General features: G+C 72.8%; 48 protein-coding genes and 1 pseudogene (2 of these 49 running past the window's edge). 18 read left to right on the top strand and 31 right to left on the bottom strand.

Annotated elements, in window-relative coordinates; translation table 11 throughout:
* The 3 genes in view from AB0L45_RS22135 to AB0L45_RS22125 are tightly spaced (at most 49 nt apart) and all read left to right on the top strand, a layout consistent with a single transcriptional unit that may run on beyond the window.
* Positions 1 to 703: the 3' end of an FGGY family carbohydrate kinase gene (locus AB0L45_RS22135; RefSeq protein ID WP_365842403.1), read on the top strand. 803 nt of this gene lie to the left of the window's left edge; only the last 703 of its 1,506 coding nucleotides appear in the window; its start codon lies beyond the left edge, outside the window; its stop codon occupies positions 701 to 703.
* Positions 700 to 1,332 (top strand): histidine phosphatase family protein, encoded by a 633-nt coding sequence (locus tag AB0L45_RS22130; RefSeq protein ID WP_365842401.1) that lies wholly within the window; start codon positions 700 to 702, stop codon positions 1,330 to 1,332. The genes AB0L45_RS22135 and AB0L45_RS22130 overlap by 4 nt, the downstream gene beginning before the upstream one ends.
* A 49-nt stretch (positions 1,333 to 1,381) precedes the next feature.
* Positions 1,382 to 2,431 (top strand): 2-hydroxyacid dehydrogenase, encoded by a 1,050-nt coding sequence (locus AB0L45_RS22125; RefSeq protein WP_365842399.1) that lies wholly within the window; start codon positions 1,382 to 1,384, stop codon positions 2,429 to 2,431.
* A gap of 60 nt (positions 2,432 to 2,491) precedes the next feature.
* On the opposite strand, the gene lysX is transcribed toward AB0L45_RS22125, so the two are convergent.
* A complete protein-coding gene (gene lysX, locus AB0L45_RS22120) occupies positions 2,492 to 5,806 on the bottom strand; it encodes a bifunctional lysylphosphatidylglycerol synthetase/lysine--tRNA ligase LysX (protein ID WP_365842397.1) in 3,315 nt (1,104 codons plus the stop codon).
* 26 nt (positions 5,807 to 5,832) lie between these two features.
* Complete coding sequence (locus AB0L45_RS22115) at positions 5,833 to 7,044, bottom strand: Ig-like domain-containing protein (RefSeq protein WP_365842395.1); 1,212 nt, start codon at positions 7,042 to 7,044, stop codon at positions 5,833 to 5,835.
* 245 nt (positions 7,045 to 7,289) lie between these two features.
* On the opposite strand from AB0L45_RS22115, the gene AB0L45_RS22110 reads away from it, so the two are divergent.
* From AB0L45_RS22110 to AB0L45_RS22095, 4 genes are read left to right on the top strand one after another with little or no spacing between them, the layout of a single operon-like run.
* The gene (locus tag AB0L45_RS22110; RefSeq protein ID WP_365842393.1) at positions 7,290 to 8,252 is read left to right on the top strand and encodes an ABC transporter substrate-binding protein; all 963 of its coding nucleotides are present in this window, start codon (positions 7,290 to 7,292) and stop codon (positions 8,250 to 8,252) included.
* Between the two features lie 29 nt (positions 8,253 to 8,281).
* The gene (locus AB0L45_RS22105) at positions 8,282 to 9,058 is read left to right on the top strand and encodes an ABC transporter permease (RefSeq protein ID WP_365842594.1); all 777 of its coding nucleotides are present in this window, start codon (positions 8,282 to 8,284) and stop codon (positions 9,056 to 9,058) included.
* The gene (locus tag AB0L45_RS22100; RefSeq protein WP_365842391.1) at positions 9,055 to 9,843 is read left to right on the top strand and encodes an ABC transporter permease; all 789 of its coding nucleotides are present in this window, start codon (positions 9,055 to 9,057) and stop codon (positions 9,841 to 9,843) included. Before AB0L45_RS22105 ends, AB0L45_RS22100 begins: the two co-directional genes overlap by 4 nt.
* Positions 9,836 to 10,636, top strand: a complete 801-nt coding sequence (locus AB0L45_RS22095; protein ID WP_365842389.1) for an ABC transporter ATP-binding protein — start codon at positions 9,836 to 9,838, stop codon at positions 10,634 to 10,636. The genes AB0L45_RS22100 and AB0L45_RS22095 overlap by 8 nt, the downstream gene beginning before the upstream one ends.
* Before the next feature lie 16 nt (positions 10,637 to 10,652).
* Here the strand turns inward: AB0L45_RS22095 and AB0L45_RS22090 are convergent, their stop codons facing one another.
* Positions 10,653 to 11,423 carry a YwiC-like family protein gene (locus AB0L45_RS22090; RefSeq protein ID WP_365842387.1) on the bottom strand — a complete coding sequence of 257 codons (771 nt, stop codon included), beginning with the start codon at positions 11,421 to 11,423 and terminating at the stop codon, positions 10,653 to 10,655.
* 266 nt (positions 11,424 to 11,689) lie between these two features.
* Here AB0L45_RS22090 and AB0L45_RS22085 point away from each other — a divergent pair, with 266 nt between their 5' ends.
* Positions 11,690 to 11,884: a hypothetical protein gene (locus AB0L45_RS22085; protein WP_030370182.1), complete on the top strand. Its 195-nt coding sequence runs from the start codon at positions 11,690 to 11,692 to the stop codon at positions 11,882 to 11,884.
* A 21-nt stretch (positions 11,885 to 11,905) separates the two neighbouring features.
* On the opposite strand, the gene AB0L45_RS22080 is transcribed toward AB0L45_RS22085, so the two are convergent.
* From AB0L45_RS22080 to xylB, 8 genes are all read right to left on the bottom strand, one after another.
* Complete coding sequence (locus AB0L45_RS22080) at positions 11,906 to 13,141, bottom strand: phosphodiester glycosidase family protein (protein WP_365842385.1); 1,236 nt, start codon at positions 13,139 to 13,141, stop codon at positions 11,906 to 11,908.
* A gap of 197 nt (positions 13,142 to 13,338) precedes the next feature.
* Positions 13,339 to 13,881 (bottom strand): hypothetical protein, encoded by a 543-nt coding sequence (locus tag AB0L45_RS22075; protein WP_365842383.1) that lies wholly within the window; start codon positions 13,879 to 13,881, stop codon positions 13,339 to 13,341.
* Positions 13,882 to 14,170: 289 nt separating this feature from the next.
* A complete protein-coding gene (locus tag AB0L45_RS22070) occupies positions 14,171 to 14,707 on the bottom strand; it encodes a hypothetical protein (protein WP_365842381.1) in 537 nt (178 codons plus the stop codon).
* 200 nt (positions 14,708 to 14,907) lie between these two features.
* On the bottom strand, positions 14,908 to 16,326 hold the full coding sequence (locus tag AB0L45_RS22065) for a family 2B encapsulin nanocompartment shell protein (protein WP_365842379.1): 1,419 nt from the start codon (positions 16,324 to 16,326) through the stop codon (positions 14,908 to 14,910).
* 95 nt (positions 16,327 to 16,421) lie between these two features.
* Positions 16,422 to 17,831: a family 2B encapsulin nanocompartment shell protein gene (locus tag AB0L45_RS22060; protein WP_365842377.1), complete on the bottom strand. Its 1,410-nt coding sequence runs from the start codon at positions 17,829 to 17,831 to the stop codon at positions 16,422 to 16,424.
* A gap of 266 nt (positions 17,832 to 18,097) precedes the next feature.
* Positions 18,098 to 19,393: an ROK family transcriptional regulator gene (locus tag AB0L45_RS22055; RefSeq protein ID WP_365842375.1), complete on the bottom strand. Its 1,296-nt coding sequence runs from the start codon at positions 19,391 to 19,393 to the stop codon at positions 18,098 to 18,100.
* Positions 19,394 to 19,575: 182 nt separating this feature from the next.
* Positions 19,576 to 19,878: a hypothetical protein gene (locus tag AB0L45_RS22050; RefSeq protein WP_365842373.1), complete on the bottom strand. Its 303-nt coding sequence runs from the start codon at positions 19,876 to 19,878 to the stop codon at positions 19,576 to 19,578.
* Between the two features lie 283 nt (positions 19,879 to 20,161).
* Positions 20,162 to 21,625, bottom strand: a complete 1,464-nt coding sequence (gene xylB, locus AB0L45_RS22045) for a xylulokinase (protein WP_365842371.1) — start codon at positions 21,623 to 21,625, stop codon at positions 20,162 to 20,164.
* A gap of 202 nt (positions 21,626 to 21,827) precedes the next feature.
* Between xylB and xylA the strand changes: the two genes are divergently transcribed.
* Positions 21,828 to 22,991, top strand: a complete 1,164-nt coding sequence (xylA, locus tag AB0L45_RS22040) for a xylose isomerase (RefSeq protein ID WP_365842369.1) — start codon at positions 21,828 to 21,830, stop codon at positions 22,989 to 22,991.
* Between the two features lie 21 nt (positions 22,992 to 23,012).
* Here xylA and AB0L45_RS22035 read toward each other — a convergent pair whose 3' ends face one another.
* From AB0L45_RS22035 to AB0L45_RS22005, 7 genes are all read right to left on the bottom strand, one after another.
* On the bottom strand, positions 23,013 to 23,978 hold the full coding sequence (locus tag AB0L45_RS22035; RefSeq protein WP_365842367.1) for an acetylxylan esterase: 966 nt from the start codon (positions 23,976 to 23,978) through the stop codon (positions 23,013 to 23,015).
* An 89-nt stretch (positions 23,979 to 24,067) separates the two neighbouring features.
* Positions 24,068 to 24,907: an amino acid ABC transporter ATP-binding protein gene (locus AB0L45_RS22030; protein WP_365842365.1), complete on the bottom strand. Its 840-nt coding sequence runs from the start codon at positions 24,905 to 24,907 to the stop codon at positions 24,068 to 24,070.
* Positions 24,904 to 25,689, bottom strand: coding sequence for an amino acid ABC transporter permease (locus AB0L45_RS22025; protein ID WP_365842363.1), 786 nt, complete (start codon positions 25,687 to 25,689; stop codon positions 24,904 to 24,906). The genes AB0L45_RS22030 and AB0L45_RS22025 overlap by 4 nt, the downstream gene beginning before the upstream one ends.
* A gap of 30 nt (positions 25,690 to 25,719) precedes the next feature.
* Positions 25,720 to 26,517 (bottom strand): basic amino acid ABC transporter substrate-binding protein, encoded by a 798-nt coding sequence (locus AB0L45_RS22020; protein ID WP_365842592.1) that lies wholly within the window; start codon positions 26,515 to 26,517, stop codon positions 25,720 to 25,722.
* A 175-nt stretch (positions 26,518 to 26,692) separates the two neighbouring features.
* Positions 26,693 to 27,616: a homocysteine S-methyltransferase gene (gene mmuM, locus AB0L45_RS22015; RefSeq protein WP_365842361.1), complete on the bottom strand. Its 924-nt coding sequence runs from the start codon at positions 27,614 to 27,616 to the stop codon at positions 26,693 to 26,695.
* Between the two features lie 113 nt (positions 27,617 to 27,729).
* Positions 27,730 to 28,608, bottom strand: coding sequence for a YceI family protein (locus AB0L45_RS22010; protein WP_365842359.1), 879 nt, complete (start codon positions 28,606 to 28,608; stop codon positions 27,730 to 27,732).
* A gap of 110 nt (positions 28,609 to 28,718) precedes the next feature.
* Complete coding sequence (locus tag AB0L45_RS22005) at positions 28,719 to 31,661, bottom strand: glycoside hydrolase family 2 TIM barrel-domain containing protein (protein WP_365842590.1); 2,943 nt, start codon at positions 31,659 to 31,661, stop codon at positions 28,719 to 28,721.
* A 459-nt stretch (positions 31,662 to 32,120) separates the two neighbouring features.
* Here AB0L45_RS22005 and AB0L45_RS22000 point away from each other — a divergent pair, with 459 nt between their 5' ends.
* Positions 32,121 to 32,354, top strand: a complete 234-nt coding sequence (locus AB0L45_RS22000; protein ID WP_365842357.1) for a DUF6480 family protein — start codon at positions 32,121 to 32,123, stop codon at positions 32,352 to 32,354.
* 36 nt (positions 32,355 to 32,390) lie between these two features.
* On the opposite strand, the gene AB0L45_RS21995 is transcribed toward AB0L45_RS22000, so the two are convergent.
* The 3 genes from AB0L45_RS21995 to AB0L45_RS21985 form a co-directional block, all read right to left on the bottom strand.
* The gene (locus AB0L45_RS21995; protein WP_365842355.1) at positions 32,391 to 32,768 is read right to left on the bottom strand and encodes a nuclear transport factor 2 family protein; all 378 of its coding nucleotides are present in this window, start codon (positions 32,766 to 32,768) and stop codon (positions 32,391 to 32,393) included.
* Positions 32,769 to 32,934: 166 nt separating this feature from the next.
* Positions 32,935 to 34,491, bottom strand: a complete 1,557-nt coding sequence (locus AB0L45_RS21990; protein WP_365842353.1) for an SWF or SNF family helicase — start codon at positions 34,489 to 34,491, stop codon at positions 32,935 to 32,937.
* The gene (locus tag AB0L45_RS21985) at positions 34,488 to 37,598 is read right to left on the bottom strand and encodes a DEAD/DEAH box helicase (protein ID WP_365842351.1); all 3,111 of its coding nucleotides are present in this window, start codon (positions 37,596 to 37,598) and stop codon (positions 34,488 to 34,490) included. Before AB0L45_RS21985 ends, AB0L45_RS21990 begins: the two co-directional genes overlap by 4 nt.
* Before the next feature lie 190 nt (positions 37,599 to 37,788).
* Between AB0L45_RS21985 and AB0L45_RS21980 the strand changes: the two genes are divergently transcribed.
* The gene (locus AB0L45_RS21980; RefSeq protein WP_030998668.1) at positions 37,789 to 37,971 is read left to right on the top strand and encodes a hypothetical protein; all 183 of its coding nucleotides are present in this window, start codon (positions 37,789 to 37,791) and stop codon (positions 37,969 to 37,971) included.
* 146 nt (positions 37,972 to 38,117) lie between these two features.
* On the opposite strand, the gene AB0L45_RS21975 is transcribed toward AB0L45_RS21980, so the two are convergent.
* Together AB0L45_RS21975 and AB0L45_RS21970 are read right to left on the bottom strand one after the other, a co-directional pair.
* Positions 38,118 to 38,894 carry a hypothetical protein gene (locus AB0L45_RS21975; protein ID WP_365842588.1) on the bottom strand — a complete coding sequence of 259 codons (777 nt, stop codon included), beginning with the start codon at positions 38,892 to 38,894 and terminating at the stop codon, positions 38,118 to 38,120.
* 444 nt (positions 38,895 to 39,338) lie between these two features.
* On the bottom strand, positions 39,339 to 39,596 hold the full coding sequence (locus AB0L45_RS21970) for a hypothetical protein (protein WP_365842349.1): 258 nt from the start codon (positions 39,594 to 39,596) through the stop codon (positions 39,339 to 39,341).
* Positions 39,597 to 39,769: 173 nt separating this feature from the next.
* On the opposite strand from AB0L45_RS21970, the gene AB0L45_RS21965 reads away from it, so the two are divergent.
* On the top strand, positions 39,770 to 40,645 hold the full coding sequence (locus tag AB0L45_RS21965; protein ID WP_365842347.1) for an oxygenase MpaB family protein: 876 nt from the start codon (positions 39,770 to 39,772) through the stop codon (positions 40,643 to 40,645).
* A 147-nt stretch (positions 40,646 to 40,792) separates the two neighbouring features.
* Here the strand turns inward: AB0L45_RS21965 and AB0L45_RS21960 are convergent, their stop codons facing one another.
* A complete protein-coding gene (locus tag AB0L45_RS21960; RefSeq protein WP_365842345.1) occupies positions 40,793 to 41,425 on the bottom strand; it encodes a class I SAM-dependent methyltransferase in 633 nt (210 codons plus the stop codon).
* 171 nt (positions 41,426 to 41,596) lie between these two features.
* On the opposite strand from AB0L45_RS21960, the gene AB0L45_RS21955 reads away from it, so the two are divergent.
* Positions 41,597 to 42,775 (top strand): NosD domain-containing protein, encoded by a 1,179-nt coding sequence (locus AB0L45_RS21955; protein ID WP_365842343.1) that lies wholly within the window; start codon positions 41,597 to 41,599, stop codon positions 42,773 to 42,775.
* A gap of 156 nt (positions 42,776 to 42,931) precedes the next feature.
* On the opposite strand, the gene AB0L45_RS21950 is transcribed toward AB0L45_RS21955, so the two are convergent.
* Both AB0L45_RS21950 and AB0L45_RS21945 read right to left on the bottom strand, forming a co-directional pair.
* A complete protein-coding gene (locus AB0L45_RS21950) occupies positions 42,932 to 43,600 on the bottom strand; it encodes an O-methyltransferase (protein WP_365842341.1) in 669 nt (222 codons plus the stop codon).
* A gap of 108 nt (positions 43,601 to 43,708) precedes the next feature.
* On the bottom strand, positions 43,709 to 43,945 hold the full coding sequence (locus tag AB0L45_RS21945) for a hypothetical protein (protein WP_365842339.1): 237 nt from the start codon (positions 43,943 to 43,945) through the stop codon (positions 43,709 to 43,711).
* Positions 43,946 to 44,108: 163 nt separating this feature from the next.
* On the opposite strand from AB0L45_RS21945, the gene AB0L45_RS21940 reads away from it, so the two are divergent.
* Positions 44,109 to 44,753, top strand: a complete 645-nt coding sequence (locus tag AB0L45_RS21940) for an ATP/GTP-binding protein (protein ID WP_365842337.1) — start codon at positions 44,109 to 44,111, stop codon at positions 44,751 to 44,753.
* A 61-nt stretch (positions 44,754 to 44,814) separates the two neighbouring features.
* Here AB0L45_RS21940 and AB0L45_RS21935 read toward each other — a convergent pair whose 3' ends face one another.
* Positions 44,815 to 45,243, bottom strand: a complete 429-nt coding sequence (locus AB0L45_RS21935) for a PPOX class F420-dependent oxidoreductase (protein ID WP_365842335.1) — start codon at positions 45,241 to 45,243, stop codon at positions 44,815 to 44,817.
* A 165-nt stretch (positions 45,244 to 45,408) separates the two neighbouring features.
* Between AB0L45_RS21935 and AB0L45_RS21930 the strand changes: the two genes are divergently transcribed.
* Both AB0L45_RS21930 and AB0L45_RS21925 read left to right on the top strand, forming a co-directional pair.
* A complete protein-coding gene (locus tag AB0L45_RS21930) occupies positions 45,409 to 45,816 on the top strand; it encodes a roadblock/LC7 domain-containing protein (RefSeq protein WP_365842333.1) in 408 nt (135 codons plus the stop codon).
* A 113-nt stretch (positions 45,817 to 45,929) separates the two neighbouring features.
* Positions 45,930 to 46,946 carry a DUF6397 family protein gene (locus tag AB0L45_RS21925; protein WP_365842331.1) on the top strand — a complete coding sequence of 339 codons (1,017 nt, stop codon included), beginning with the start codon at positions 45,930 to 45,932 and terminating at the stop codon, positions 46,944 to 46,946.
* A gap of 77 nt (positions 46,947 to 47,023) precedes the next feature.
* On the opposite strand, the gene AB0L45_RS21920 is transcribed toward AB0L45_RS21925, so the two are convergent.
* Both AB0L45_RS21920 and AB0L45_RS21915 read right to left on the bottom strand, forming a co-directional pair.
* The gene (locus AB0L45_RS21920; RefSeq protein WP_365842329.1) at positions 47,024 to 47,959 is read right to left on the bottom strand and encodes an acyl-CoA thioesterase II; all 936 of its coding nucleotides are present in this window, start codon (positions 47,957 to 47,959) and stop codon (positions 47,024 to 47,026) included.
* Between the two features lie 73 nt (positions 47,960 to 48,032).
* A complete protein-coding gene (locus AB0L45_RS21915; protein ID WP_365842327.1) occupies positions 48,033 to 50,546 on the bottom strand; it encodes a DUF3516 domain-containing protein in 2,514 nt (837 codons plus the stop codon).
* A 145-nt stretch (positions 50,547 to 50,691) separates the two neighbouring features.
* Here AB0L45_RS21915 and AB0L45_RS21910 point away from each other — a divergent pair, with 145 nt between their 5' ends.
* Positions 50,692 to 51,483 carry a metal-dependent hydrolase gene (locus AB0L45_RS21910; protein ID WP_365842325.1) on the top strand — a complete coding sequence of 264 codons (792 nt, stop codon included), beginning with the start codon at positions 50,692 to 50,694 and terminating at the stop codon, positions 51,481 to 51,483.
* Positions 51,484 to 51,800: 317 nt separating this feature from the next.
* On the opposite strand, the gene AB0L45_RS21905 is transcribed toward AB0L45_RS21910, so the two are convergent.
* Complete coding sequence (locus AB0L45_RS21905) at positions 51,801 to 53,582, bottom strand: ABC transporter ATP-binding protein (RefSeq protein ID WP_365842323.1); 1,782 nt, start codon at positions 53,580 to 53,582, stop codon at positions 51,801 to 51,803.
* A gap of 437 nt (positions 53,583 to 54,019) precedes the next feature.
* Positions 54,020 to 55,768, bottom strand: a pseudogene (locus AB0L45_RS21900) (ABC transporter ATP-binding protein); the annotation flags it as partial.
* Between the two features lie 271 nt (positions 55,769 to 56,039).
* Between AB0L45_RS21900 and AB0L45_RS21895 the strand changes: the two are divergent.
* Positions 56,040 to 56,445, top strand: the 5' portion of a protein-coding gene (locus tag AB0L45_RS21895; protein ID WP_365842321.1) for a L,D-transpeptidase family protein. It continues 329 nt past the right edge of the window; 406 of the gene's 735 nt are visible here — the first part of the coding sequence; it begins with the start codon at positions 56,040 to 56,042; its stop codon lies off the right edge, out of view.

Genomic DNA, 56,445 nt, shown 5'->3' with positions numbered 1-56,445 from the left:
CAAGGGCACCAGCCCGCACCTGATCCGCGACCCGCACGGCGTCGTCTACTGCCACCGCGGACCGGACGGGAACTGGCTGCCCGGCGGCGCCTCCAGCTCCGGCGCGGGCATCATCGCCCGGCACTTCACCCCGGAGAACGGCGACGACCTCGACGCGCTCACCGCCGAAGCCGCACGCGACGGACAGGGCTGGGACGCGGTCACCTACCCCCTCGTCCCGGCAGGCGGCGAACGCTTCCCTTTCCGCGCGCCCGACGCCGAGCCCTTCACCCTCGGCGACGTGCCCACCCGCGCCCAGGAGTTCCACGCCTGCCTGCTCGGCGTCGCCTGCGTCGAACGCCTCTGCTTCGACTACCTCGACCACCTCGGCGCCCCCGTCGACGGACCGCTGACCTTCACCGGAGGCGGCGCCCGCAACGCCTACTGGTCGCAGCTCCGCGCCGACCTGCTCGGCCGCCCCGTCCACGTACCCGAGCAGGCCGAAGGGGCCCTCGGCATGGCCGTGCTCGCCGCCACCTCCGGCGGCGTCACCCTCCAGGAGGCCGCCGCGGCCATGGTCCGTACCGGCGCCCCCGTCACCCCCGACCCGGCCCGCACCGCCCGCCTGCTCCCCGCCTACCTCCGCTTCCTCGACGAACTGACCCGCCGTGGCTGGCTCGACCAGACCGTGGCCGACCACGCCCGCAGGAGGGCCGCACAGTGACCGACTTCATCCTCGTCCGCCACGGCGAGACCGAGTGGCACGCCGAGAACCGCTACGCCGGGCTCACCGACGTGGCGCTGACCGGCCGCGGTGAGGAACAGGCGGCGGCCCTCGCCGACTGGGCCGCCACCGCCCGCCTGGACGCCGTCTGGTGCTCCCCGCTGTCCCGCGCCCGGCGCACCGCCGCGCCCGCCGCCGCGGCCTGCGGCCTGACCCCGCACATCGACGAACGCCTCTACGAGGTGGACTTCGGCCGCGGCGAGGGCCTGACCAAGGCCGAGATGCGCCGGCGCTTCCCGCAGGAACTGGAGGCGTTCCTCGCCGACCCGGTGGGCCACCACCTGCCCGGGGGAGAGGACCCCCGCGCCGCCGCCCTGCGCGCCGCCGACTGCCTCGCCGACATCGAACGCGCCCACCCGGACGGCCGGGTCCTGATCGTCGCCCACTCCACCCTCGTCCGGGTCCTGCTCTGCCACCTGCTGGGCATCCCGCTCGCCGATTACCGGCGCGTCTTCCCGCAGCTCCACAACGGCGCACTGACCGAACTGCGCGTCCGGGACGGCCAGGCCGCGCTGCTGCGCCTCAACGCCCCCGCCACACCCTCGCCGGTCCCCACCGCACCGCACTGACCCGTCTGCCGTCCGTACGCCACACCGCACACCCAGGAGAAACACCCCCATGAGCAGCCCCACCGTCCTCGCCGCCGGCAACCACTTCATCCTCCCGAGCCTGCTCACCGAGGCGGTCCAGGAGGCCACCGGCGGCACGGTGACCGCCGACGCGATCCGGGAGCTGCAGCTGCCCTGGCCGCACACCCCGCTCGGCAAGGTCGCCGAGGTCGACGAGGCGTCCGGTACGGAGGACCAGCTCATCGAGGCGCTCCAGGGCGTCCGCATCTGCGTCACCGAGCACGCCGCCCTCACCGAGCGCATCCTCGCCCACTGCCCCGACCTGGAACTGTTCTGCGTCGGCCGCGGCGGACCGGTCAACGCCAACCTGGACGCCGCCACCCGGCACGGTGTCGCCGTCTGCTACGCCCCCGGCCGCAACGCCACCGCCACCGCCGAACACACCCTCACGCTGCTCCTGGCGGCCGCCCGCGGCGTCGGCGACACCCACACCGACCTGCGCCAGGGCACCTGGCGCGGCGATTACTACGACTACGACAAGTGCGGCATCGAGACCGAGGGCACCACCGTCGGCCTGGTCGGGTACGGGGCGATCGGCAGCCGCGTCGCCAAGGTGCTGGCCGCCATGGGCGCCCACGTCCTCGTCCACGACCCGTACGCCGCCCCCGAGAAGCTGGCCGGCACCGCCGAGCAGGTCGGCCTGGACGAGCTGCTGCGCCGCTCCCGCATCGTCTCCCTGCACGCCCGCCTCACCGACGAGACCCGCGGCATGATCGGCCGCGCCCAGCTCGCCGCCATGCCGCACGGCTCCGTCCTGGTCAACTGCGCGCGCGGCGCCCTCGTGGACTACGACGCGGTCTGCGACGCACTGGAGTCCGGGCAGCTCAGGGGCGCCGGCTTCGACGTCTTCCCCGAGGAGCCGGTCCCGGCCGGCTCCCGCCTGCTGGCCGCGCCCGGCGTCGTCCTCACCCCGCACATCGCGGGCGGCAGCCGCCAGGTCGCGCACAAGGCCGCCCGTACCGTCGCCGCCGAGGCCGCCCGCTTCCTGCGCGGCGAGCCGCTCGCGCACTGCGCCAACCCGGCGGTGCTGGGCACCTGACCCGGGTACGACGGAGGGCCGCCCCCACCAGGGGACGGCCCTCCTCGCGTATCAGCGTGCCTACCGGCGCCGCACCAGCGGGAACGGCAGCGTCTCGCGGATCGACAGACCCGTGAGGAACATGACGAGGCGGTCCACGCCGATGCCCAGACCACCGGTCGGCGGCATCGCGTACTCCAGGGCCTGGAGGAAGTCCTCGTCCAGCTCCATGGCCTCCGGGTCGCCGCCCGCCGCCAGCAGCGACTGGGCGGTCAGCCGGCGCCGCTGCTCGACCGGGTCGGTCAGCTCCGAGTAGGCGGTGCCCAGCTCGGTGCCGAACGCCACCAGGTCCCAGCGCTCGGCGAGCCGCGGGTCCTTGCGGTGCTGGCGGGTCAGCGGCGAGACGTCGGTGGGGAAGTCCTTGTAGAAGGTGGGCAGCGTGGTCTTCTCCTCGACCAGCCGCTCGTACATCTCCAGGACGACGTCACCGCGGCCCATCTCCGGCTTCACCGGCACCCCGGACCGCCCGCACAGCCGGCGCAGCGCGTCCGGGTCGGTGTCCGCGTCGACCTCCTCGCCCAGGGCTTCGGAGATCGCGCCGTAGACCGTCTTGACCGGCCAGATGCCCGAGATGTCGTGCTCGACGAGCTTGCCGTTCGCGTCCGCCTTACGGGCGGTGGCGCTGCCGAACGCGGCGACCGCCGCACCCTGGATCAGCTCCCGCGTCAGGTCGAGCATCACGTCGTAATCGGCGAACGCCTGGTACGCCTCCAGCATCGTGAACTCGGGGTTGTGCTTGTAGGAGATGCCCTCGTTGCGGAACGTGCGTCCCATCTCGAAGACCTTCTCCATACCGCCCACGCACAGCCGCTTCAGGTACAGCTCCGGCGCGATGCGCAGATACAGGTCCAGGTCGTAGGCGTTGATGTGGGTCTGGAACGGACGCGCGTTGGCGCCGCCGTGGATCTGCTGGAGCATCGGCGTCTCGACCTCCAGGTAGCCGCGCTCGATCAGACCCTGGCGCAGTGCCTGCACCGCCGTGCTGCGCGCCCGCAGGTTGTCCCGCGAGTCCGGCGAGACGACCAGGTCCACGTAGCGCTGGCGGACCTTGGCCTCCGGGTCGGTCAGACCGCGCCGCTTGTCGGGCAGCGGGCGCAGGCACTTGGCCGTCAGCCGCCAGTGGGTGACGAAGACCGTCAGCTCGCCGCGGTCGCTCGCGCCGACCTCGCCCTCGGCCTCGATGTGGTCACCGAGGTCGATGTCGGAGCCGAAGCGCGCCAGCTCCTCGGCGCCGGTGCCCTCACGGGTCAGTGCGACCTGGAGGTCGCCCGACCAGTCGCGCAGCACCGCGAACAGCACACCGCCGTGGTCACGGGTCAGCAGCACCCGGCCGGCGATCCGCACGACCTTGCCGGTGCGGGTACCGGACTCCAGGTCCGGGTGCTCGTCACGGACGTCGCCGAGCGTGTGGGTGCGCTGCACACCGACCGGGTACGGGTCGGTGCCCTCCGTCCGCAGCCGCTCCAGCTTGAGGTGCCGCACGCGGACCTGCTCCGGCAGCGCCGCCAGCTCCCGCTCGCGCAGCTCCTCCTCGGTCGCGGGCTTCTCCACCAGGCCCAGCTCGTCCAGCGAGGGCAGGTCGGCGGTGCTGGCCGGGGTCATCACCCGCTTCTTGCGGCCCTTGCCCCACAGCTTGCCCAGGCTCGGTACGGCCACGAAGCCCTCGGCGATGCCGGAGGCCAGGCCGATGCGGGCCAGGGCGCCGGTGTCCGCGTAGCACAGGAAACGCGGGTACCACTCGGGGGCGTACTTCGCGTTGGAGCGGTACAGCGCCTCCAGCTGCCACCACTTGGAGAAGAACAGCAGCAGCTTGCGCCACACCTTGAGCACCGGACCGGCGCCGATGCGGGCGCCCTCCTCGAAGGCGGACCGGAAGACCGCGAAGTTCAGCGAGATCCGGCGCACGCCGAGCTGCCCGGCGTGCGCGCACAGCTGGGCGACCATGTACTCCATCACGCCGTTCGGCGCGCTGCGGTCGCGGCGCATCACGTCCAGCGAGATGCCGTCCTTGCCCCACGGCACGAACGACAGCAGGGCCATCATGTTGCCGTCGCCGTCGAACGCCTCGGCCAGCAGGCAGTCCCCGTCCTCGGGGTCGCCGAGCCGGTCCAGCGCCATCGAGAAGCCGCGCTCGGTCTCGGTGTCGCGCCAGGCGTCCGCCCGGTGGATGACCTCCTGCATCTCCGCGTCGGACAGCTCGGAGTGGCGGCGGACCCGGAAGGTGGCGCCGGTGCGCTCCACCCGGTTGACGGCCTGGCGCGTCACCCGCATCTCGCGGCCGTCCAGGTCGAAGTCCTTGACGTGCAGGATCGCCTCGTCACCGAGCTGCAGCGCGCTCAGGCCGCTGCGCGCGAACGCCTTGGCGCCGTCCTCGCTGGCGCCCATGACGGCGGGCTGCCAGCCGTAGCGCCCGGCGACCTTCAGCCACTCCTCGATGGCCGGGCCCCACGCCTCACGGTCACCGACCGGGTCACCGCTGGCCAGGCAGACGCCGGCCTCCACGCGGTAGGTGACGGCGGCCTTGCCGCTGGGGGAGAAGACGACGGCTTTGTCGCGGCGGGTGGCGAAGTAGCCGAGCGAGTCCCGGCCGCCGTAGCGGGCCAGCAGCGCCCGGATACGGGTCTCCTCGTCACCGTGCAGCGCGGCCTCCATGCGCTGCGACCGGAAGAGCGTCAGGGCCGCGTTCAGCAGCGCCACCGCGCCGAACAGGCCGAGCAGGAAGATCACCCAGTGCGGCGGGTGGCCGTGGAACTGGTGGTTGCTCAGCAGACCGCCGCAGACCCGGTCGGCCGCCCACAGCAGCCGGCTGTCGGCGCCGCGCTCCAGGCTGCCCGGGAAGAGCGAGACCAGGCCCCAGCCGACGAGGATCGACACCACCAGGCCCGCGACCAGCACACCGGCGGCGCGCCAGAACGCGCCGCGGCGGGTGACGGCGTAGAACTCGCGGTGCGCGACCAGCAGCAGTCCCAGCGCGGCGGCGCACAGCACCAGGGAGAAGTAGTACTCCCGGTAACCGTCGATCACGAGGATCGCGTCGGTCAGCGTCACCAGCACCATGTAGACGACCGCGAACCACAGGGCGACCCGTTTGCGCGCTGTCATGGCCGCGGCCAGCAGGAAGAGGAAGACCGCGTACGCGAGGTTCGGTTCGACCACGATGGTCAGGGTGTCCAGCCATTGGATGACCGGTTTCAGGGCGCGTCGCAGCGGCCCGATCAGCGCCGTGACGGCGCAGAACAGCCCCAGAAGGCTGAAGAAGATGGCGAAGCCGTTGGGCACGCGGCGGCGAAGGCGCGCCCACGCCGTTATTTGGTCCTGGTCCTGCACGGTGCTCATTCCGTCACACTAGGCTCTGTAAGGGGTCAGCTGCTCGATGGGAGGGCGCTCTTCTTCTGCCACTGGGGCCAGTCGACCATCCAGTCCCCGAGTCCGTTGTTCTCGGCCGCCCTCCCCCGTTCGGAGGAACCGGTGACCTCGAACGGGTCACCGACGCGGACCTTGGAGTAGAGCCAGTCGGCGTCGGCGTCGGTCAGCCCGATGCAGCCGGAACTGTCGTTCGTCCGGCCCACCTTGCCGGCGTTCCAGGGCGCCGCGTGCGCGTAGGTGCCGGAGCTGGTGAGCTTCATGGCGTCGCGGACCGTCCTGTCGTACGCGTCGCCCAGCCCCACGGTCTCGGAGTTCATGGTGATCGTGCCCTCCTTCGCCATGAGCGGGAAGATGCCCGTCCAGGTGGCGTGCTGCTGGTCCGGCTTTCCGGCGGAGAAGGGAATGTCCTTCACCTCCTTTCCGTTCTCGGTGAACGTCAGATGTTTGGTGTCCAGATCGACCTTGATCACATGGCTGGCGCCGATGGTGAAGTTCAGGTCGTAGTCCTTGGCGAAGTAGCGGCCGCCACCGGAGTCCACTCCGTTCAGGGCGGCGCGCAGCCCGACCTTGGTGCCCGGTTTCCAGTACTCCTTCGGCCGCCAGTCCACCCGGTCCTTGCCGGACCAGTCCTTGACCCAGCCCCAGGCACCCGTGGTGCCGTTGTCGGTGGTGACCTTCAGGTGCTTCTCCACGGCCGCCTTGTCGGTCACCGGGAAGTCGAAAGTGATCGACACGGGCTGCGCCACGCCGACCGTGGCGCCCTGCGAGCCGGGGCTCAGCACCAGTTTGTTCAGCTTGTCCGCCTGGGCGGTGGTCAGTGACTCCTTGACCGTGTTCGTGCCGCCCCGCGCGTTCCTGGCCTCGGCCACCACCGAGTACCTGGTGTCCGGCACGGTCGGCTCGTGGGAGGTCCACACCCGGCCGCCGTCCCCCAGCCCGCCGGGCAGCCGGCGGCCCTTCGGGTCGGTCACCACGACCTGGGTCAGGGTGCCGCCGGAGGCGCTGACCTGGAGCTTGTCGCCCGCCTGCACCGTCTTGACCCCGTTCGCCGCGCTCAGCGACACCCGTACCGGAGCGCCCTTGGTCGCGGACGCCGCGGGGCCTCCGCAGGCGGTCAGCGCGCCGATGCCGAGCAGCGGCACCAGGGCCAGCGCGGCCCGCGCACGGCGCGGCGCGCGGTGGCGGTGAGGAGCGGGGGCAGGGTTCATTCGGGGCTTTCCGTGGAGCGGTCCGGCGGATGTCGGCCGCTAAGACGCGAACCATCTGCATTTCGTTGCGTTGCGTGACGTGATCCATGACACGCCGCGCCACCCCGGCGTGTCGCGCCCGCGCGGTGGCGTGGTCCGTGGTCCGCGTTCCTGGTGTGCTGCCTCGCCGGTCCCCTTCCGACTCGATGTGCGACTGTTGCCCCTGCACCGTTGACGACGTCCCCTGCCGCCCCTACGGTTCCCGCGTGTATCGCTTACGGGCCGCCGTGGCGGCGGCAGCAGCACTCCTTCTCACCCTTACGGCGTGCGGGGACGACGGGTCCGGCGCGCACGGCGACGGACGGGACAGCATCGAGATCGGCGCGCTCTCCATCGTCGACACCGCACCGGTCCACCTGGCCCGGTCCCACGGTTTCTTCGCCGAGCAGGGCATCGACGCGAAGATCACGCCCGTCCAGGGCGGCGCGTACAGCTCCTCCGGCGTGGTCAGCGGCCAGTTCGACTTCGGCTTCAGCAACACCACCACCCTGCTCACCGCCCGTGAACAGGGACTGCCCCTGAAGGCGGTGGCCAACGGCGTGGCCTCCACCGGGCAGGCCGGGCCCGGCAAGGACTACAGCGCCGTCCTCGTGCCCAAGGGCAGCCCCATCGCGTCGGCCAAGGACCTGCCCGGCCACCGGATCGCCGTCAACCAGCTCAAGAACATCGGTGACACCACCATCCGGGCCGCCGTCCGCCGGGCCGGCGGGGATCCCGAGAAGCTGGAGTTCACCGAGATCCCGCTGCCCGACATGCCCGCCGCGCTCGCCGCCGGGCGGGTGGACGCCATCTGGACCGTCGAGCCCTTCCAGACCCAGGCCAAGGACCAGGGCGCCCACGAGGTGTGCTGGCCGTTCGCCGAAGCCACCGACGACCTCACCGTCGCCATGTACTTCACCAGCGAAAAACTGCTCCGCGAGAAGCCGGACCTGGTCAAACGCTTCACCGCCGCCATCGACCGGGCCCTGGCGTACGCCCGTACGCACCCCGATGCGGTCCGCGCGGAACTCGGCAGATACACCAAGATCCCGCCCGCGGTGATCCGGCGGATCGTGCTGCCCAAGTGGCCCACCGCGATCAACCGCGCGTCCGTACGGACCATCGCCGACTTCGCCCGTAAGGACGGTGTCCTGCAACGGCCCGCCGACGTCGGCGCGCTGCTGCCGTGACCCGCCGAGGGGTGCGCGCCGGGGCGCCGATGAGCGCGCCGCGCGCCGCCGGCCTCGGCCTGGCGGGCCTGGCGTGCCTCTTCGCCGTCGCCGAGGCGGTGCCCCGGCTCGGCCTCGTCGACCCGCGCCACCTGCCGCCCGCCACCGCCATCCTGCGCCGCCTCGCCGCCGAACTCGGCGACCCGACCCTGTGGACCGCGCTCGGCGAGACCCTGCGCTCCTGGGCGCTCGGCCTCGCCATCGCCTGCTGCCTGGCCGTCGCGCTCGGCGTGCTCATCGACGCCGTACCGGGGCTGCGCGCCGCCACCGCCTCCACCATCGAGTTCCTGCGCCCCATCCCGTCCGTGGCGCTGATCCCGCTGGCCACCCTCCTCTTCGGCGCCGAGACCGGCTCCACCCTCCTGCTGGTGGTCTACGCCTCCTTCTGGCAGGTGCTCATCCAGGTGCTGTACGGGGTGGCCGACGTGGACCCGGTCGCCCGGGAGACCGCCCGCAGCTACCGCTTCGGCCGCTGGGCCCACCTGCGCCACCTCGTGTGGCCGACGGCCCTGCCGTACGTGCTCACCGGCGTGCGGCTGGCCGCCGCGGTGGCGTTCATCCTCGCCGTCACCGCCGAACTGGTCATCGGCAGTCCGGGGCTGGGGCTGCGCATCCAGCTCGCCCAGTCCGGCGGCGCGGTCACCGAGGTCTACGCGCTGATCGTGCTGGCCGGGCTGGTCGGGGTCACCGTGAACGCGCTGGTGCGGGCCGTGGAACGCCGGGTGCTGGCCTGGCACCCGGCCGTACGGGGCGAGGTGGCGCGATGAGCGCGGCGCGCCGGGCGGGCCTGCGCCTGCTGCGCGTCCTGGGCCTGCCGGTGCTGCTCGTCCTCGGCTGGTGGGCGTACAGCTCCGCCGACCCCACTTTCTACCTGCCGACCCCCGACCGGGTCGCCACCGCCTTCGCGAAGGTGTGGTTCTCGGCCCGGATCACCGAGGACGTGCTGCCCAGCGTGGGCCGGCTGCTCACCGGCTACGCCCTCGCGGGCCTGCTGGGCGTCGGCCTCGGCGTCGCCATCGGCTCCTCGCGCACCCTGCGGGCCGCCGCCGAGCCCGTACTCGAGTTCTTCCGCGCCGTGCCGCCGCCGGTCCTCGTCCCCCTGATCATGCTGCTCGCGGGCCTGGACACGGCGATGAAGGTCCTGGTGATCGTCTCCGGCTGCGTGTGGCCCGTCCTGCTCAACACGGTCGAGGGCGTCCGCGCCGTGGACGAGGTGCTGGACGACACCGGCCGCTGCTTCGGGCTGCGCGGCGCCGCCCGGCTGCGCCACCTCGTGCTGCCCGCCGCGAGCCCGCAGATCATGGCGGGCCTGCGGCAGGCCCTGTCGATCGGCATCATCCTGATGGTCATCGGGGAGATGTTCGCCAGCACCTCCGGTCTCGGGCACACCGTCGTCCTCTTCCAGCGGGGCTTCGCCATCCCCGAGATGTGGAGCGGCATCGTCGTCCTCGGACTGCTCGGATTCGGCCTCTCGCTCGCCTTCCGGGCCGCCGAACGCCGCATACTGGCCTGGCACTTGGCGCGCGGCGAGGAGCGGGGACGACATGCTTGAGATCACCGGCCTGGGCAAGGTGTACGAAGGACGCGGCGGCGTCGAGGCGCTACGGAAGATCGACTTCCGGGTGGCCGACGGCGACCTGGTGTGCGTCGTGGGGCCCTCAGGGTGCGGCAAGACCACCCTGCTCAAGTGCCTCGCCGGACTGCTGTCACCGACATCGGGCGAGGTGCGCGTCGCGGGCCGCCGTGTCACCGGCCCGCCGCCGGGCCTGGCCGTCGTCTTCCAGGAGTACGGACGCAGCCTCTTCCCCTGGATGACCGTACGCAAGAATGTCGAACTCCCGCTGCGCGAGAAGAAGGTCCCCGCGCCGCGCCGCCGCGAACTGGTCGAGGAGGCCCTGGCCGCCGTCGGCCTGGCCGACGCGGCGGCGGCCCACCCGTGGCAGCTCTCCGGCGGCATGCAGCAGCGCGTCGCCATCGCCCGCGCCATCGCGTACGAGCCCCAGGTGCTCCTGATGGACGAGCCGTTCGCCGCCGTGGACGCGCAGACCCGGGCGGACCTGGAGGACCTGCTGCTCGCGCTGTGGCAGCGGCTCGGGGTGACGACGCTGCTGGTCACCCACGACATCGACGAGGCGGTCTACCTGGGGCGCCGGGTGATCGTGCTGTCCTCGGCGCCCACCGTCGTCCAGGAGGACCTCACCGTCGACCTGCCGTCCGCCCGGGACCAGATCATCACCCGCTCCGCGCCGCGCTTCGCCGAACTGCGCGCGCACGTCTACGCGCAGATCAAGCACGCCAAGAGCGGCGTGGCGGGGGAGGGCGCCCCGGCCTGGAAGCCGGAGTGACCCGGGCCGGGTGACCTCAGCCGGAGAACAGCCGGCCGCACACGAGGAAGACCGGCAGCAGCACCGAGCACAGCACCTCGACAGCGCCGACCACCGCGACCCTGAGGTCGCGGGCGGGCAGCGCCACGGCTCGCAGGAAGAACACGGCGAACGGCACCGCCAGCCACGGCTCCAGCAGGACGGCGGCCACCACCGCGAGCCCGTGGTAGACCGCCGACGCCACCCGGAAGACCTCGCTCCCGCGCTCGCGGATCATCGTCTTCACATGGAGCACGGTCCCGGTGAAATACAGGAAGCAGGCCGCGGCGGCCCGCCAGGCGCCGGAATCGACGGTGCCGCTGCCCAGCCGGTAGGAGACCAGCAGCATTCCGCAGGCGGGCACCACCGCCGCGATTCCGTTGACCGTGGCGCGTTCCTTGTTGCGGTACGCGTACCCGACATTGACGGCGAAGAAGGGCGCCGCGCACAACCCGGCGAGCAAAAGCCAGGGGCGGGCCACGGCGAGCGGCACCGCACACACGGCGAATGCCGCACCGAATCCGGCCAGCGGCGCGAGATGGCGGCGCGGCGCACGGGGATTGCGGGAAACGCGGCGCAACCGTACGTATTGCTGCCCGTGGAACGCCGTGCAATAGGCCAGCAGCCACGCGGGCAGCAATACGGCGTGCCACGCGTCGAACCCGCCCAGCAGCGCGCCCGCCAGGAACGGTACGACCAGCATGGCCCAGGCACCGTGCTGGTTCGGTATCCAGCGGCGCAGTGCGCGCCGCCCCCGCGATGTGCTCATTCGACGAATATAGGCGCCGCGCACGAGGGTTCGGGCAGCCGAAGGGCCCGGACCGAGGTCCCGCGGCCGTCCGCTGCGGACACGCGCCACCGGCGGCCTTTCCCGTCCGGCGAGGAACGCCGGCGGCCCGGCGACCGCCGCGCCCACCGGTGACCCGTAGTGATCACCTGTATGGCGCACCCGCGAAGACCCGGGGAAGGGGACGCGATAAGCGACACTGGCGCCCGTTGTCGTCCGTTCGGGCGGCGGGGTGAGGAGGTTATGTCGTGGCCATTTCGATCTCGGTCGTCGTGCTGCTCGTCGTGCTGACCGTCGTATTCCTGCGCAGCGGACGGCTGAAATTCACGCACGCCCTCGTCTGTATGCTGCTCGGTTTCTACCTGGCGGGCAGCAGCCTCGCACCGGACATCCAGAACGGCCTGTCCGGCGCCGCCGACGTGGTCAGCAGCGTCCGGCCCTGAATTCCCCCGTGCTCCGGGTTCTCACCCTCGCGCGAACACGCCGATGGCGTTCGGGACCGGCCGTTCCGCGCCGGCCGAGGGGTGGTTGCGTACGGTCGACCCGGGGCTGCCCGGTTCGCGCGTGACGAGGGTGGAGGAGCCGCCGCCGTCCAGGTTCACCGCGTCCCGGGCCCCCAGACGGCCCATCAGGCCGGCCAGTTCACGTACCGTCATCCCCGCTCGCCCCGGCGCGCCGTCCAGCGCCAGCAGCAACAGCCGGCGCCCGCCGGCGGCGACGCCGGCGGAGGTCCGTACGGCCGGGGTGACGGGGTCCAGACCGGCCAGCGGCTCGTCGTCGCGGACGATGGGGAAGCCGCCGACGGCGAAGCGCAGCGGTGCGGGCCGTCTGCCGGTCAGGGCGTGGCCGACCCGGACGCGATCGCCGACGTGCAGCTTGCGCAGCTGCCGGGCGCCTTCCTCCCGGCCGACCAGCGTCGTCGTCCCGCGGGGGATGCCGCCCCGGCCCGGCACCTGCGTGGCCTGCGTCACCCGGCCCTGCCGGACCGTGACCTCGTACGTCTCCGTGCTGCACGGCGCGGCCCGGTCGGTGTCCGTGCCGCACGTCGCCCGGACGCGTGAGGCCGGCCCCCACCGGGAGGTGAACGCGCCGATGCCGTTCACCGGCAGCGCGTACTGGTTCAGGCCCTTCAGGGGGAGCGCGCCCTCGGGGGTCACCACGGCGCCGCGCAGGGTCAGCCGGTCCAGCCGCGCGCGGCGGTCGAAGCCGACTCCGATGACGTCCTTGGTGTTCGTACCGGGCGGCAGGGCGGGGCCGAAGCGCTGTCCGTCCGGCACGGCCGCCTTCAGGTGCCGCCCGGAGGCGATGGCCGGGCCCACGGGCGCGCCGGTCGCCTCGACACCGGGGTGCTGGGTCTCGGTGATGTTGAAGAAGTCCGCGTTGACGGCGGCCACCGCGGCCCGCGCGTCGGCCAGCCGGGAGACCGGGGAGCGCGCGCCGACCACGCCGGGGTACAGCAGGTCCACCATGACGCGCCGGTCGGTCAGATCCACCGTCAGCAGGTGGCCGTGCGCGGTGCCACGCCCCACGACGACGTCGAAGGCGCTGTACGTCACCCCGGGCGCGACGCGGGCCGGCTGCCCCAGCCGCAGGGTGCCGCCGTCCGAAGCGGCTCCGGAGGCCACCCCGCTGCCGGCCAGTACGCCCCACGCCGTCAGTGCCGTCAGCACCGCCCGTGCACGAACGAATCGAATCTTCACGATCCCCCCAGACATCGCGGTAACGGTCCCATGGGTACGAGGAGCCCACTATGGCCCGGAGGTGTCGGAAAACCGTACAACCGCCGTACGGCCGTCGTGTCGCTTCCGCCCCACCGGCCCAGGGGGCGCGGCCACGCCCCTGGACCGGAGCGGCGGGAAGCTGACAGGGGACGGAACGCGCGCGAGGCGCGGCCCGGTCAGACCTGCGCGCCCGCCGGGGGAGTGGCCGGGCAGATCACGCGGGTGGCGGGGGTGAAGAAGGTGCCGTCCTTGGCGGGCAGGCCGCCGGCGAACTCGGTGTAGATGTACGAGTAGAAGGCGACGTCGGGATAGCCGCAGGAGGAGTCGGCGCCGATGGTGTAGGTCATGGTGACCTTACGGGTGGCGCCGGGGGCGATCGGCACGGAGTACGTGGCGCCCGCGCCCGGGGTGCAGGTCACGCCGGTGTCGGCCGTACAGGTCTTCCAGGTGTACTTCAGGCCGCTCGCGGAAGAGGTCTCCCAGGTGGGCTGGAACGACTGCCACACGAACCGCACATCGGCGGTGCCGGTGTTGGTGAACGTCATGGTCAGGGTGACGTCCGAGCCCGGGGTCGCCTGCGCCTTGTCCACGGTGAAGGCGAGCGTCGGGGTGTCGGCCGCGGACGCCGGGGAGGCGCCGGCCAGGCCGAGGACAGAGACGAAGAGGGCGAGAAGGGCGGCGAGACCGGCCCTGCTGGATCTGCTCATTGTTCTGCGCATGACCAGGGAGCGTAAGGCGTGATCCGCTCTTCGGGGCCGTTCCGGGAGAACCTGGTTCTTCCACCGAAAGGGTCTCGCCACCCCCAAATGCCAGGCGTACGGCCGGAATTGCGCGAAGCGGCCGGATCCGGCCTCCGGGCGCCGCACGGCTGCCGTGCCGTGATGAGCGGCCCGGGGGCCCGTGAGGTGGTGCCGAACGGCTACCGCGTGCCGCTTCCGGCCGAGCCGTGTCCGCGTACCGGTACGCATCCGGCACCGCCCGGCCTGGCGGGAAGCGAGCGACCGGGACTCAGTGTCCGGGCGAGGTGCGGCGCCGGTAGGAGTGCGCGGCGATCAACAGGCCGATGCCCCACACCAGGAACTGCGGAATTCCGTAGACGACGGTCCAGGGACTGAAAATGCTGTCGTCCTCGGATTCGCCGACCGTCTGCACGGCGGCCCAGAGGGTGTACAGGAGCAGGAAGACCGCGACGGCGAAGGCCGTGGCGGCCAGGGTCCGGCGCGGAACTCCGCGCCCGGCCAGGAACGGGGTCCAGCTCGGGAACACCAGGCCCCACGGCCGGATCAGGCTCACCGCCAGGATGCCTGCCAGCAGGGCCAGGCCGCTGAGTACGAGGAGGTAGGGGCCGCCGCCGGCCGCGTACCACTCCCGGAACTTCCGCTCGTCCGCCCAGAGGGCAATCCCCAGCGCCCAGATCGCATGGATCGGGATGAACCCGACGGTCGCGGAGAGCGCCGAGGCGTAAGCGGCCCGGACGGCCCAGCGGGGCGGAGGCGGGACCTCGGCAGCGGTGAATCCTGAACGGGGAGCGGCGTGTGGGGACATGGTCCGGCCTCCTGGTGCGACGGCAAAGGATGATCAAGAGGCACGGTTCCACGGCCCGGTGTCCCAGGGCATCGAGCCCGGGGCTGACGTCCCGTCATTCCCCGAGGTGGCCACGGCATCGAGCCGTTCCCCCGCACGGGGGAACCGGTCTCCTCCTCGCCCACCTGGCCGATCATGCCGACGTCCCGCGACCGGTCCGCCTAGTGCCCGATCTCCACGTCCTCCAGGACGCCCAGCGCGTCCGGCACCAGTACGGCCGCCGAATAGTAGGCGCTGACCAGGTAGTTGATGACCGCCTGCTCGTTGATGCCCATGAAGCGGACCGACAGGCCCGGCTGGTACTCGTCGGGGATGCCCGTCTGGTGCAGCCCGACCACGCCCTGGTTCTCCTCGCCGACGCGCAGCGCGAGGATCGAGCTGGTCTGGTCGGGGTTGACGGGGATCTTGTTGCAGGGCAGCAGCGGGATGCCGCGCCAGGCCCGTACGGCTGTGCCGCCGATCTCCGCGCCGGTCGGGTAGATGCCGCGGGCGTTCCACTCCCGGCCGATCGCCGCGATGGTGCGCGGGTGCGCCAGCAGGTACTGGGTCTTGCGGCGCCGCGAGATCAGTTCGTCCAGGTCGTCGGGGGTGGGCGGGCCGCTGCGGGTGTGGATGCGCTGCTTGAGGTCGGCGTTGTGCAGCAGGCCGAACTCGCGGTTGTTGACCAGCTCGTGCTCCTGGCGCTCGCGCAGCGCCTCGATGGTCAGCCGCAGCTGCTGGTCCAGCTGGTTCATCGGGTCGTTGTACAGGTCGGCGACCCGCGTGTGGATCTTCAGCACGGTCTGCGCGACGCTCAGTTCGTACTCCCGCGGCGCCAGCTCGTAATCGACGAAGGTGCCCGGCAGCGCGGGCTCGCCGACATGGCCCGAGGTGACGTCGATGGCCGCCTCGCCGTGCTTGTTCTGCGGCGGCACCTGGGCCGTGCGGTAGTGCTCCAGGTGCGTGCGCAGGGCGGGGGAGCGGTCCGCGAGCTGTTCGTACTCGGCACGGGGCAGCGACAGCACGGTCACCCGCGTCACGGCCCGTACCGTGTGCTTCCAGGTCGCGTCCGGCGACAGCAGCGCCGCCTCACCCAGGTGGTCGCCGTCCGCGAGGACGCCGAGAACCGTTTCGTCGCCGTACTTGCCGGTGCCGATACGGTTCAGCTTGCCGTGCGCGATCAGGATGACCCGGTCCGTCGGAGTGCCCTGTTCGGCCAGGACGTCCCCGGGCGCGTGCTCCTCCTGCACGAACCGGCCGGCCAGTGCCTCCAGCGCCGACGGGTCGTCGAAGTCGCGCAGCGGCGGCAGTTCGCGCAGCTCCGCGGGGATGACCCGGACCTCGGAACCGGTGCTGGTGAACTCGACCCGGCCGTCCCCGAGGGTGTGGGTCAGCCGCCGGTTGACGCGGTACGTACCGCCGGAGACCTGGGTCCAGGGCAGCACGCGCAGCAGCCAGCGGGAGGAGATCCCCTGCATCTGCGGCACGGTCTTGGTCGTGGTGGCCAGATTGCGTGCCGCGGCTGTCGCCAGGCTGGTGCGCACCTGGTCGGTGTCCGGGGTGCTGCCGTGGTCGGACGTCGGGTCCGCCGGTGTGGTCATGGGGGGTTCACCTGTTCCTGTCGGTCGTTCGGCGTCGTGCGTCATTTCTCGGCAAACGGTTCGTCAATCGTCTGCCACGGCTGGAAGGGAAGGTTTCACTGACCGGTCTGTACGTCTTCCAGAACTCCCAGGGCGTCCGGCACGAGGATCGCCGCGGAGTAATAGGCGCTGACGAGATACTGGGCGATGGCCTGGTCGTTGACCCCCATGAACCGGACCGAGAGACCCGGCTCGTATTCATCGGGAATTCCCGTCTGGTGCAGACCGACGACGCCCTGCTTCTCCTCGCCGGTGCGCAGCACCAGGAAGGAGCTGGTGCCGTCGGCGGCGAGCGGGATCTTGTTGCACGGGAAGATGGGTACGCCGCGCCAGGAGGGCAGGGAATGCCCCATGCAGTCGACCGCCGTCGGGTACAGGCCGCGGGCGCTGCACTGACGCCCGAACGCGGCGATCGCCTTCGGGTGGGCGAGCAGGAAGGTCGGGTCCTTCCACACCGTCGCGAGTAGTTCGTCCAGGTCGTCGGGGGTGGGCGGGCCGTTGCGGGTACGGATGCGCTGGGTGAGGTCGGCGTTGTGCAGCAGGCCGAACTCACGGTTGTTGACCATCTCGTGCTCCTGGCGCTCGCGCAGCGCCTGGATGGTCAGCCGCAACTGCTCCTCGACCTGGTTCATCGGGTCGCTGTACAGGTCACCGACCCGGGTGTGGGTCCGCAGCACCGTCTGCGCGACGCTCAGCTCGTACTCCCGCGGTGTCAGCTCGTAGTCGACGAAGGTGCCGGGCACGCGGGGTTCGCCGTGGTGGCCGGAGGCGACCTCGATGGCGGACTCGCCGCTGGCGTTGCGGGCCGGCGCGGTGCCCGCGCTGCCCGCGGCGAGGTGGTCGCGCAGCTCCGGTGAACGGTCGGTGATCTCCCGCGCGGCCTCCCGGGGCAGCGCCATGACGGTCACCCGCGTGACCGCGCGGTAGGTGTACTCCCAGGACGCGGCGGCGTCGGTGAGCAGGGCGTCGCCGAGATGATCACCCCCGGCCAGGGCCCCCAGGACCGTTTCGTCGCCGTACTTCCCGGCGCCGATCCGGTCGACCCGGCCGTGTGCGATCAGCACCAGGCGGTCGGCCGGCGTGCCCGCCGCGGCGATCACGTCACCGGGCGCGTACTCGTGCTGCACAAACCGTTCGCCGAGCGCCCCGAGCACCCCGCTGTCGGTGAAGTCGCGCAGGGCGGGCAGTTCGCGCAGTTCGTCGGGGATGATCGTTACTTCGGTGCCGGAGACGGCGAAGTCGACGCGACCGTCGCCGACCGTGTACGTCAGCCGCCGGTTGACGCGGTACGTGCCGCCCGAGACCTGCACCCAGGGCAGCAGCCGCAGCAGCCAGCGCGAGGTGACGCCCTGCATCTGCGGCACGGTCTTGGTGGTCGTGGCCAGCCGGCGTGCCGCGGCCGTCGTCAGGCTGGAATTCGGCGTTTCGCCCCCGGGGCCGGAAATTGTCCCGTCGGTAACCGTCACGGCTTCGCCACCAATCTAGGGAAGTTGAAAAGCGGACGGCGGCCGGAGTCGCGGCCGTTCCGTAAGGCGAGATCCGTGCCGCTCGCCGCACTGAACATAGACGTGTTGTTTTAATCCGGGCAATCACTCAAAAGAGTGGCATAAAAAATAAGGGAGATGGACAGGTTTAGTGGAATCCGTTGTTGGAAAGTGTGCCGTGGTGATTCCGCCGGACCGGCGGCGGACGGTTCGGTGACCACGGAAAGCCGACGCGGTGGCGGAACGGGTCACGCTCCGGACGGCGGCCGGGAAGCGGCGGGTGCGCGGGACCGGCCCAGCGGGTCGTCGAGCACGGCGCGCAGCGCGGCGTACGCCGCTCCGAGCAGCGGCCCGTCCGCGCCGACCCGCGAGGCGGCCACCCGTACACGCGGCGCGGACACCCCGCCCGGCCCGGCGACGCAACGGGCCGCCAACTCCCGCTCCACCGACGGCAGGAGCCACGGCGCCAGCCGGGCCAGCGCGCCGCCGAGCAGCACCGCCTCGGGATCGAGGAGGTGAACGGCCCCGGTCAGTGCGATACCGAGCGCCGTTCCCGCGTCCCGCAGCGCGGCCACGGTGGCGCGGTCCCCGGCCGCGGCGCGGCGGGCGAGCAGTTCGACGCGGGCCCGCGGCGCGCTCCGGCCGGTCGCCGCCGCTCCCGGAACCAGGCCCGCGGCCCGGAGCACGGCCGCTTCCCCCGCGTACTGCTCCAGGCAGCCCCGCCCGCCGCAGCCGCACGGACGTCCGCCCGGATGCACCGGTACGTGCCCCAGCTCGCCCGCGAACCCCCGTACCCCCCGCAGCAGTTGCCCGCCCACGACGACCGCGGCGCCGATCCCCGCCTCGGCCGACACATGGAGGAAGTCGGGCGGCGGCGCCCCGCTGCCGTCCGGCCCGCCGCCGAGCCGCATCTCGGCCAGCGCGCCGAGGTTCGCCTCGTTCTCCACGGTCAGCGGGCAGGAGACGCCGGTCAGGGCGCGGAGCACCGGGACCGGATCGACGTCGCGCCAGCCGAGGTTGGGGGCGTGCGCCACGGTCGTCCCGCCGCGCGCGACCAGCCCCGGGACCGCGACCGTCAGTCCGGCGGGCCACAGGTCCAGCGGCGCGATCCGCCCGGTGACCTCCGTGATCATGCCGGCCAGCCGGCGCAGTACGGGCCCGGGTCCGCCGCCCCGGCCGTCGGCGTCGGCCGCCACCCGTGCCCGGACCCGGCCGCGCAGGTCGACGGCGCACACCGCGAGGTGGCCGACACCGATCTCGGCGCCGATCCCCACGGGCCCGGTACCGCTGACGGCCAGCCCGCTGCCCGGCCGCCCGCGGCCGCTGGGCACGGCGGTCCCCGTCTCGACCACCAGGCCCGCCCGCAGCAGCGCGTCGACGAGGGTGGAGACGGCCGCCCGGGTCAGCCCGACCCGCGCGGCGACCCCGGCCCGCGAGACGGGCCCGTCGGCGGCGACGGCGTCGAGGACCCGCGCCAGGTTGCGGCGGCGGATGCCGTGCTGGGTGTCGGCGCGGGCGGAACCGGTGGCACCGGCCGAGGTCACAGGGCCCTCGTGACGGGCGCGGCGGATGCGGCAGGTGCGGCGGTCGTGGCGGGCGGAGTGGCCATACGGGTCGCAGGTCTCCAGGTCTCGTCGGTGATCCGTACGGCGTACGGAGGCGCGTACGGACGTGCGTACGGGTACGGGGGCGGCGCCCCCGGCCGGGCGGTGCCGTCGGCGGGCGCTCAGCCGGCGGCGTCCGGCCGGCCGGGCCCGAGCGGCCCGTACATCTCGGCGAACGCCATGTCGGCACACCGGCCCAGGCTCGTCAGCAGCCCGGCGGCGTTCTCCTGGGCCGCACCGGGCGCCTCCGGGCCGGCGTACTCCTCCAGCACCAGATAGGCGCCGGGCTCGGGAAGGGTGAACCAGCGGTAGGTCGGGGCGGCCGGCTCGGGGCCCGCTGCCTCGTGCAGAGCGGTGGCACTCCGCTCGGTGCCGTCCTGCCGGCGGTCGCGGACGTCGAACCGGGCACGAACAAAGATGCTCATGCCCGGCACCCCATCACAAGATCCGCGCTCGCGGTACGGCGGCGTCCGAATCCGTTCTCCGGATGCGGCTTTTCGGCAACCACCCGTCGGAGCCAGGCATATGCCGTGGTCAGGACCCCGGTCACGGTCAGGCCCGTGGTCACGGTCAGGTCCGCGGTCACGGTCAGGCCCGCGGTCACGGTCAGGTCCGCGGTCACGGACAAGCCCGCGGTCACGGCCGGGCCCGCAGCCGCGGCCGGGCCCCCGGCCGTGGCCTCAGCCGTGGTCGGGGCCCCAGCCGTCGTCAGGCCCCCAACAGTGGCCCGCCCGCCGCGAGCGTCTCCGCCAGCCGCTCCCGTGCCGCCGTGTCGCACGGCACCGCCGCGTACTCGGCGCCCCGCGCCGTCCCCCACCGCCGCGCCACCGCCGCCGGGTCCTCGCCCAGCAGCAGCCCCGCCGCCTGCGCCGCCGCGCCCAGCGCGACCAGTTCGCGGGCCTCCGGCACCACCACCGGCCGCCCCGAGAGGCGCCGCACGGTGTCCCGCCAGGCGGCCCCGCGCGCGCCGCCGCCGATCAGCAGCAGCGGCGCGTCGGCCGGTACGTCCTCGTCCACGATCCGGTCCAGCGCCTGGAGCAGCGCGAACACCGCGCCGTCGTAGGCCGCTTGGAGCAGCTGGCCGCGTGTCGTGTCGTGCCGCAGGCCGTGCAGCAGTCCGGACGCGTGCGGCAGGTCGGGCGTGCGCTCACCGTCGAGGAAGGGCAGCAGCACCGCCGACCCGCCGGGCTCGACGTCCTCCCGGTCCAGGCCGAGCAGGGCGGCGACCCGGTCCACGGCCAGCGTGCAGTTCAGGGTGCAGGCCAGCGGCAGCCAGTCGCCGCGCGCGTCGGCGAACCCGGCGACCGTACCCGTCGGGTCGCCGGACGGGCGCCGGGCGGACACCGCGTAGACCGTGCCCGACGTACCGAGGCTCAGTACGGGCTGCCCGGGGCGCAGCCCGAGTCCCAGCGCCGCCGCCATGTTGTCGCCGGTGCCCGCGGCGACCAGCGCGCCGTGCGGCAGCGGTAGGTCACCGGCCTGTACGGTGCCCGCCGCCTCACCCGGCCGGGCGAGGCGCGGCAGCGCCTTCGGGTCCAGGCCGATGTGCCCGAGGATCTCCTCGTCGTACGCCTCCTCGGCCGGTGACCACCAGCCGGTCCCGGAGGCGTCGCCGCGGTCGGTGACGGCTGCGCCGCTCAGGCGCTCGGTGAGGTAGTCGTGCGGCAGCCGCACCGCGGCCGTCGCGTCGGCCGCCGCCGGCTCGTTCTCCCGCAGCCACGCCCACTTCGTCACCGTGAACGCGGGCAGCGGCACGCTTCCCACCCGCCGCGCCCACGCCTGCGGCCCGCCGTACTCCGCCAGCAGGCGCCGGTGCTGGGGCGCCGACCGTACGTCGTTCCACAGCAGCGCCGGACGCACCGGCCGTCCCGCCGCGTCGAGCGTGACCAGGCCGTGCTGCTGGCCCCCGACGGAGACGGCCGCCGCCTGCCGCGCGGCGTCACCGCACTGGCCCAGCGCCTCGCCGAGCGCCCGCCACCACTGCTCGGGGTCGCTCTCCTTGCCCGCGCCGCCCGGATCCGTACCGTCGGCCGCCGTACCGCCGCTGACCACGTGCGGAGCCTGGCCGCGGGCGACGACCTCGCCGGTCGCGGCGTCCACCACGAGCGCCTTGGTGGACTGGGTGGAGCTGTCCACGCCGACGACGAGCGGTCCCGCTGCCTGTGTAGCCATCGCGTTCTCCTTCTCCGCGCCGCGGGGAACGGTCCCGCCGGATGCCGGATGCCGGATGCCGGATGCCGGATGCCGGATGCCGGATGCCGTGCGCCACGCCCGTCCCGGGGCTTCCCCGGCGTGCTGCCGCATATTAGTTTGGGCCCGCCGCGGTTTGTAAAGCGCCCTGACGAACTGGTGAGTCGGCCGAGGGAGCCCTCTGATGAGCTACCAGCCCGTGCCCGAGGACAGATTCAGTTTCGGCCTGTGGACGGTCGGCTGGCAGGGCCGCGACCCCTTCGGGGACGCCGTCCGCCGCCCCCTCGACCCGGTCGAGTCCGTCCACCGGCTGGCGGAACTCGGCGCGTACGGCGTGACCTTCCACGACGACGACCTGATCCCCTTCGGCTCCGGCCACCTGGCACGCGAAGCCGCGGTCAAACGTTTCCGCCAAGCGCTGGACGCCACCGGCCTGACCGTCCCCATGGTCACGACCAACCTCTTCACCCACCCCGTCTTCAAGGACGGCGCGTTCACCGCCAACGACCGGGACGTCCGGCGCTACGCCCTGCGCAAGACGCTGCGCACCATCGACCTCGCGGCCGATCTGGGCGCCCGTACGTACGTGGCCTGGGGCGGGCGCGAGGGCGCGGAGTCCGGCGCGGCCAAGGACGTGCGCGCCGCACTGGACCGGATGCGGGAGGCGTTCGACCTGCTCGGCCAGTACGTCGTCGAGCAGGGCTACGACCTGCGGTTCGCCATCGAGCCGAAGCCCAACGAGCCGCGCGGCGACATCCTGCTGCCCACCGTCGGCCACGCCCTCGCGTTCATCGAACGGCTGGAGCGGCCGGAGCTGTACGGCGTCAACCCGGAGGTCGGGCACGAACAGATGGCCGGACTGAACGTGCCGCACGGCATCGCCCAGGCCCTGTGGGCGGGCAAGCTCTTCCACATCGACCTGAACGGGCAGTCCGGCGTCAAGTACGACCAGGACCTGCGCTTCGGCGCCGGGGACCTGCGGGCCGCGTTCTGGCTGGTGGACCTGCTGGAGACGGCGGGCTACGAAGGGCCCCGGCACTTCGACTTCAAACCGCCGCGCACCGAGGACCTGGACGGGGTGTGGGCCTCGGCGGCCGGCTGCATGCGCACCTACCTGATCCTCAAGGAGCGCGCCGCGGCCTTCCGCGCGGACCCGGCCGTCCAGGAGGCGCTGCGCGCGTCCCGGCTGGACGAGCTGGCCCGCCCCACCGCCGAGGACGGGCTCGCCGGCCTGCTCGCGGACCGTACGGCGTACGAGTCCTTCGACACCGAGGCGGCCGCCGCCCGCGGCATGGCGTTCGAACAGCTCGACCAGCTCGCCATGGACCACCTGCTGCGGGCGCGCTGACCGCCCCGGGCGGCGGCCCGCTCAGCCGAACAGCTTGCGCAGGAAGCGGATCTCCTCCGTCCGCTGGTGCCCGCCGCCGCCCTCGTGCCCATTGAACCGCCACAGCCGCAGCTGCTTGGCGCCCGCGTAGTGGTGGTACGCGGCGAAGCCGGTGGAGGCGGGCGTGATCGGGTCGCGCAGCGCGGTCCCGAAGAGCGCGGGGGCGCTCGCGCGGGCCGCGAAGTTCAGGCCGTCGAAGTGGTCCAGGGTGTGCAGGGCGGTCTCCACCTCGGTCCGGGCGCCCGCGAAGTAGCGGGAGAGTTCGCCGTACGGGCCCTCGTCGGTGATCTCGACGGCGCGCCGGACGTGCGTCAGGAACGGTACGTCGATCAGCGCGCCCGCGAGCCCGGGCACCAGCCCGGCGACGGCCAGCGCGATGGCGCCGCCCTGGCTGCCGCCCGCCACGACGACGCGCCCGGCGTCCACCGCCGCGTGGCCGCGCGCTGCCTCGACGGCCCGTACGCCGTCGGTGTAGACCCGGCGGTAGTAGTACGCGTCCGGATCGCGCAGCCCCTGCGTCATCTTGCCGGGGACGCCGGGGTGGGGGGAGCCGACCGGGTCGGGGGTGTCACCGGGCCGGTCGGGACCGCTCTGCCCCCGGGTGTCCATGACCAGCGTGGCGTAACCCGACACCGGCCACAGCAGCCAGTCCTGCGGGTGCAGCCGGCCGCCGCCGTACCCGAGGTACTGCACGACGCAGGGCAGCGGGCCGCTCGCCTCACGGGGCAGCAGGAACCAGCCCCGGATGCGGTGCCCGCCGAAGCCGGAGAACTCCACGTCGTAGGTGTGCAGCAGCGACAGGCCCGCGTCGGTCTCCGTGAAGCGCGCGTCGAGGTCGTAGGTACGGGCCTCGTCCAGTGTGCGCCGCCAGAACGCGTCGAAGCCGTCGGGTTCGGGCAGCGGCGGACGGTAGCTGCGCAGCTGGTCGAGGGGCAGGTCCACGAACACGCGGTGCCTCCAGGTCGGGAACGGGCGGCGGAACCCTCCGTCGCGTACCGGCCGCGCAACCTACCAGGCGGCGCTCGGCGACCGGTCGCTCACGGCTCGGGCCGCTCCTCCTCGGGCCCCGGCGTCCCGGCCTCCGCCACCTCACTGATCCCGGCGGCCGCCGGATCGAGCACCCGGGCCAGGAACGTCCGCGTCCGCTCGTGCTGCGGATCAGCCACCACCCGTTCCGGCGGCCCTTCTTCGACGATGACCCCGCCGTCCATGAACACCACCCGGTCGGCGACCTCGCGCGCGAAGCTCATCTCGTGGGTGACGACGAGCATCGTCATGCCGTCCTGGGCGAGTGAGCGCATCACCGCCAGCACGTCGCCCACCAGCTCCGGGTCGAGCGCCGAGGTCGGCTCGTCGAAGAGCATCAGCTCCGGCTCCATGGACAGCGCGCGGGCGATGGCCACCCGCTGCTGCTGGCCGCCGGACAACTGCGCCGGATAGGCGGGCTCCTTGTCGCTCAGACCGACCCGCGCCAGGTTGGCGCGGGCGACGCGCCGGGCCGCCGCCCGGTCGCGGCGCAGCACCCGCCGCTGGGCGATCGTCAGGTTCTCCAGGACGGTCAGGTGCGGGAAGAGGTTGAAGGACTGGAAGACCATCCCGATACGGCGCCGGACACGGTCGATGTCCACGTCCGGATCGGTGACCTCGGTGCCCGCCACGGTGACCCGGCCGGCGGTCGGCTCCTCCAGGAGGTTCACACAGCGCAGCAGCGTCGACTTGCCCGACCCCGAAGGGCCGATGACGCACACCACCTCGCCCCGTTCGACGGAGAAGTCGATGCCCTTGAGCACCTCCAGCGTGCCGAAGGACTTGTGCAGCCTCTCGACCTCGATCGCCCGTCCTGCCGTCGCCGGCTTCCCGGTGGGCACGGTGGTCACCTCGCCTTCGCGGTACGGGCCTCCAGCCGCCGGACCAGCTGGCCCAGGGGGAGGGTGATGACGAGGTAGAGCAGGCCGGCGATGAGGATCGGCGTCAGGCTCTTGTGCTCGTTGAGGGCGTCCCGGCCGAAGTTCGCCAGTTCGAACTGGCCGAGTGACAGACCGAGCAGATAGACCAGTGAGGAGTCCTTGGTGAGCAGGATCAGCTCGTTGGTCAGCGGCGGCAGGACGATCCGGAACGCCTGCGGGATGACGATCGAACGCATCGCGCGGCCCGGCGACATCCCCAGCGAACGCGCCGCCTCCGTCTGCCCCTTCGGTACGGCCTGGATGCCGGCCCGGATGGTCTCCGCCATGTAGGCGGCGCCGACCAGGCCGAGCGAGAGCATCACGGTGATGTTCATGTCGAGCGCGACCTCGAAGGCGAGCGGCACGCCGAAGCCCAGCGCGATGAACACCAGCAGCGCGGGCACCCCGCGGAAGAACTCGATGTAGACCACGGCGAGCCAGCGGTACGGCGGTACCTGCGACAGCCGCATCAGCGCCAGCACCAGTCCGAGCCCCAGCCCGAACCCGAAACCGAGCAGGGTGTACTGGACCGTGTTGACCAGCGCGGTGGTGATGATCTCGGGGAACAGCGCCTTGGCCACCGCCACGTCGAAGAACGCGTGGCGCAGCGTCCCCCAGTCGGCGACCAGGGCGAGGACGAGTACGGCGGCGGCCAGCACGGCGTACTGGACACCGCGGAAGAGGCGGGCCCGCCGGCGCCGGGACAGGGGCATCAGTGTCGGCTCCTCATGCTGACTGCGGGGTCAGCCCTGCTGGGGTGCGGTGCCGAACCACTTCTTGTAGATCCGGTCGTAACTGCCGTCCGCACGTGCTTTCCTGAGCACTTCGTTGATCTTCTTGCGCAGCGCGTCGTCGCCCTTGCGCACCCCGATCCCGTAGTGCTCGCCGGTGCGGAACTCGGCCGTCACCGCGGTGTCCGGGTTCTGCTTGACGTAGTCGAACAGCACCCCGTTGTCGTTGATGCCCGCGTCCACCTGCCCGGCCTTCACGGCCGTCAGCAGCAGCCCCAGGTCCTCGAACTCGACCAGCTCGACGCCCTGGCCGTGCTGCTTGGCGTACACGCCGCCGGTGGTGGCCTTCTGGTAGCCCAGCTTCTTCCCCTTGAGGTCCTCGACCTTCTTGTAGGGCTTGCCCTTCTTGGTGATCAGCGCCTGGGTGGCCTCGAAGTACGGGTCGGAGAAGTCCATCACCTTCTTGCGCTGGTCGGTGATCGTCATGCCCGCCGCGGCCAGGTCGCACTTGCGGATGGCGAAGTCCTGGCCGGTCTCGATGCCTTCGAAGGGCGTGTTGACGATCTCCTGCGGCACCTTCAGTTCCTTGGCGACCAGGTCGACCAGGTCCACGTCGAACCCGACGATCTTGCCTTCCTTCTTCACCTGGAACGGCGCGTACGGCAGATGCGTGCAGGTCTTGAGCGTGCCGGGGGAGACGAGCTGGACGCCCGCGGCCGACTTCCCGCCGGCGGCCTGGCCGGACTTGGTGCTGGTGCACCCGGACACGAGGACGGCGGCGGCCGCGACGAGCGCGGCCGTGGCGGACATCGAGGAACGAACGGACACGGGTCCTCCGGATCAGGATGCGGCCCAACCCCCACCGGTCGGAGGTGAGTTGGCTGCATCCTGCCACCGACCAGGGCCGATGTCGCCGCCGTCGATGTTGCGACCGGATAACGACCCGCCGCCGTTCCGGGCCGTCACGACGCCGTACGGGCCCGCGTCAGCCCGCCAGCTGCCGCGCCAGCGCCGCTACCGCGTCCGGCCCCACCCGGCAGCAGCCGCCGACCAGCCGGGCCCCCGCCGCGGTCCAGGCCGCCACCCGGTCGGCGTTGAAGGCGGGCGTACCGCACCAGGCGCGCGCCTGCGCGTCCCAGCTCTCGCCACTGTTCGGGTAGACGACCACCGGCTTGCCGGCCGCGCGGGCCGCCACGGCCACCGCCCGGTCCGCGTCCTCGGGGGTGCAGCAGTTCACACCCACCGCGACCACCTCCGGAACGTCGGCGGCGAGCGCGAAGGCGTCCGCCAGCGGCTGCCCGGCCCGGGTACGGTCACCGGCCGCGCTGAAGGACAGCCAGGCCGGCACGCCGAGGCCGCGTACCGCCAGTAGCAGGGCCCGTGCCTCGTCCGCGTCCGGCACGGTCTCCAGCGCCAGTACGTCGGGCCCGGCCGCGGCCAGCACCTCCAGCCGCGGCCGGTGGAACCGCGCCAGCTCGGCCACCGACAGCCCGTAGGCGCCCCGGTATTCGGAGCCGTCCGCCAGCATCGCGCCGTACGGGCCGGCCGAAGCGGCCACGTACAGCGGCCCCGCCGCACCGGCCGCCGTCGCCTGCCGCGCCGCCTCGCGCGCCAGCTCCACACTGCGCCGCAGCAGCCCGGCGGTCTCCGCCGCGCCGATGCCCCGCTCGGCGAACCCCTCGAAGGTCGCCTGATAGCTGGACGTGATCGCCACCCGCGCGCCCGCCTCGTAGTACGCGCGGTGCGCCGCGACCACGGCCTCCGGGTCCTCGGCGAGCAGCCGCGCCGACCACAGCGCGTCGCCGAGGTCGTGCCCGGCGGACTCCAGCTGGTTGGACAGTCCGCCGTCCAGGACGAGCGGGCCCGCGGCGAGGGCGGCGGCGAACGAGGGGACGGCAACGGTGTTCATGGCCACCAGCCTCTCACCCGGTCCCGGCGGCTCGCCCGCCCCCGCGCCCGGTCTCTCGACGGCCCGCCTCGCGCCCGTTCTCTCACCAGGCCCGCCCCACGCCCGGCCGCCCGTCACTGCGCCTGGACGGCCTGGATGTCCAGCTCGATACGGATGGTCGCACCGATGGCCGCGATGCCCCGCGCCAGCATCTTGCGCCAGTCCAGGGTGAAGTCCTCCCGGTGCAGCTCGGTCACCGCGGCGCACGCCGTACGGGTCTCCCCGCCCATGCCCGTACCGATGCCCAGGTAGCGGGTGTCCAGCTGCACCGACCGGCTGACGCCGTGCAGGTGCAGCACCCCCTGGACGGCCCAGCGTGCCCCGCCCTTGTGCACGAACCGCTCGCCGGCGAACTGCAGGTACGGGTAACGCGCCACGTCCAGGAACTCCGCCGAGCGCAGATGGTCGTCACGCATCTTCACCCCCGAGTCGATGCTCGCCGCGTCGATCGTCACCTCCACCCGCGAGTCGCGCATGTCCGGCGCGATCCACAGGCTGCCCTCGAAGTGGTTGAACCGGCCGTGGATCTCGGCCAGCCCGATGTGCCGGGCGGTGAAGCGGATGGAGGAGTGGTCGGGGTCCAGCCGCCACTGTCCCGGCGTGGGCAGCTGCGGCGCCGGGGCCGGCTCCAGCTCCAGCGTCCGCGGCGCGGTCCGCTGCCCCTCGGTCACCAGGCTGTCGAACCGCTCCGGGCGGAAGCCGTCGCAGGTGACCACCACGTGATACGCGGCGGGCGCCAGCGTCGCGGTGAACATGCCGTTGGGGTCCGTCTGGCCGCACGTGACCTCGGTGCCCTCGGCGTTGCGCACCGATATCCCGGCCCGCGCCATCGGCAGCCCGACGGGGTCCTGGACGCTGAGGTCCAGTGCCCCGGCACCACGCGGGATCGGAGCCGGAGCGGGGGCACTGCGGGCGGAGCGGTCACGAAGGCGGGTGAGGATGGCGAGCGCCATGGCAGGACGGGGCCTCTCGGTCAGTTGTGTCGAAAAAGGTGCATCTCCATCCTGTCATTGGTTTAGACCGCTGAGGACGACAGCTGTCAATACCCGCCGAAACGTGAAATTCATCGCACCGGGCACAAGGTGATGGCGAACCGGGCAGGAGCCACCGTCAGCTCGTGCTCCGGCAGCACCCCGGGGCCGCAGGAAGCGCTGCCGATGCCGTGCTGGGCGTGGTCCAGGTGGAGCCAGGTCCAGTCGCTCGGAGTGAGGTCCGTGGTGTGCCGGGCGGCGTCCAGCTGCTCGCTCGTCCAGCGGCGCGCGCTGAACCAGAAGGACGGCGCACCCTCGGCACGCAGGCCCGAGCCGTCGCCGCGGGACAGCTCCACCCAGCGCACGTCCGCCCGCGCCCCGTTCTCCTGCGGGCGCACGTACGGCGTCTGCAGCGCGTCCACGGGCATGCGCCACAGCCCCGTCCGCGCCGCCGCCTTGGTGTCGGGATACGCCTCGCCGGGCCCGCCGCCGTACCACCGTGCCGTCGAGAGGCTGCCGCACACACCCAGCCGCACGCCGAGCCGGGGCAGCGGGCAGGGCCAGTCCCCGTACGGCCGCACCGACACCTCCAGCCGCAGCCGCCCACCGGCCGCGGTCCAGCGGTAGTCCGTGTCCAGGGCGAGGTCCGTGCCGGCCGGTGCGACCCGGGTGCGCACCAGTAACGCCTCGCGGTCGTACTCCACGGACGCCACCCGGTGCCGCATGCGGTGCAGACCGATGCGGCGCCACTGCTCGGCGCGGCGCGGCCCCCGCTGCCAGGGCGCGCCCTCGTCGTTGTCGGTCGGCGCCCGCCACACGTCCAGCCGGGGGCCCGACAGATGGCAGCCGTCGAAATACCGGAGCACCCCGGTGGTGGCGTCGAAGGCACCCGGACCGAGGAGGATGAGGTTGCCCTCACCGCGCCGGGGAGCCGCCTTCGGGGCGGCCGGGCGGGGCTCGGGGCGCGGCGGTGCGGCGGGCAGCTGCCCCCAGGCGACCTCGTGGCCCGCCGCGGCCCAGGAGGTGTCCTCGCCGAGTAACGCCCGTACCGTCCACAGGGCTTCGCGGCCGCGCCGCCCGGCGGGCCCCGGGGGCAGCGCCACCTCGGCGGACTCACCGGGGGCGAGCGGCGGTACGGCCAGCGGCCCCTCGGCGAGCACCTCGCCCTCGGCCTCGTAGGACCAGCGGAACACCAGGTGGGCCAGGTCGGCGAAGTCGTGCAGATTGCTGATCCGCACCGTGCGCGGGCCCTCGCCCGGCGCGCGGTCCGCCGTGTCCGTACCGCCGATCCGCACCGGTTCGACGACCTTCTTGAACTCCACCAGCCCTGGCGACGGCACCCGGTCGGGGAGGACCAGCCCGTCGCAGACGAAGTTGCCGTCGTGCAGCTCCTCGCCGAAGTCGCCGCCGTACGCGTGGAACACCTCGCCGTCCGGGGTGCGCTGCCGCAGCCCGTGGTCGATCCACTCCCACACGAAGCCGCCCTGGCAGCGCTCGTACGTCTCGAAGAGCCGCTGGTACTCGCTCAGCCCGCCCGGTCCGTTGCCCATCGCGTGCGCGTACTCGCACAGCAGGAAGGGCAGGGCGCGGCGCCGTGCGTCCGCCACCGGGTCGGCGAGCGGTTCCTCCGCCCGCCGGCCGATCCGTTCGACCTCGGCGTGGTCCGCGTACATCCGGGAGTACACGTCGGTGTCGGCGCAGGACGGATCGCCCTCGTAGTGCAGCGGGCGGGACGGGTCGCGGTCGCGGGTCCAGGCGGCCATGGCGGACAGGCCGCGGCCGGTGCCGCACTCGTTGCCCAGCGACCACATGATCACGCTGGGGTGGTTCTTGTCCCGCTCGACCGTCCGGCGCATCCGGTCCAGCAGCGCCGGCGTCCACGCGTCGTCGTCCACCGGATTGCCCCGCCAGCCCTGCTGCTCGAAACCGTGCGTCTCCAGGTCGCACTCCTCGACGACCCACAGGCCCAGCTCGTCGCAGAGGTCGAGGAAGGCGGGGTGCGGCGGATAGTGGCTCGTACGGACCGCGTTGACGTTGTGCTGCTTCATCAGCAGCAGGTCGCGGCGCATCGCCTCGGGGCCCAGCGCACGGCCGTGCCGCGGGTCGAACTCGTGCCGGTTGACGCCGCGGAACAGCACCCGGCGCCCGTTGACCTTCAGCAGGCCGTCCTCGACGCGTACGGTGCGGAAGCCGACGCGCAGGGGAACGCGCTCGCCGGGCGTGCGCAGTTCGGCGTCGTACAGCTGCGGGGTCTCGGCCGTCCACGGCGTGACCGGCACGGACGCGCTCTCGCCCGTCGCCAGGTCCAGCCCGAGCGCGGGCACGGTGACCCGGCCCGCCGGCGCGCAGTCCACCCGGAGGGTGCCGTGGCCGGTGCGGTGGTCGTACGAAGCGTGCACGAAGTGGTCCAGGACGGCGCCCGCCGGCCGGTGGTGCAGCGTGACGTCGCGGAAGACGCCGGGCAGCCACCACTGGTCCTGGTCCTCCAGATAGCTGCCGGCGGACCACTGGTGCACGCGGACCGCGAGCACGTTACGGCGCGCCCGCAGCAGATGACCCACCTCGAACTCGTGCGGCAGCCGACTGCCCTTGAAATGCCCCAGCTCCCTCCCGTTGAGCCACACCCGCGCACAGGACTCCACACCCTCGAAACGCAGCAGGGCGGGCCCCGGTTCCCACTGTGCCGGGAGGTCGAAGGTGTGCCGGTGGTCGCCCGTCGGGTTCTCGTCGGGCAGCCGCGGCGGATCGACGGGGAACGGGTAGCGGGCGTTGGTGTACGCGGGCGCGCCGTGGCCCATGAGCACCCAGTGGCCCGGTATGCGCAGGCCGGTCCAGTCCGTGTCGTCGAAGTCCGGCCGGGCGAACGAGGTGTCGGCGGACCGGGCGGTCGGCAGCAGCCGGAAACGCCACATCCCGTGCAGCGACAACCGGCGCGCGTCCGAACGGGCGAACCAGGCACGCGGCGGGCGGCATCCCCGGCCGGGCGACACGTCCTCGTAGTACGGGAGGTGCTGCGGGGGGCGGGGGACGGGCAGGGCGGCGCCGCGGGGCGGTGGCGGGGCGGCGGACGGTGCGGGGGTGGTGCGCTTCTCGGGGGCGTGGCCTTCGCGGGCGGGCCTCCCGTCCGCGGTGTGCTCGGCGTCGGGTGCGGTACGGGGGCCGGCGTGCTCGGCGTCGGGCAGGGGCAAGGGTCCTCCTCGCTGCGGGAACACGGCTGGGGCGTGGGGGATCACGTCAGCGAACCACGCGGGGCGGCGCGCCGCGACCGGATACGAATGATTGACCGCTGAAGCATCCGCTCCGCGTCGTACATGTCCGTGAGCGCCCGGATTCGTGCGGGGCGCCGGGGCGTGGCGGCTTCGGGGGAGGTGCCGGGTTCCCTTGGGGCGGGGAGGTCACGGGGGCGGGCTCCGGAGTCGCCCGGCCCCGTACGCCTCGGCGGCGTGTTTCGGATCCGCCGGTGAGAATCGGCCGTCCCCGGGCACTCAGGCAGCATGAACGATTCACCGAAGAACCCGGACCCGGCTCCGGAGCACACCGCCGGCCTGGAGCCCGGCGGCGGCGTGCCACCGGGCGAGACACCGCCCGCCGAAGGCAGCACCCCGGACGCCGGGCCCCTGGAGACCCACAACCCCACCCGCGGCTGGTCCAAGGGCCCGGTGCTGGTGCTCGCCGTCGTGGTCGTCCTCGTCGCAGCCTTCTTCATCGCCCGCATCTGGGGTGTGTAGCTCGCTGACGAGGAGGCGGGCGGCGAACGGCAGCGATCAGGAAGGCTTGCGCAACGGTCCCGTGTAGTCGCGGAACAGCACGATCTGGCCGTCCCGGATGCGGAACAGCTGCACCGAGCGGCCTTCGAACGCGTCCCCGCGCCCCACGCCCTTGGTGAGCACCTCCGCGACGACGACCTCCGGATCCCCGGTGCGGTGCACCGCGAGCGTGTCGAGCGTGTCGACGCGCAGGGCGGACATCGCAGCCCGCGCGAACGTCCGTATCGTCTCGCGGCCCTCGATACGGTCGGGCACGTCCGGACCCGCGAAGGGCAGCTCGATCACACCGTCCGGCGCGAACAGGTCCGCGAAGGCGTCCGGGTCCTGCCCCGTCACCGCGGCGCACCGCCGTTCGAGGACGTCCAGGGGGCTCATAGCAGGCACGGTCCCTCCCGATCGGCGGCACGGCGGGCCGGCGGTCCGCACGCCGGTCTCTGACGCCGAGCAGGGTAGCGCCGCGCCGTACGGGCAGTCAGCACGCGCGGCACGGGTGACGGCCCACCGGCCGTCACCCGCCACCGCCTCATCCGGCTCCGGCTGCCTACCGGCTGTCCGGTGACCCGGCTGCCTCCTCGCCGTCGTATCCGTCCCCACCCCCGTCCCCGCCCTCACGCACCGCCGCGAGGGCCGATGCCGGGTCCTCGGCCGCCGGGCCCGCGGGTGCCCACTGCCCGCGCTCCTTCACGTACGGCCACCACCGCCCGTCACGCCCGTACCTGAGCTGAACGCCGCCGCCGACCACGGTCCAGCGGTTGCGGTCGTGGCGCAGCCGTGGTCGCGGCTCGTCGTCCTCCCAGGCGGCGGCGAGCTGGGCGGTGGCGCGCGCCAGGGCCGCCGGTTCCGGTGTCCACTCCTCCTCCAGGGCCGCGAGGGCCGGCGCGCCGCCGTACTCCCACGCTCGTACGGCCAGGGCCAGCGTCTTGGCCGTACGTCCGGAACCGGCGGCCAGTCGCGCCGCGATCCGCGGGTCCGGCCCGGCCGCTGCCAGCCGTACGGCGTCCTGCGCGCAGGTCAGCGCTGCCTGTGGGGGCGCGTCGGCATGGCCGGGGGCCAGCGCGTCGGCCAGCAGCCGCTGGGCGCGCGCTGCCGTGTCGCCCACCAGGAACTCCAGCGCCGGCACGTCCACTCCGGGCGCCGGGGCCGTCCCCCCTCCGAGGACCGGTACGGCGCCCGGCACGTCCACGGCCGGCGGGGGCGCGGGCAGCGGCGGCAGGATGTCCCGCGCCGCGTACGCCTCTGCCGCAGGTATGCCCCCAGCCGCCGGTTCCGCCGCGTACGCACTGGACGTGGGGTGCTCAGCGGCTTCCCGCGCGCGCGTGGCGGTGCGGGCCTGGAGGTCGTCCAGCAGCTCCTGTTCGCCCCGCCCCCGCATCAGCAGCAGCACGAACGGGTCCTCGTCCAGCAGACGCGCCGTCTGGTGGCAGAGCGCGGCAGTGTGAGAGCAGTGGTCCCACGCCCCGCAAGCGCACTCCGCCTCCAGATCACCGATCCCGGGGAGCAGTTCGAGGCCGGCGGCGGCCGCGTCCTCCACCAGGTGCGGCGGCATGTCGTGGTCCAGCAGCGCCGCGATGTGCCCGGCCCGGTCCGCGACCAGGTCCAGGAAGCGGTCCCAGTCCGCCGCGCTCAGCTCCTGGAGCAGCACGTCGCAGCGGTACGGCGTACCGTCGCGGTCCTGGACGACCGCGGTGATCCGCCCCGGCCGTACGGAGACCGCACCCACGGCGCCCGCCCGTGCGTGCCGGCGGCCCTGCTTGACCTGCTGACCGTCCAGCGCGCTGTCCGCCAGCGCCTTCAGCCAGGCCAGGCCCCACCAGGACCGCGCGAAACCCTGTCCGCGCGCCGGCGGGAGCGCGGCGAAGGTACGCTCCCGGGCCGGCTCCGGCAGGGCCTGCCGGGAGCGCTCACGGGCGTCGTTTTGCGGGGCGTCGTTTCCCTGGGTGTCGTTTGCCTGGGTGTCGGTCTCGTGGGTGTCGGTCGCCTGAAGATCGGCCGGGTATAGATCGGTTGCGTGAGGGGCCGTTGCGTACGAGTCGGTTGCGTACGGGGCGGTTGCGTACGGGTCGGTTGCGTACGGGTCGGGTCCGTGGCTGTGGATCATCGCTCGCTCCCTCGCAGCGCCACCAGGTCGGCCAGTTCGGCGTCGCTCAGTTCGGTCAGGGCGGCCTCGCCGGAGCCGAGCACCGCGTCCGCCAGCCGCTGTTTGCGCGCGAGCATGGCGGCGATCCGGTCCTCGACCGTGCCTTCGGTGATCATCCGGTGGACCTGCACCGGCCGGGTCTGGCCGATGCGGTACGCACGGTCGGTGGCCTGCGCCTCGACCGCCGGGTTCCACCAGCGGTCGAAGTGCACGACATGGGCGGCCCTGGTCAGGTTGAGCCCCGTACCCGCCGCCTTCAGCGACAGCAGGAACACCGGCACCTCGCCCTCCTGGAAGCGGCGCACCATCTCCTCGCGGCGCGCGACCGGCGTGCCGCCGTGCAGCAGCTGCGTCGGCACCCCGCGCCCCGCCAGGTGCGTTTCGAGCAGCCGCGCCATCCGGACGTACTGCGTGAACACCAGCACACCCGCGTCCTCGGCGAGAATCGTCTCCAGCAGCTCGTCCAGCAGCTCCAGCTTCCCCGAACGGCCCGCGATCAACGGCCGCTCCTCCTTGAGGAACTGCGCCGGGTGGTTGCAGATCTGCTTGAGCGAGGTCAGCAGCTTGACGACCAGGCCGCGGCGCGCGAGACCGTCCGCCGCCGCGATCTCGCGCAGCCCCTCGCGCACCACCGCCTCGTAGAGCCCGGCCTGCTCCTTGGTCAGCGCCACCGCCCGGTCGGTCTCCGTCTTCGGCGGCAGCTCGGGCGCGATGCCCGGGTCGGACTTGCGGCGGCGCAGCAAGAAGGGGCGCACCAAGCGGGCCAGCCGGTCGGCGGCGGCCGGGTCCGTGCCGCCCTCGACGGCCGTGGCGTAGCGCTCGCGGAAGCGGCTCAGGGAGCCGAGCAGGCCCGGGGTGGTCCAGTCGAGAACGGCCCACAGCTCGGACAGGTTGTTCTCGACCGGCGTGCCGGTGAGCGCCACCCGGGCGCCCGCCGGGAGGGTGCGCAGCGCCTTGGCCGTCGCCGAGAACGGGTTCTTCACGTGCTGCGCCTCGTCCGCGACGACCAGCCCCCAGCGGGTCGCCGCGAGCTTCGCCGCGTCCCGCCGCATCGTGCCGTACGTGGTCAGCACGAACGCGCCGTCCCCCAGGCCGGTGAGGCTGCGCCGGTCCGCGTGGAAGCGGCGTACCGGAGTGCCGGGCGCGAACTTCTCGATCTCGCGCTGCCAGTTGCCCATGAGGGAGGCCGGGCAGACGACGAGCGTGGGCCCGGCCGAGGCGGGGTCGGCCTGCCGGTGCAGGTGCAGGGCGATCAGGGTGATGGTCTTGCCCAGGCCCATGTCGTCGGCGAGACAGCCGCCGAGGCCGAGCGAGGTCATGCGGTGCAGCCAGCCGAGACCGCGCAGCTGGTAGTCGCGGAGGGTGGCGGCGAGGGCCGGCGGCTGGGCGAGGGGCGGTTCGGGGTTCGCGCCCGGTTCCGGGGCCACGGCCGCTTCCGGGTTCGCGCCCGGTACGGCGGTGTCCGGTGCGGTGAGCCGGTCGCGGAGGCGGGCCAGCCAGCCGGACGCCTGCACCTCCACCCGCTCGCCGTCCTCGGACTCCGCGGTTCCGGTGAGCGCCGCGCCGAGCGCGTCGATGGGCGTCACCTTGCGGTCCTGGCGGTCCCGGGCCTCCCGTAGGGCCTCCGGATCGACGAGCACCCACTGGTCCCGCAGCCGTACGAGCGGACGTCCCGCCTCGGCCAGCCGGTCCAGCTCCGCCCTGCTGACCTCCTGGCCGCCGACGGCGAACCGCCAGCTGAACGAGAGCAGCGCGTCGGCCGCGAGGAAGGACGGCAGCCCGGACACCGGGCGGTCCTGACGGGCAGCGCCGTCGTCCTCGTGGGCATGTTGCGGCGCGCCGTCCTGGCCGGGCGGCCCGACCACGGCGTGGGTGCTGAGCCCGCGTACCAGGTCCCGGGGCCAGTGCACCTGGACGCCGGCGGCGGCCAGCGCCCGGGAAGCCGGGCCGAGCAGTTCGGCGATCTCCTCGTCCGCGAGGTCCACCGCGTCCGGTACGGCGGCGGACAGCAAGGGCCTGAGGGGGGCCCAGGCCGCGGCGGCGCGGCGCAACGTCAGCAGGGTGTCCATCCGGGCGCGCGGGCCGAACGCCTGCCCGGTGGGGGAGGTGCCCGCCCACACCTCGGACGCGTCGGCGACCAGGGCGGGGTCGGTGAGGTCGTGCAGCTGGAGAACGGCGGTGAACCGGGCGCGGCCTGCGACGGCGGCCCCGGCCGGGCCGGTCTCCGGCAGGGCGGCCGGCCCGCTGCTCCCTTCGGTGTCGGGTCCGGGCAGCCCGGCGACCTCGACGCGCAGGGAGAGCCGTACGCCTGCGTCGTGTCCGGCCGCCACATCGGCGGCCCAGTCGCGCTGTTCGGGGATGTGCTGCGGCTCGGCCGCGGCGAACGCCGGGCCGCCGGTGACCAGGGCGGCGGCGGGGGAGCGGGGCAGCCCGTCCGCCACCGCGTCCAGGAAGTCCCGTACCAGGCGCTCCGGTTCCGGCAGCAGTACGGGGCCTGGGCCGGTGGCGCCGGCGAGCGGGGCGGCGTGCGCCTGCGGCGGCAGCGCCGCGGCCAGTTCGCGCAGGCGCTCGGCATCGGCGGGATCCAGCGGTCCCACCCGCCACGCGTCATGTCCGGAACGGCTCACTCCGGGCAGCAGCCGCCCACGGGCGACGAGTTGCAGCGCCAGCACGGCGGCGGCGCCCCAGAAGGCCGTGGCCGGGTCGGCGGTACCGGACGTACGGGCACGGGTGAGGAGGGGGAGGGCGTCGGCGACCGGGAGGACGACGGCCGGCACGTCGACGAGCGCGATGCCGTCCGTGTCGCCTTCGCCGCCCGCGCCGTGTCCCTCGCCTTCGCCCCCGTCGCGGTGTTCGTCTCCGCCGTGGTGTTCGGCTTCATGGGACGGGACGGCGACGGACAGCGGCTGCGTCGGCCACGGGGGGCCGGCCTCCTCGTCGCTCGCCGCGCCGTCCGGACACCAGAACGCGATCCGTCCCGTACGGGGCGGATCGGCCGGCAGGAAGACCGCTGCCCGGCGCGCGAGCGCGGACGGCGGGACGGATGGTGCCGCGGGAAGACATGCCACGTGCAGCGAACTCCTCAAGTTTGACTACTGGCGACCGGAGCGCCCGAGGGTACAGCACAAGCCGAGCGGATGCCGACCCGGCCTCCGGTGGCGGCCGGCAGCCGGTCGTCACGGATGGAACCTGTGGGACCGAAAAGGCGTTCAATGGGGTACAGAGAGCGCGGCAACCGCCGCGGAAGGGACGTGAAGGATGTCCACGAACGCAAAAGTCGCCATCGGTGGCGTGGCGGCGGGAGTGATCCTGCTGTGGCTGCTGCCGTTCTGGGCGGCCGTGCTGGTCATGGTCGGTGTGCCGGCCGTGGCGTATCTGACGCTGGACCCCTCGCAGCGGCGCAGGCTGCGCCGTGTGACCCGCAAGGAGATAGGGCGCTGACCAGGTGGCCGGTGTCCGGGCGTCCGGCGGTGTGAGCCGGGCGGCCGGGCTGCGGCGACGTCCCCGTCAGCGGGCCCGTGGGCGCACACCCCACGGGTGGGACGCCGCCACGGCTCGGGGCCGGACCGCAGCGGCCGGCCGCACGGTCACGCCGGCCGGACCGCCAGCGCTTCCAGGGCCCGCAGCAGGCCCGGCAGTTCGGGCCCGCGTCCCACCGGCAGCACCTCTCCCGGCTGCTCGTCCAGGAGGACGAACGCGATGTCGTCGGTACGGGCCACCATGCTCCACCCGGGCCCGTCCACGCGGAGCGTACGGGCCTCACCGGCGGCGAAGGACGAGCGGACCCGTCCCGGCGGAGGAGGCTCCGCCACGTAACCGCGTGCCCCGGCCAGTGCCCGCTGCACTCCGGCGTGCGGCTGGGCTCCCGGAGCGACGAACGTGACCGCGTCGTCGACCTGTTCGCGCCAGGCCGCCCACTGCAGCGCGATCTCGTCCGCGCCGAGCCGGCGCTGAGCCGGTCCCCACTGCGTGGCGTCCGGTGGCCTGAGTACGGCCGGACCGCCCTCCTCCGGTTCCGGGTCGTGCGGCGCCGGCACCCCCGGCGCGGCAACGGCGAGTGCGAGCGGCCAGCCGGGCAGCGCTTCGACCACGCTGCCCTCGGCCGGCGAGAGGTCATACTCCATCCCGCAGTCCCAGGCCGCGACGGCGCACGCGACGAGCGAGACGTCGTCCGTCACCACCGTCCAGCGCGCGCCCAGCCCGTCCTGGCCGAGGACCAGGCCGTACCCCTGCTCGTACGGTTCCAGCCCCAGCCCGGCGCACACCTGCGGATAATCGTCGCCCAGTACGCTCGGGAACTGCGCGGGCGTCAGCAGCACCGCCGTCAGCACGAGCAACTGGTCGTCGTCGGCGCTCGCGGGCACGGCTCCGTCGGCGCTCGCGGGCACGGTCCCGTCGGCGTTCCCGGCCGTGGACGTACCGGCGCTCTCGGTCGACACCTGGGCCTCCCCCTCCGATGCGCTCTGATCCGCCCGGTCCCGGCCCGCCGCCACCGCCCCGGTCCCGGGGCCGCCCGCGCCGGACCGAACCGGCCCGATCGTTCCGATCAGTCGTCGGCGCACCCTAGTTGGCCGGGCAGCAGGTTGTCACCAGCCGTACGCCACAGCCCCGGCTGTTTCCGCCGTCTTGCCGGTCACCCGGTCACTCGGTCACTCGGTCACTCGGTCACTCGGTCACCCGGTCACCCGGTCACCGGGTCACCCGGTCACCCAGCGCCCGGGAGCCGGGGATCCGGAGGTCGGGGTCCGGAGCCCGGGTCAGGCGTGCGGGCGACGCCAGCCTCCCTCCGCCGGTCCGCCCAGCAGCCCTCAGGCCACCGGCAGATTCAGCAGGTCACGCGCCACGGTCTGCGGCGACTCCCCGCGCTCCCGGGCGAGCGCGATCACCGCCCGGCAGGCCAGCTCGTTGATGCCGAAGGCGAGTGCCTCGGGGGAGACCCATTCCGCCGCCTCCGCACTGCGTTCGTCGTCCTCCTCGGCGCACGCCGCCACATGGGCCGCCGCGGCCTCGAAGATGTTGTGCGGCCGCTTCGCCCCGGGTGCCCGGGGCTCCTCGCTGCCGGGCATTCGCACCGCGGTGCGGACGCGAGTGAAAAAGTTCCGAAGGCCGCGGAACAATCCGGAGATACCACGTAAGAATCCGGTCATCGTGTCCCCCATTCCCGGTTCCCGTTCCGGTCGTACCAGTGTGCCCGGGGCGCTTACGATGGGAACTTCGGCGACGAAAGGGCGGGTACGCGGTGCGGCGATATGACTGGCTCAAGGAGACCCAGCGGCTCGACCCGGAGCGGGACTTCTTGCGTATCCACCGCATCATCACGACGTACGAGTTCCCCTGGGACGTCGCGCGAGCCTTGGAGCTGGCGCTCTACCGGACCTACGCCGTTCCCAGCATCGGCCGGCTGCTGGCCCGGACCGCCGAGCTGACGGACCGTACGCAAAAGCGCTACGACGACACCGCGCTCCTCCTGGACTCGGTGGTGGAGCACGGTTTCGACACCGAGGACGGCCGCACCGCGATCCGCCGCATCAACCAGATGCACCGCAGCTACGACATCTCCAACGAAGACATGCGGTATGTCCTGTGCACCTTCGTGGTGATTCCCAAGCGCTGGCTCGACCAGTACGGGTGGCGACGGCTGAGCGAGAACGAGCAGCACGCCTCAGCCGTCTATTACCGCACCCTCGGACGCCACATGGGCATCACCGACATCCCCCAGAATTTCCAGGAGTTCGAGCGCTGCCTGGACGACTACGAGCACGCGCACTTCGGCTGGGACGAGGGCGGGCGGCGGGTCTCCGACGCCACGCTCGGCCTGATGGCGGGCTGGTACGGCCCGCTGGCCCCGGTGGTGCGCGGCGCGAGCATGGCCCTGCTGGACGACGCCCTGCTGGACGCCTTCCGCTACGAGCGCCCCAGGCCGGCCGTCCGTGCGGCGGTGCGCGGCGCGCTGCGGCTGCGTGCCAGGTCCGTCCGCCTGCTCCCGCCCCGCCGGCGACCCCATTACGCCCGCCAGAACCCGGAGATCAAGAGCTACCCGAACGGCTACACCATCGCCGACCTCGGTACCTTCCCCCAGGGCCGCCCCACAGGCAGCTGCCCCGTACCGCACTGACCTGCTCGTCCCGGCCCCACGCCGGCGCGGCGACAGGGGGCGACAGGCCATTCCCGCACCGGCGCGGCGACAAGGGACGACAGACCATGACCCGACAGTGGCCGGTCACGGCCGGGTAACGCGCTGTCCGGCAGCTCCCCGGGCGACTCAGGCGCCCTGACGCACGGCCATCGCCAGGTAACGGGCGTCCTCGTCCACGTAATCCACCAGATTCCATCCGCAACGCGTCAGAAGCGGTCGCAAGTGGGGTTCGGCCCGAACGTCGTCAGGGGTGAGCCGGCGCCCTTTCCGCGCTGCCAGCGCGGCGCGCCCGACCGGGTGGAACAGCGCCAGCCGCCCTCCGGGGCGTACGACCCTGGCGCATTCCGTGAGGGTCGCCTCCGGGTCGGCCAGGTGGGACAGCAGTCCGGCGGCGAAGACCGCGTCGAGTGCGCCGTCCGACAGTGGGAGCCGCTGTACGTCGGCGAGTACCAGGGGCGCCAGCCGCGCACGTCCGGCCCGTACGGCCGCCGCGAGCATCTCCGGCGTCAGGTCGGCGCCCAGCACCGTACCGCCCGCCCCGACGGCGGCCCGCAGCGCGGGCAACGCCCTTCCCGTGCCGCAGCCCGCGTCCAGCACCCGGTCTCCCGCCCGCAGCCCCATCGCCGCGACACCCGCCTCGTAGGCAGGACCGTCGTCGGGAAACCGCGCGTCCCAGTCGTGCGCCCGGGAGCCGAAGAACTTCCGCACGTCATGCGCCTGACCGGCGTCCTCGGGCGCGTTGGCGGTCTCGTCGTCCATACGGCAACTCTAGAGGCCGGTGATCGCCCGGGAGCCGGCTGTCCGGACGGTGGGCGGCCGCCCGGTGGCCGCGGTGGCCGGATGCGCGGTCGTCCGGGACACCGCACGGGTTTCAACCGTTCTTCCTTTCGACGTCTTACCTTTCCGGCCGCCCGGCGTAATCATGCAGGCATGACGGACACGGGGAAGTGGAATTTCGTCGACCATTTCGGTGCCGACCCGCAGGGTCTCGCCGACGCGGCGGCCCTCCTGCAGCACGCGGTGACCACCATCTGTGGCGCCGGCGGCGGAACACTCGTGATTCCCCCCGGGCGGTACCGCATGCACAGCACCGGAACGGTGGTACCGGATTCCGGGAACCTGACCGTGATCGCGTACGGCGCCCACATTTTCCGCAGCGACACCTCCACCATCGACACGCTGTGGGGCGGCGGCTTCTCCCACGACGGCTACCACGGCGCCTCCGACATCAGCATCCGCGGCGGCCTGTGGGACGGCGGCGCGAACAATCCGCTGCCGCTGGACATGTTCGCCTTCTGCTCCGCCGAGAACATCCTCTACGAAGACCTGGTCGTGGAGAACATTCCGGACTGGCACGCGATCGAGTTCCACGGCATCCGCAACGGCACGGCGCGCAACTGCGTCTTCCGGCGCTTCAAGGCCACCACCCCGACCCGGTTCTTCTCCGAGGCGATCGAGGTCCAGGAGGCGCCGGACGGCACGCACAGCACGAACATCGTCGTCGACGGCTGCTCGGCCGACGGATACGGAGCCCTGGTGGGCACGCACACGGCCACTTTCCCCGGCCGTTTCCACAGCGGGCTGCGGGTGGTGAACAACAGGATCACCAACGCCCGGAACTACGCCGTACGGGCCCACAACTGGCGCCACGCGGTGATCGCGAACAACATCATGGAGGACTGCAACAGCGGAATCCAGGTCCAGATGGATCCGTCCGCGCAGTACCAGTCGTGGTTCTGGTCGCAGACCGAGGACATCATCATCTCGCACAACGTCCTCACCCACATGGGGCTGGAGAAACAGCCGGGCCAGGGCCCCCGTTTCGCCACCATCGGCGTGTACGGAATGTCGGACACGCCGATGGAGAACGTCATCGTGACGGGCAACATCATTCGCGACTGGGCCAGTTCGAACGGTATCGCCCTGCAATACGTCCACGAGGGCGTGGTCACCGGAAACGTCGTGAAATACAGTCAGGGCGGCGACGGCACCGCGATACTGTTCACCTCCTGCTCCGGCGGAACGGCCACCGGAAACAATGTCCGTTACGCCGGTTCGGGCATCGTCGGCGCCGAGGTCTCCGCCGGGAACAGGATCAGTCTTCGGTGAGCGTGGTGCATGCGGTCGGCGTGGCGGATACGGCCGGAGAGGCCGGTACGGTCGGCGTGGCGGATACAGCCGATACAGCCGATACGGCTGATACGGCTGATACGGCTGATACGGCTGATACGCCGACGCGGTGCGTGCTGTCAGTCCGTCACCCGCTCAGCCGGTCACCCGGGCCAGTGCGAAGCCGTCGTAGCCCTTGCTCCCCACGGTCTGCACCGCGGTGGCGGACAACCTCGGGTTCTCAGCGATGAGTTCCAGGAACCGGCGGATGCCGCGGACCGTGGGATCCGTGCTGTCCGCGTCGGCGACGTCACCGCCCCGTACGACGTTGTCACCGATGATCAGGCTGCCGGGGCGGGTCAGTTCCAGGGCCCGCTCCAGGTAGTGCGGATTGTTGGGCTTGTCCGCGTCGACGAAGACCAGGTCGAACGGTTCGGCCCGCTCGGCAACCAGCTTCGCGAGGCTGTCGAGCGCCGGGGCGACGCGGATCTCGGTGCGCTCCGCGAGCCCGGCGCGCTCCAGGTTGGCGCGGGCGACGGCGGCGTGCGTGGCGTTGTACTCCAGGGAGACCAGGTGGCCGTCGGCGGGCAGGGCGCGGGCGAGCCAGATGGTGCTGTAGCCGCCCAGCGTCCCGATCTCCAGGATGCGCCGGGCGCCTTGTATCCGGGCCAGGAGGTGGAGCAGCTTGCCCTGGGTGGGGGTGACGCTGATGTGCGGGAGTCCGGCCGCCTCACTGTCACGCAACGCGGCGTGCAGCGCTTCGTCGTCCGGGGCGAGCAGGGAGTTGAAGTACTCGTCGACCGTGTTCCACCGCTGCTGAGACATCTGGTCCCTTCGCTTGCCTAGTTAGGTTTGCTAATCAAAGTAGCAGGGGCGGGTACGCCCGTCGGTGTGCTGCGGGCAAAAAGTCGTGCGGTCCGCGGTTCCGTCCGTTCAGGTCCGGTGGCCCCGTTCGTGCAGCGGCGTGAGGTGGTCGCACAGTTCGCACCGCGGCGCGTCGCGGGCGGCCCGGATGCCGAGCAGCGGCTCACCGCAGATGGCGACGAGCGGCCGTACGGGCGACTCCCGCGGATGGCAGATGCGGCAGACGTTGTGCCAGGGACCGGCCTCGTTGTCGCCCGCGGCGGGAACGGCCGCGATGTCCGCGCCGGTACCGGTGGTGGTGGACATCAGCAGCCTTCTTTCTCGCGCCCCGCCGGTACGTGGACCGGCTCGCGGCGCGGGCTTCCCGCTGGTGGCGCCCGGCCGGACCGTGGCCGGGGCTTTCTCCCGCAGCGTACGAACTTGTCAACTCCGTGCCACGCTGTGTAGCGAAAGGAGTACGGTCCTCGCCATGGGTTTCGAGTCGCACGACGAACCTCACGACGTACCTGTAGCGGATGCCGCCGGGTCCGCAAACACCTCGGACGACAGTGCGCTGGCTCTGAAGATCCTGGTGGCGGGCGGGTTCGGGGTCGGCAAGACGACACTGGTCGGTGCCGTCAGCGAGATCCGGCCGCTGCGTACGGAGGAACTGCTCAGCGAGGCGGGCGCGGCGCTGGACGACGCCCGGGACGTGGTGCGCAAGCCGACGACCACCGTGGCGATGGACTTCGGCCGCATCACCATCAGGGCCGGCCTGTCGCTGTACCTCTTCGGGACGCCCGGGCAGGACCGGTTCTGGTTCCTGTGGGACGACCTGGCGCAGGGTGCGCTGGGCGCCGTCGTCCTGGCCGACACCCGCCGGCTGGAGGACTGCTTCCCCGCCGTGGACTACTTCGAGAGCCGCGCGATCCCCTTCCTGGTGGCCGTCAACTGCTTCGCCGAGGCACGCGCTTACGGGGCCGGCGAGGTGGCGCGGGCACTCGACCTGGACCGGGGCACCCCGGTGGTGCTGTGCGACGCGCGGGACCGCGACTCGGGCAAGGAAGTGCTGATACGGCTGGTCGAGCACGCCGGGCGGGTGCACGCCGCCCGGCTGCTCGACTCGGTGGGGTGAGCGCGCGCCCACAGCCGTCACCCTCCTGCGGGCCCCACCGCCGCAGCGCGGTACGACGGCATCAGCCGGCGAGGTCGGCGACCGCGACGACCTTGCTGATCCGGACCCGCACGAGCAGTTCTCCCGGGACGCCGTTGCGGGCCCCGTACTCCTCGGCGCGCTCCTCACCCATGTAGCGGGCCGCGATGCGGGTGGCCCAGGCGCGTACCTCGGTCAGTTCGTCGCTGGTCTCGGCCCGGCCCTCCACGATCGCGAAGCTGAACGGCGGCCGGTCGTCGTCCACGCAGAGCGCGACCCGGCCGTCCCGGGCCAGGTTGCGCCCTTTGACCGTGTCGGCGCCGGTGTTGAAGACCAGGTCGTCGCCGTCCAGCAGGAACCAGACCGGCGCGATGTGCGGGCTGCCGTCGGCCCGTACGGTCGAGAGCTTGCCGGTGCGGGTGCCCTCGGACAGGAAGCTCTGCCACTCGTCCTTGCTCATGGTGCGTGCCATACCGCCATCCTGCGCCATACGGCGGGAACGGGCCGCGCGACCGCACCGGCCGCGCCGGACCGGCCGCGCTGCTTGCCCGGACGGCACGGGTGGTCCAGGCTTGCACGGCAGTTGCCCACGGGGACACGGGGACACGGGGACACGGGGACACGGGGAGGAAGCGGTATGGCACTGAGCAGCGGACTCGACTGGTTGCTGGACGACCTGACCGAGCGGATCGACCAGGTGCGGCACGCCCTGGTGCTGTCCAACGACGGGCTCGTGACGGGTGCGAGCGAGCGGCTGGCGCGGGAGGACGCCGAGCACCTGGCGGCGGTCGCGTCGGGGCTGCACAGCCTCGCCAAGGGCTCCGGACGGCATTTCGAGGCCGGTCGGGTACGGCAGACGATGGTCGAGTTCGACGACGGCGTGCTGTTCGTGACGGCGGCGGGGGACGGCAGCTGCCTGTGCGTACTGGCGGGGTCTGAGGCCGACATGGGGCAAATCGCCTACGAAATGGCGCTGTTGGTCAACCGCGTGGGTGAACACCTGGGGGTCGCGGCGCGGCTGCCGGAAAGTTGTCCACAGGGCTGAGGTCGGGGGTTGACCGGCTGTCGTACCCCACCGCTATCGTCGTCACTGTCGGTAACGAGCCGGCGGGAATCCGGACCGGATCCCCGCCGGGAACAGTGACGGGGGAGTGCGACATGACGGTGATGTGCGACGGGCGCCAGGCGCCCGGGACGCTCATGACGGAACAAGCGCCGGCCGCGGGAGAGACGCTCACGCCAGGGCGTGCGGCCCGCGAACTGGGACTGAGAGGCGGCGAGTTCGAGCTTGCCGCGCAACTCGGAGAAGTCCTGACGCTACCGCCGGACCCCGAAGCGCGGCCCGGCCCGTCCGGCCCGTGGGGGCGGCGCCGCGTGCCGGCGGAGGAGATCCGGCGGCTGCGCGCGGAAGAGGGCTTCCCCGGTACGCTGCGTGACCGCCTGCGAACGGCCGGCACGGCCGAGGCCGCCGAACTGCTCGGCATCGGCGCGAGCCGCTTCCTGCGGCTGGCCCGCGCGGGCTCCTTCGCCCCGGCCCGCTTCTACGTGAACCGCTACGGCGCCGTGGTCTGGCTCTACCTCGTGACGGAGCTGGCCGACTTCGCCGACCGTGAACCGGAGCTGCTGCGCGGCAACCTCCCCGCGGTGCTCCGCGTCATGCTCGACGGCGGACAGGACTGGCGCGGCCGCAAGTGGCGCAGCCGCCGGGTCGCCCGGCTGATGGGCCAGGCGGCGGACGGCTGGGAATCGGCGGCGGTGATCGCCGCGGTCCTGCCGCCGGAAGAACTGGCCTCGGTCGTCGAAGACCCGGTGGAGCGCTCGGTGCTACGCCGTCTGCGCCCCACCCTGACCCCGCCCGGCACTGGCCCCGCGGCCAGGGAGGCGGTCGAGCGGGCGACGACGGCGGAGGAGTTCGACGAGGTGCTCTGGTACCGCGTCAACCTCTCCCGCTCCTTGGACCGCGCCCGCCACGCCCAGCCGGCCACCCATCGCCTACGCCATCCCGCCCCACCGGCACCCAACGGGGGCGCCCCCTTCCGGATCCCCGCAACCGCCACAGCATCCACCCCGGAACCACCCCGTCCGCCCGTCCCAGCGCACGGCCCGCGGGCGGCCTCTTGCGTGCCACGGCCGGCTCCACTGTCCGGACCGGGCGCCGCTACGGGGCGGTCCTGACCATGCCCGGCGAGGGCGACGCACGCACGGTCGAGGGGCGTCCGGCTCGGCACCGCCGGGCACGGCCCGGCGACCGCCTACGCCTCCGCCCCTCCCTGTGCCCCTTCCCCCTGGGCTTCCCCATACGGGCGCTCCAGGCTGTGGCTCTTGGTGTGGGGGCGTAGCAGGCCTTCCTGGACGACCGAGACGAGGAGGTTGCCCGCGCGGTCGTAGATGCGGCCGCGGGCGAGGCCGCGGCCGCCGGTGGCGATGGGGGACTCCTGGTCGTAGAGGAACCACTCGTCCGCGCGGAAGGGGCGGTGGAACCACATCGCGTGGTCGAGGGAGGCCATGTCGAAGCCGCGCGGGCCCCAGAGCGGCTCGATCGGGATGCGGACGGCGTCCAGCAGCGTCATGTCGCTGGCGTAGGTCAGGGCGCAGGTGTGGATCAGCGGGTCCTCGCCCAGCGGCCCGACCGCGCGCATCCAGACCGCGCTGCGCGGCTCCGCGCCCTCGATCTCCTCCGGCTTCCAGCGCAGCCGGTCGACGTAGCGGATGTCGAAGGGCTGGCGACGGGCCATCCGCTCCAGCGCCTCGGGCAGCCCGCCCAGGTGCTCGCGCACCTCGTCCGCGACGGTCGGCAGCTCCTCGGGCGCGGGAACCACGCGGCGCATCGGCAACTGATGTTCGAAGCCCGGTTCGGGCTGGTGGAAGGAGGCGGTCAGATTGAAGATCGTGCGTCCCTGCTGGACGGCGACCACGCGGCGCGTCGTGAAGGAGCGGCCGTCCCGTACCCGCTCCACCTGGTACACGATCGGCACCCCGGGCCGGCCCGGGCGCAGGAAGTACGCGTGCAGCGAGTGCACGGGCCGGTCGCCCTCCGTGGTGCGCCCGGCCGCGACCAGCGCCTGTCCGGCCACCTGCCCGCCGAAGACCCGCTGGAGGCTTTCCTGCGGGCTGCGGCCGCGGAAGATGTTCACCTCGATCTGCTCCAGGTCCAGCAGATCCACCAGGCGCTCGGCGGGATTGGTCATGGCCGTACGTCCTCCGTCGGGTGTCTCGACGCCCTTGCTCAGTGGTGCGCCCCGTGGAGGGCGCACCACCCGGTCACAGCTGGCCCACGGCGGTGACGCGCACGACCGCGCGCCCCTCCTCGTCGGAGGCCGTCAGGTCCACCTCGGCGGAGATGCCCCAGTCGTGATCGCCGTTCGGGTCGGCGAAAGTCTGCCGCACCTTCCACAGCCCGTGCTCGGGTTCCTCCTGAATCTGCAACAGCTTGGGACCGCGCGCATCCGGACCGGTGCCCAGCTCGTCGTACTCGTCCCAGTACGCGTCCATCGCCTCGCCCCAGGCGTCCGCGTCCCAGCCGGACTCCGCGTCCATCTCGCCGAGCTCCTCGACCTTGTCCAGCGCCGCCAGCTCGACCCGCCGGAACAGGGCGTTGCGCACCAGCACCCGGAAGGCCCGCGCGTTCGCGGTGACCGGCTTGACCTGGTCCGCCCGCTCGGCGGCCTCCTCGGCCGTCTCCTCCTCCGGGTTCGCCAGCTGCTCCCACTCGTCCAGCAGGCTGGAGTCCACCTGGCGGACCATCTCGCCCAGCCAGGCGATGATGTCCTCGAAGTCCTCCGACTTCAGGTCGTCCGGCACGGTGTGGTCCAGCGCCTTGTACGCGCTCGCCAGGTAGCGCAGGACGATGCCTTCGGTGCGGGCCAGCTCGTAGAACGAGGTGAACTCGGTGAAGGTCATCGCGCGCTCGTACATGTCGCGGATGACCGACTTCGGCGACAGCGGGTGGTCGCCGACCCACGGGTGGCTCTTGCGGTAGAGGTTGTACGCGTGCGAGAGCAGCTCCTCCAGCGGCTTGGGGTACTCGACGTCCATGAGGCGCTCCATGCGCTCCTCGTACTCGACGCCGTCGGCCTTCATCTGGGAGACCGCCTCGCCCTTGGCCTTGTTCTGCTGGGCCGCGAGGATCTGGCGCGGGTCGTCGAGGGTGGACTCCACCACCGAGACCATGTCCAGCGCGTAGGAGGGCGACTCCGGGTCCAGCAGGTCGAACGCCGCCAGCGCGAAGGTGGACAGCGGCTGGTTGAGCGCGAAGTCCTGCTGGAGGTCGACGGTCAGGCGGACGATCCGCCCCTCCGCGTCCGGCTCGTCGAGGCGCTCGACGATCCCGCCGTCCAGCAGCGAGCGGTAGATGGCGATGGCGCGGCGGATGTGCCGCAGCTGGTTGCGGCGCGGCTCGTGGTTGTCCTCCAGCAGCTTGCGCATGGCCTCGAAGGCGTTGCCGGGCCGCGCGATCACCGACAGCAGCATCGCGTGGGTCACCCGGAAGCGGGAGGTCAGCGGCTCCGGCTCGGAGGCGATCAGTTTCTCGAAGGTGTTCTGGCCCCAGTTGACGAAGCCCTCCGGCGCCTTCTTGCGGACGACCTTGCGGCGTTTCTTGGGGTCGTCGCCGGCCTTGGCGAGCGCCTTCTCGTTCTCCACGACGTGCTCGGGCGCCTGCGCGACGACGAAGCCGGCGGTGTCGAAGCCGGCCCGCCCCGCGCGGCCCGCGATCTGGTGGAACTCCCGCGCCCGCAGCGTGCGGACGCGCGTCCCGTCGTACTTGGTCAGCGCGGTGAACAGCACGGTCCGGATGGGTACGTTGACGCCGACGCCGAGTGTGTCCGTACCGCAGATGACCTTGAGCAGGCCGGCCTGGGCGAGCTTCTCGACCAGCCGGCGGTACTTGGGCAGCATGCCGGCGTGGTGAACACCGATACCATGCCGGACATAACGGGACAGATTGCGACCAAATTTGGTCGTGAAGCGGAAGTTGCCGATGAGCGCCGCGATCTCGTCCTTCTCGGCGCGGGTGCACATGTTGATGCTCATCAGCGCCTGCGCCCGCTCCACGGCCGCGGCCTGGGTGAAGTGCACGATGTAGACCGGGGCCTGCCGCGTCTCCAGCAGCTCGGTCAGGGTCTCCGTCAGCGGGGTCGCCCGGTATTCGTACGACAGCGGCACCGGCCGGGTCGCGGAGCGCACCACCGCCGTCGGCCTGCCGGTGCGCCGGGTCAGGTCCTCCTCGAACCGCGACATGTCACCGAGCGTCGCGGACATCAGCACGAACTGCGCCTGCGGCAGTTCCAGCAGCGGGATCTGCCAGGCCCAGCCGCGGTCCGGCTCGGCGTAGAAGTGGAACTCGTCCATGACGACCTGGCCGATGTCGGCGTCCTTGCCGTCCCGCAGCGCTATGGAGGCGAGCACCTCGGCGGTGCAGCAGATGACCGGCGCGTCCGCGTTGACGGAGGCGTCGCCGGTGAGCATCCCCACGTTCTCGGTGCCGAAGAGCTTGCACAGGTCGAAGAACTTCTCGGACACCAGCGCCTTGATCGGCGCCGTGTAGAAGGTCACCTCGTCCCGGGCCAGCGCGCTGAAGTGCGCCCCCGCCGCGACCAGGCTCTTTCCCGATCCGGTGGGGGTGGACACGACGACGTTCGCCCCGGAGACCACCTCGATCAGCGCCTCCTCCTGGGCAGGGTAGAGCGCGATGCCCTGCTGTTCGGCCCAGCTCGAAAAGGCTTCGAAGAGGGCATCGGGGTCGGCGTCGTTCGGGAGATGATCGATGAGGGTCACGCCCCCATACTGCCTTCCCGTGGTCCGGATCGGACAACCGGCGGGTCAGACCTAGATCATCTAACGCTACGCTGTGTCGCCGACCCGGCGTCAGGACCGGGGGACCGAGCATTGTGTCCAGATCGATCCGGGATGGGGAACGACCATGATGGGACCGGCGCACTCGCTGTCCGGGGCCGCGGCCTGGCTGGGGGTGGGCGCGGCGACGGCGGCCGCGGGGTACCCGATGCCCTGGCCGGTGCTCGTCGTCGGCGCGCTGATCTGCGCCGGTGCCGCACTCGCCCCCGACCTGGACCACAAGTCGGCCACGATCTCGCGCGCCTTCGGCCCGCTGTCGCGGACGCTCTGCGGCATCGTCGACACCCTCTCGCACGCGGTCTACAAGGCCACCAAGATGCGCGGCGACGCGCACCGCTCCGGCGGGCACCGCACCCTCACCCACACCTGGGTCTGGGCCGTCCTGGTAGGCGGCGGCATGTCCCTCCTGGCGGTCCAGGGCGGCCGCTGGGCGGTGCTCGGCATCCTCTTCGTCCACATGGTGCTGGCGATCGAAGGGCTGCTGTGGCGGGCCGCCCGGGTCTCCAGCGACATCCTGGTGTGGCTGCTGGGCGCCGCGACGGCCTGGATCCTCGCCGGCGTCCTGGACCAGCCGGGCAACGGGGCGGGCTGGCTGTTCACCGAGCCCGGCCAGGAATACCTGTGGCTGGGCCTGCCGATCGTGCTCGGCGCGCTGGTCCACGACATCGGCGACGCCCTGACCGTATCGGGCTGCCCGATCCTGTGGCCCATCCCGATAGGCCGCAAGCGCTGGTACCCGCTCGGCCCCCCGAAGGGCATGCGGTTCCGCGCCGGAAGCTGGGTGGAGCTGAAGGTACTGATGCCCGCGTTCATGCTGCTGGGCGGCATCGGGGGGCTCGGAGCACTGGGATACATCTGACGGGTGGCGTCCGGCCGGGAGGTGACCTGGCGGGGATATGTGGTGCCGCGTGCGGGGCCGTGATGGTCGTGATGGTGACGTGTGGCTCGGGGTGCCGTCACGCCGGTGGCCCGGGACGCATGGGTGCCATGCAGGTGAAGGGGGCAGCCGGACATGCCTGACAGCGCCCGCTCACCGGTACGGCCAGGGGAGCAGCTCTTCACCGGTGACGCCACCGTCGGCCTGGTGCGCACCGCCACCGGAGCCCTCGGCTCCGGTGGCCGCCGCCCGAGCCGGGCGGGGCGAGGATCCGCGAAAACTTCCTCACCCCGCCCCTCCTACCCGTGCCAGGACCGCCACAGCGCCGCGTAAGCCCCGTCCGCCGCGACCAGCTCGTGATGGCTGCCGAGTTCGCTGATCCGGCCCTCTTCGACCACCGCGATCACATCCGCGTCGTGGGCGGTGTGCAGCCGGTGGGCGATGGCGACGACCGTACGGCCTTCCAGCACGCGGCCCAGTGAGCGTTCCAGGTGACGGGCCGCGCGCGGGTCGAGGAGGGAGGTCGCCTCGTCGAGGACGAGGGTGTGGGGGTCGGCCAGCACCAGCCGGGCCAGGGCGATCTGCTGCGCCTGGGCCGGGGTGAGGGTGTGGCCGCCCGAGCCGACCTCGGTGTCCAGGCCCGCCTCCAGGGCCCGCGCCCAGTCGTCCGCGTCGACCGCTGCGAGCGCGGCCCACAGTTCGGCGTCCTCGGCGTCCGTGCGGGCCAGCAGCAGGTTGTCGCGCAGCGAGCCCACGAAGACGTGGTGCTCCTGGTTGACCAGCGCGACGTGCTCGCGTACCCGTTCCGCCGGCATCCGGGACAGCTCGGCGCCGCCGAGCGTGATCTCGCCGGTGCGCGGGGCGTAGATCCCGGCGAGCAGCCGCCCGAGTGTCGACTTGCCCGCACCGGACGGCCCGACCAGCGCCATCCGCGTCCCCGGGCGGACGCGCAGCGAGACCTCGTGCAGGACGTCGACACCGGCGCGGTAGCCGAACCGTACGTCGTCGGCCCGCACGTCTCGTCCCGACGGCTTCGCCCGCTCGTCGGCCGCGGCCGGCTCGATCTCCCGTACGCCCACCAGCCGCGCGATGGAGACCTGGGCGACCTGGAGCTCGTCGTACCAGCGCAGGATCATCGAGACGGGTTCGCTCATCATCTGCGCGAGCAGCGCCCCGGTCGTCAGCTGGCCGGGCGTGAGCCAGCCGCGCAGGACGAACAGGCCGCCGAGCAGCAGCACCGAGGCCAGGATCAGCACATGCGTGACGTTGACGACCGGGAAGAGCACCGAGCGCAGGTAGAGCGTGTAGCGCTCCCACTGGGTCCACTCGCGGATCCGGCGTTCGGACAGCTCGATGCGGCGCTCGCCGAGCCGGTGCGCCTCGATGGTGCGGCCCGCGTCCACCGATTCGGTCAGCGCCGCCGAGACCGCCGCGTACCCGGCCGCCTCGGAGCGGTAGGCGTGCGGGGCCCGTTTGAAGTACCAGCGGCAGCCGACGAGCAGGACGGGCAGGCCGACGAGGACGGACAGCGCCAGCGGAGGCGCGGTGACGGTCATGCCGCCGAGCAGCAGCGCGATCCAGACCACGCCGATCGACAGCTGCGGCACGGCCTCGCGCATCGCGTTGGACAGCCGGTCGATGTCCGTCGTGATGCGGGACAGCAGGTCACCGGTCCCGGCCCGCTCCAGCACGCCAGGCGGCAGGGCCACCGACCGTACGAGGAAGTCCTCGCGCAGGTCCGCCAGCATCTGCTCGCCGAGCATCGCGCCGCGTAGCCGTACCAGGCGGACGAAGACGGTCTGGACGGCCAGCGCGAGGACGAACAGGCCGATGATCCACGGCAGGCGCAGCTCGCGGGCGCCGGCGTCCAGGTCCTCCACCAGCCCGCCGAGCAGGTAAGGGCCGACCATGGAGGCGACCACGGCGACCGCGTTCACGGCCACCAGCAGGACGAAGGCCCGCCGGTGCCGACGGACCAGCCCGCCCACGTAGGCGCGTACGGTCGCGGGCGAGCCGACCGGCAGGGTCGTGGCCGTCCGGGGGGCGTCCGGATCGTGCTCCGGTGGCGCCAGGCCGATCATGCGCTCTCCTCGATCTGGTCGGTCTGGTCGATCTGGTCGATCTGGTCGGTCCGGTCGGCCCGGTCGATCTGGTCGATCTGGTCGGTCCGGTTGATCTGGTCGGTCCGGACGGTTCGGTCGCTCCGGACGGTCTGGTCGGTCCGACTGATCCGGTCGGTCCGGGCGGCGTCATCGGTCCGGTCCGTCCGGCCAGTGCCAGTACCGGTGCCAGTACCGGTGTCGGCACCGGTTCCTGCACCGGTTCCCGCACCGCCGTCACCCCTCGCACGGGCGTCACCCTTCGTACGGGCGTCACCCCTCGTACGGGCGAATCGCCCGCCGGCCGCCGCCGCGAGCACGGACAAAGCTGCCGGTCCGGCCCCCTCCATGGCCTTCTCCCCAGCCCCCTCCGCGGCCGATTCCCCGCGTCCCTTCTTGGACCCTTCCTCGGCCCCCTCCGCGACCTCCTCCTCAGCCTCCCGAGTCACAACAGCCCGGTACTCCGGGTCGCTGTGCAGCAGTTCGCGGTGGGTACCCGTGCCCGCAACCCCGTCCGGGCCGAGGAAGACCACCCGTTCGGCGCGGTCCAGCAGCAGTGGGCTGGAGGTCAGGACCACGGTCGTGCGGCCCGCGCGCAGGGCGCGCAGCCCGTCCGCGATCCGGGCCTCGGTGTGCGAGTCGACGGCGCTGGTCGGCTCGTCCAGCACCAGCACCTCGGGGTCGGTGACCAGCGACCTCGCCAGTGCCAGCCGTTGCCGCTGCCCGCCGGACAGGGACCGGCCGCGCTCGGTGATGTGGGTCCGCATCGGGTCACCGGAGTCGTCGGCCGAGCCCTGCGCCAGCGCGGCCAGCACGTCGCCGCACTGCGCCGCGGTCAGTGCCTCCTCGGCCCGTACGGCCCCGGAGGACGGGATGTCCAGCAGCTCGCCGAGCGTCCCGGAGAGCAGGATGGGGTCCTTGTCCTGGACGAGGACGGCGGTACGGGCGGCCGCGCGCGGCACGTCGTCCAGGGCGGTGCCGCCCAGCAGGACCGACGGGGTGCCGTCCGGCGCGTCGGCGGGGTGGCCGCCGAGCCGGTCGGCGAGCCGCCCCGCCGCGTCCGGGTCGCCGCACACCACGGCGGTCAGCTGTCCGCTCGGCGCGCGCAGCCCGGTGACCGGGTCGTACAGCTCGCCGCCGAGCGCGGCGGGCCCGGTGATCCGCCCGTCGGCGGGCCGGCTCAACGCCAGGACGCGTGCGGCGCGTGTGGCCGAGGGCTTGGAGAAGGAGTAGGCCATCGCGATCTCTTCGAAGTGGCGCAAGGGGTAGAGCAGAAAGGTCACGGCGCTGTAGACGGTGACCAGTTCGCCGACCCGTACCCGGCCGTCGAGCGCGAGCCCGGTCCCGTACCAGACCACCGCGATCAGCAGCAGCCCCGGCAGGACGACCTGGACGGCCGAGATCATGGACCACATACGGGCGCTGCGTACGGCGGCCCGGCGGACGTCCTGGGACGCGCGCCGGTAGCGGCCGAGGAAGAGTTCCTCGCCGCCGATGCCGCGCAGCACGCGCAGGCCCGCGACGGTGTCGGAGGCCAGCTCGGTCGCCCGGCCCGCCTTCTCGCGCTGCTCGTCGGCGCGGCGGGTCGCGGGCGGCAGCAGCGGCAGGACGGCCAGGGCCAGTACGGGCACGCCGACGGCCACCACCACGCCCAGCGCGGGCTGGTAGACCACCAGGGCCACGCAGACGCCGACGGAGGTCAGCGCCGCGGCCCCGAACCGGGAGACGGCCTCGACGAACCAGCCGATCTTCTCCAGGTCGCCGGTGCTCACGGCGACGACCTCACCGGCGGCGACCCGCCGGGTCATCGCGGACCCCAGCTCCGTGGTCTTGCGCGCCAGCAGCTGCTGGAGGCGGGCCACCGACGTGATCCAGTTGGTGATCGCGGCGCGGTGCAGCATCACGTCGCCGACCGCGACCAGGGCGCCGAGCAGCAGCAGCAAACCGCCCGCGAGCAGCAGTCCCGAGCCGGAACGGTCCACGACGGCCTGTACCGCGATCCCCACCGGGACGGGGAAGGAGACCACACCACCGGTGTGCACCAGCCCCCAGCACAGGGCCTTGGTCTGGCCGCCGAGCTGCTGCCGGTAGAGCCACCGGAGCAGGCGGCCGCCGGAGCGGACGTCGGGCACTCCTGGATCGGCATGAGGAAGATCGCGAATGTGCATGATGTCCAAAGGTCGGTTCGGATGACGGCGGTTCGGGCCTGCGGGCGATCGGATGACAGGACGATCGAGCGGCTGGAGCCCGGTGACCGGCCCGAGTTGTGGTGGGGAGTGCCGGGCGCCGTACGGGCGCGCGGGCAGCAGGAAGGACGCGGCTTCGGGGGAACCATGGAAGACTGGCGCGTCACGGCGCTCCGCTTCAACCGGTTTTCCGCGCGGGGCGCACACAACGGGCCACTGTCGTACAGCCCGTACGCGCCCTTCGGGTGCGACCATGGGAGCCATGCGAACTGCGGGCTGCATGGTACGAACGGCCGCGGTGGCGGCAGTGGGGCTGACCCTGCTGGCGGGCTGCGGCACGAGCGGCGGATCGGCGAACGACGAGGGCAAGGGCCGGGGCGGCCGTACCGCCGAGGCCGCCGGACACACCAGGACCGTCCCGGGCGTGGGCGCGAAGCTGCGCGCGCGCATCCCCGGGAACTCCCGGCAGGTCGTGGCCGTTCACGGTAAAGGCGTCGACTCGCCCGACGCCACACTGGAGCTGTACACGAAGACGGCCGAGGGATGGGAGCGCACCGCGACCTGGCCCGCGCACAACGGCCGGAAGGGCTGGACCACCGACCACCACGAGGACGACCTGCGCAGTCCGGTCGGCGTGTTCGGCCTCTCCGACGCGGGCG

Origin of the sequence: Streptomyces sp. NPDC052496, assembly GCF_040679095.1 — a bacterium.
Taxonomy (GTDB): Bacteria; Actinomycetota; Actinomycetes; order Streptomycetales; family Streptomycetaceae; genus Streptomyces.
This window is presented reverse-complemented; position numbering and strand designations above follow the sequence as displayed.

What these genes read in the sequence shown, in the direction of transcription:
- AB0L45_RS21920 (WP_365842329.1), bottom strand. Translation starts at nt 47,959, where the DNA reads ATGACCAATCCCGCCGAGCGCCTGGTGGATCTGCTGGACCTGGAGCAG.
- lysX (WP_365842397.1), bottom strand. Translation starts at nt 5,806, where the DNA reads ATGAGCACCGTGCAGGACCAGGACCAAATAACGGCGTGGGCGCGCCTT.
- AB0L45_RS21930 (WP_365842333.1), top strand. Translation starts at nt 45,409, where the DNA reads ATGGCACTGAGCAGCGGACTCGACTGGTTGCTGGACGACCTGACCGAG.
- AB0L45_RS22000 (WP_365842357.1), top strand. Translation starts at nt 32,121, where the DNA reads ATGAACGATTCACCGAAGAACCCGGACCCGGCTCCGGAGCACACCGCC.
- AB0L45_RS22125 (WP_365842399.1), top strand. Translation starts at nt 1,382, where the DNA reads ATGAGCAGCCCCACCGTCCTCGCCGCCGGCAACCACTTCATCCTCCCG.
- AB0L45_RS22070 (WP_365842381.1), bottom strand. Translation starts at nt 14,707, where the DNA reads ATGTCCCCACACGCCGCTCCCCGTTCAGGATTCACCGCTGCCGAGGTC.
- AB0L45_RS22050 (WP_365842373.1), bottom strand. Translation starts at nt 19,878, where the DNA reads ATGAGCATCTTTGTTCGTGCCCGGTTCGACGTCCGCGACCGCCGGCAG.
- mmuM (WP_365842361.1), bottom strand. Translation starts at nt 27,616, where the DNA reads ATGAACACCGTTGCCGTCCCCTCGTTCGCCGCCGCCCTCGCCGCGGGC.
- AB0L45_RS21980 (WP_030998668.1), top strand. Translation starts at nt 37,789, where the DNA reads ATGTCCACGAACGCAAAAGTCGCCATCGGTGGCGTGGCGGCGGGAGTG.
- AB0L45_RS22090 (WP_365842387.1), bottom strand. Translation starts at nt 11,423, where the DNA reads ATGAGCACATCGCGGGGGCGGCGCGCACTGCGCCGCTGGATACCGAAC.
- AB0L45_RS22025 (WP_365842363.1), bottom strand. Translation starts at nt 25,689, where the DNA reads ATGCCCCTGTCCCGGCGCCGGCGGGCCCGCCTCTTCCGCGGTGTCCAG.
- AB0L45_RS21960 (WP_365842345.1), bottom strand. Translation starts at nt 41,425, where the DNA reads ATGGACGACGAGACCGCCAACGCGCCCGAGGACGCCGGTCAGGCGCAT.
- xylA (WP_365842369.1), top strand. Translation starts at nt 21,828, where the DNA reads ATGAGCTACCAGCCCGTGCCCGAGGACAGATTCAGTTTCGGCCTGTGG.
- xylB (WP_365842371.1), bottom strand. Translation starts at nt 21,625, where the DNA reads ATGGCTACACAGGCAGCGGGACCGCTCGTCGTCGGCGTGGACAGCTCC.
- AB0L45_RS21925 (WP_365842331.1), top strand. Translation starts at nt 45,930, where the DNA reads ATGACGGTGATGTGCGACGGGCGCCAGGCGCCCGGGACGCTCATGACG.
- AB0L45_RS21910 (WP_365842325.1), top strand. Translation starts at nt 50,692, where the DNA reads ATGATGGGACCGGCGCACTCGCTGTCCGGGGCCGCGGCCTGGCTGGGG.
- AB0L45_RS21970 (WP_365842349.1), bottom strand. Translation starts at nt 39,596, where the DNA reads ATGCCCGGCAGCGAGGAGCCCCGGGCACCCGGGGCGAAGCGGCCGCAC.
- AB0L45_RS22010 (WP_365842359.1), bottom strand. Translation starts at nt 28,608, where the DNA reads ATGGCGCTCGCCATCCTCACCCGCCTTCGTGACCGCTCCGCCCGCAGT.
- AB0L45_RS22100 (WP_365842391.1), top strand. Translation starts at nt 9,055, where the DNA reads ATGAGCGCGGCGCGCCGGGCGGGCCTGCGCCTGCTGCGCGTCCTGGGC.
- AB0L45_RS21950 (WP_365842341.1), bottom strand. Translation starts at nt 43,600, where the DNA reads ATGTCTCAGCAGCGGTGGAACACGGTCGACGAGTACTTCAACTCCCTG.
- AB0L45_RS21945 (WP_365842339.1), bottom strand. Translation starts at nt 43,945, where the DNA reads ATGTCCACCACCACCGGTACCGGCGCGGACATCGCGGCCGTTCCCGCC.
- AB0L45_RS22105 (WP_365842594.1), top strand. Translation starts at nt 8,282, where the DNA reads ATGAGCGCGCCGCGCGCCGCCGGCCTCGGCCTGGCGGGCCTGGCGTGC.
- AB0L45_RS21995 (WP_365842355.1), bottom strand. Translation starts at nt 32,768, where the DNA reads ATGAGCCCCCTGGACGTCCTCGAACGGCGGTGCGCCGCGGTGACGGGG.
- AB0L45_RS22020 (WP_365842592.1), bottom strand. Translation starts at nt 26,517, where the DNA reads ATGTCCGCCACGGCCGCGCTCGTCGCGGCCGCCGCCGTCCTCGTGTCC.
- AB0L45_RS22115 (WP_365842395.1), bottom strand. Translation starts at nt 7,044, where the DNA reads ATGAACCCTGCCCCCGCTCCTCACCGCCACCGCGCGCCGCGCCGTGCG.
- AB0L45_RS21935 (WP_365842335.1), bottom strand. Translation starts at nt 45,243, where the DNA reads ATGGCACGCACCATGAGCAAGGACGAGTGGCAGAGCTTCCTGTCCGAG.
- AB0L45_RS22095 (WP_365842389.1), top strand. Translation starts at nt 9,836, where the DNA reads ATGCTTGAGATCACCGGCCTGGGCAAGGTGTACGAAGGACGCGGCGGC.
- AB0L45_RS22075 (WP_365842383.1), bottom strand. Translation starts at nt 13,881, where the DNA reads ATGCGCAGAACAATGAGCAGATCCAGCAGGGCCGGTCTCGCCGCCCTT.
- AB0L45_RS21955 (WP_365842343.1), top strand. Translation starts at nt 41,597, where the DNA reads ATGACGGACACGGGGAAGTGGAATTTCGTCGACCATTTCGGTGCCGAC.
- AB0L45_RS21990 (WP_365842353.1), bottom strand. Translation starts at nt 34,491, where the DNA reads ATGATCCACAGCCACGGACCCGACCCGTACGCAACCGACCCGTACGCA.
- AB0L45_RS21940 (WP_365842337.1), top strand. Translation starts at nt 44,109, where the DNA reads ATGGGTTTCGAGTCGCACGACGAACCTCACGACGTACCTGTAGCGGAT.
- AB0L45_RS22065 (WP_365842379.1), bottom strand. Translation starts at nt 16,326, where the DNA reads ATGACCACACCGGCGGACCCGACGTCCGACCACGGCAGCACCCCGGAC.
- AB0L45_RS21905 (WP_365842323.1), bottom strand. Translation starts at nt 53,582, where the DNA reads ATGATCGGCCTGGCGCCACCGGAGCACGATCCGGACGCCCCCCGGACG.